General features: G+C 63.0%; 39 protein-coding genes and 1 other RNA gene. 12 read left to right on the top strand and 28 right to left on the bottom strand.

Translation table 11 applies throughout. The features are described from left to right. The 6 genes from KFO72_RS29165 to KFO72_RS29140 all read right to left on the bottom strand — a co-directional run. The coding region (locus tag KFO72_RS29165) for an acyl-CoA dehydrogenase N-terminal domain-containing protein (RefSeq protein WP_225033587.1) at positions 1 to 163 on the bottom strand (163 nt) is incomplete at its 3' end. Positions 164 to 262: 99 nt separating this feature from the next. Continuing rightward, positions 263 to 1,198 (bottom strand): electron transfer flavoprotein subunit alpha/FixB family protein, encoded by a 936-nt coding sequence (locus KFO72_RS29160; RefSeq protein ID WP_054934091.1) that lies wholly within the window; start codon positions 1,196 to 1,198, stop codon positions 263 to 265. Between the two features lie 28 nt (positions 1,199 to 1,226). Next, positions 1,227 to 1,976 (bottom strand): electron transfer flavoprotein subunit beta/FixA family protein, encoded by a 750-nt coding sequence (locus KFO72_RS29155; protein WP_054934090.1) that lies wholly within the window; start codon positions 1,974 to 1,976, stop codon positions 1,227 to 1,229. 244 nt (positions 1,977 to 2,220) lie between these two features. Then, entirely contained in the window at positions 2,221 to 3,021 is an 801-nt protein-coding gene (locus tag KFO72_RS29150) for a MetQ/NlpA family ABC transporter substrate-binding protein (RefSeq protein ID WP_224099768.1), read from the bottom strand. A 28-nt stretch (positions 3,022 to 3,049) separates the two neighbouring features. After that, positions 3,050 to 3,703, bottom strand: coding sequence for a methionine ABC transporter permease (locus tag KFO72_RS29145; protein ID WP_035991258.1), 654 nt, complete (start codon positions 3,701 to 3,703; stop codon positions 3,050 to 3,052). Continuing rightward, complete coding sequence (locus KFO72_RS29140; protein ID WP_107201885.1) at positions 3,693 to 4,727, bottom strand: methionine ABC transporter ATP-binding protein; 1,035 nt, start codon at positions 4,725 to 4,727, stop codon at positions 3,693 to 3,695. The genes KFO72_RS29145 and KFO72_RS29140 overlap by 11 nt, the downstream gene beginning before the upstream one ends. 238 nt (positions 4,728 to 4,965) lie before the next feature. Here KFO72_RS29140 and KFO72_RS29135 point away from each other — a divergent pair, with 238 nt between their 5' ends. Further along, positions 4,966 to 5,841: an alpha/beta hydrolase gene (locus KFO72_RS29135; RefSeq protein ID WP_225033586.1), complete on the top strand. Its 876-nt coding sequence runs from the start codon at positions 4,966 to 4,968 to the stop codon at positions 5,839 to 5,841. Between the two features lie 6 nt (positions 5,842 to 5,847). Here KFO72_RS29135 and KFO72_RS29130 read toward each other — a convergent pair whose 3' ends face one another. Together KFO72_RS29130 and KFO72_RS29125 are read right to left on the bottom strand one after the other, a co-directional pair. Further along, the gene (locus KFO72_RS29130; RefSeq protein WP_054934087.1) at positions 5,848 to 6,657 is read right to left on the bottom strand and encodes an enoyl-CoA hydratase; all 810 of its coding nucleotides are present in this window, start codon (positions 6,655 to 6,657) and stop codon (positions 5,848 to 5,850) included. A gap of 38 nt (positions 6,658 to 6,695) precedes the next feature. Then, positions 6,696 to 7,619 carry a histone deacetylase family protein gene (locus tag KFO72_RS29125; protein ID WP_054934086.1) on the bottom strand — a complete coding sequence of 308 codons (924 nt, stop codon included), beginning with the start codon at positions 7,617 to 7,619 and terminating at the stop codon, positions 6,696 to 6,698. A 206-nt stretch (positions 7,620 to 7,825) separates the two neighbouring features. On the opposite strand from KFO72_RS29125, the gene mltB reads away from it, so the two are divergent. Next, the gene (mltB, locus tag KFO72_RS29120; RefSeq protein WP_225033585.1) at positions 7,826 to 9,034 is read left to right on the top strand and encodes a lytic murein transglycosylase B; all 1,209 of its coding nucleotides are present in this window, start codon (positions 7,826 to 7,828) and stop codon (positions 9,032 to 9,034) included. 85 nt (positions 9,035 to 9,119) lie between these two features. Here mltB and cysM read toward each other — a convergent pair whose 3' ends face one another. From cysM to gyrA, 17 genes are all read right to left on the bottom strand, one after another. Continuing rightward, a complete protein-coding gene (cysM, locus tag KFO72_RS29115; protein WP_054934084.1) occupies positions 9,120 to 10,022 on the bottom strand; it encodes a cysteine synthase CysM in 903 nt (300 codons plus the stop codon). 312 nt (positions 10,023 to 10,334) lie between these two features. Continuing rightward, positions 10,335 to 10,700: a ComEA family DNA-binding protein gene (locus KFO72_RS29110; protein WP_225033584.1), complete on the bottom strand. Its 366-nt coding sequence runs from the start codon at positions 10,698 to 10,700 to the stop codon at positions 10,335 to 10,337. Positions 10,701 to 10,776: 76 nt separating this feature from the next. After that, the gene (gene rfaD, locus KFO72_RS29105; RefSeq protein WP_107201882.1) at positions 10,777 to 11,769 is read right to left on the bottom strand and encodes an ADP-glyceromanno-heptose 6-epimerase; all 993 of its coding nucleotides are present in this window, start codon (positions 11,767 to 11,769) and stop codon (positions 10,777 to 10,779) included. 78 nt (positions 11,770 to 11,847) lie between these two features. Further along, complete coding sequence (rfaE1, locus tag KFO72_RS29100; protein ID WP_051453772.1) at positions 11,848 to 12,849, bottom strand: D-glycero-beta-D-manno-heptose-7-phosphate kinase; 1,002 nt, start codon at positions 12,847 to 12,849, stop codon at positions 11,848 to 11,850. Continuing rightward, positions 12,806 to 14,218: a UDP-glucose dehydrogenase family protein gene (locus KFO72_RS29095; RefSeq protein ID WP_225033583.1), complete on the bottom strand. Its 1,413-nt coding sequence runs from the start codon at positions 14,216 to 14,218 to the stop codon at positions 12,806 to 12,808. The genes rfaE1 and KFO72_RS29095 overlap by 44 nt, the downstream gene beginning before the upstream one ends. 90 nt (positions 14,219 to 14,308) lie before the next feature. Further along, a complete protein-coding gene (gene lapB / locus KFO72_RS29090) occupies positions 14,309 to 15,484 on the bottom strand; it encodes a lipopolysaccharide assembly protein LapB (RefSeq protein ID WP_054934082.1) in 1,176 nt (391 codons plus the stop codon). A gap of 54 nt (positions 15,485 to 15,538) precedes the next feature. Beyond that, positions 15,539 to 15,832: a lipopolysaccharide assembly LapA domain-containing protein gene (locus KFO72_RS29085; RefSeq protein ID WP_007576449.1), complete on the bottom strand. Its 294-nt coding sequence runs from the start codon at positions 15,830 to 15,832 to the stop codon at positions 15,539 to 15,541. Positions 15,833 to 16,171: 339 nt separating this feature from the next. Then, positions 16,172 to 16,495 carry an integration host factor subunit beta gene (locus tag KFO72_RS29080; RefSeq protein ID WP_054934081.1) on the bottom strand — a complete coding sequence of 108 codons (324 nt, stop codon included), beginning with the start codon at positions 16,493 to 16,495 and terminating at the stop codon, positions 16,172 to 16,174. 22 nt (positions 16,496 to 16,517) lie between these two features. Continuing rightward, on the bottom strand, positions 16,518 to 18,248 hold the full coding sequence (gene rpsA, locus KFO72_RS29075; protein WP_054934080.1) for a 30S ribosomal protein S1: 1,731 nt from the start codon (positions 18,246 to 18,248) through the stop codon (positions 16,518 to 16,520). 149 nt (positions 18,249 to 18,397) lie between these two features. Then, positions 18,398 to 19,084 carry a (d)CMP kinase gene (gene cmk / locus KFO72_RS29070; protein WP_054934079.1) on the bottom strand — a complete coding sequence of 229 codons (687 nt, stop codon included), beginning with the start codon at positions 19,082 to 19,084 and terminating at the stop codon, positions 18,398 to 18,400. Between the two features lie 47 nt (positions 19,085 to 19,131). Then, positions 19,132 to 20,436 (bottom strand): 3-phosphoshikimate 1-carboxyvinyltransferase, encoded by a 1,305-nt coding sequence (gene aroA / locus KFO72_RS29065; protein ID WP_225033582.1) that lies wholly within the window; start codon positions 20,434 to 20,436, stop codon positions 19,132 to 19,134. A gap of 18 nt (positions 20,437 to 20,454) precedes the next feature. Further along, on the bottom strand, positions 20,455 to 21,417 hold the full coding sequence (locus KFO72_RS29060; protein ID WP_225033581.1) for a prephenate dehydrogenase: 963 nt from the start codon (positions 21,415 to 21,417) through the stop codon (positions 20,455 to 20,457). A gap of 51 nt (positions 21,418 to 21,468) precedes the next feature. After that, the gene (gene hisC / locus KFO72_RS29055) at positions 21,469 to 22,581 is read right to left on the bottom strand and encodes a histidinol-phosphate transaminase (RefSeq protein WP_225033580.1); all 1,113 of its coding nucleotides are present in this window, start codon (positions 22,579 to 22,581) and stop codon (positions 21,469 to 21,471) included. A gap of 71 nt (positions 22,582 to 22,652) precedes the next feature. Continuing rightward, positions 22,653 to 23,735, bottom strand: coding sequence for a prephenate dehydratase (pheA, locus tag KFO72_RS29050; RefSeq protein WP_060601820.1), 1,083 nt, complete (start codon positions 23,733 to 23,735; stop codon positions 22,653 to 22,655). 72 nt (positions 23,736 to 23,807) lie between these two features. Then, complete coding sequence (gene serC / locus KFO72_RS29045; RefSeq protein ID WP_035990040.1) at positions 23,808 to 24,890, bottom strand: 3-phosphoserine/phosphohydroxythreonine transaminase; 1,083 nt, start codon at positions 24,888 to 24,890, stop codon at positions 23,808 to 23,810. 212 nt (positions 24,891 to 25,102) lie between these two features. Beyond that, a complete protein-coding gene (locus KFO72_RS29040; RefSeq protein ID WP_054934074.1) occupies positions 25,103 to 25,708 on the bottom strand; it encodes a DUF2059 domain-containing protein in 606 nt (201 codons plus the stop codon). 116 nt (positions 25,709 to 25,824) lie between these two features. Then, complete coding sequence (gene gyrA, locus KFO72_RS29035) at positions 25,825 to 28,452, bottom strand: DNA gyrase subunit A (RefSeq protein WP_107201878.1); 2,628 nt, start codon at positions 28,450 to 28,452, stop codon at positions 25,825 to 25,827. A 502-nt stretch (positions 28,453 to 28,954) separates the two neighbouring features. Here gyrA and ompA point away from each other — a divergent pair. The 5 genes from ompA (at position 28,955) to KFO72_RS29010 (ending at position 32,246) form a co-directional block, all read left to right on the top strand. After that, positions 28,955 to 29,605, top strand: a complete 651-nt coding sequence (ompA, locus tag KFO72_RS29030) for an outer membrane protein OmpA (protein WP_007576432.1) — start codon at positions 28,955 to 28,957, stop codon at positions 29,603 to 29,605. 195 nt (positions 29,606 to 29,800) lie between these two features. Further along, on the top strand, positions 29,801 to 30,499 hold the full coding sequence (ubiG, locus tag KFO72_RS29025) for a bifunctional 2-polyprenyl-6-hydroxyphenol methylase/3-demethylubiquinol 3-O-methyltransferase UbiG (RefSeq protein WP_054934072.1): 699 nt from the start codon (positions 29,801 to 29,803) through the stop codon (positions 30,497 to 30,499). 16 nt (positions 30,500 to 30,515) lie between these two features. Next, complete coding sequence (locus KFO72_RS29020; RefSeq protein WP_060601823.1) at positions 30,516 to 31,229, top strand: HAD family hydrolase; 714 nt, start codon at positions 30,516 to 30,518, stop codon at positions 31,227 to 31,229. A gap of 108 nt (positions 31,230 to 31,337) precedes the next feature. After that, positions 31,338 to 31,707: a transfer-messenger RNA gene (ssrA, locus tag KFO72_RS29015) on the top strand. A gap of 311 nt (positions 31,708 to 32,018) precedes the next feature. Then, entirely contained in the window at positions 32,019 to 32,246 is a 228-nt protein-coding gene (locus tag KFO72_RS29010; RefSeq protein WP_224099763.1) for a PAAR domain-containing protein, read from the top strand. A 101-nt stretch (positions 32,247 to 32,347) separates the two neighbouring features. Here KFO72_RS29010 and KFO72_RS29005 read toward each other — a convergent pair whose 3' ends face one another. Next, a complete protein-coding gene (locus KFO72_RS29005) occupies positions 32,348 to 33,475 on the bottom strand; it encodes a glycosyltransferase family 4 protein (protein ID WP_225033579.1) in 1,128 nt (375 codons plus the stop codon). 378 nt (positions 33,476 to 33,853) lie between these two features. Between KFO72_RS29005 and KFO72_RS29000 the strand changes: the two genes are divergently transcribed. Further along, positions 33,854 to 34,213 (top strand): hypothetical protein, encoded by a 360-nt coding sequence (locus tag KFO72_RS29000; RefSeq protein WP_225033578.1) that lies wholly within the window; start codon positions 33,854 to 33,856, stop codon positions 34,211 to 34,213. Between the two features lie 60 nt (positions 34,214 to 34,273). Here KFO72_RS29000 and KFO72_RS28995 read toward each other — a convergent pair whose 3' ends face one another. Beyond that, positions 34,274 to 34,540 carry a hypothetical protein gene (locus tag KFO72_RS28995; protein WP_054934067.1) on the bottom strand — a complete coding sequence of 89 codons (267 nt, stop codon included), beginning with the start codon at positions 34,538 to 34,540 and terminating at the stop codon, positions 34,274 to 34,276. A 156-nt stretch (positions 34,541 to 34,696) separates the two neighbouring features. Further along, positions 34,697 to 35,776 carry a substrate-binding domain-containing protein gene (locus tag KFO72_RS28990; RefSeq protein ID WP_054934066.1) on the bottom strand — a complete coding sequence of 360 codons (1,080 nt, stop codon included), beginning with the start codon at positions 35,774 to 35,776 and terminating at the stop codon, positions 34,697 to 34,699. 134 nt (positions 35,777 to 35,910) lie between these two features. Between KFO72_RS28990 and KFO72_RS28985 the strand changes: the two genes are divergently transcribed. The 4 genes from KFO72_RS28985 to KFO72_RS28970 are packed head-to-tail and all read left to right on the top strand — an operon-like array spanning position 35,911 to position 41,206. Next, a complete protein-coding gene (locus KFO72_RS28985) occupies positions 35,911 to 36,432 on the top strand; it encodes an NAD(P)H-dependent oxidoreductase subunit E (protein WP_225033577.1) in 522 nt (173 codons plus the stop codon). Then, positions 36,429 to 37,988: a formate dehydrogenase beta subunit gene (locus tag KFO72_RS28980; protein WP_054934064.1), complete on the top strand. Its 1,560-nt coding sequence runs from the start codon at positions 36,429 to 36,431 to the stop codon at positions 37,986 to 37,988. The genes KFO72_RS28985 and KFO72_RS28980 overlap by 4 nt, the downstream gene beginning before the upstream one ends. A gap of 14 nt (positions 37,989 to 38,002) precedes the next feature. After that, the gene (fdhF, locus tag KFO72_RS28975) at positions 38,003 to 40,942 is read left to right on the top strand and encodes a formate dehydrogenase subunit alpha (protein ID WP_054934092.1); all 2,940 of its coding nucleotides are present in this window, start codon (positions 38,003 to 38,005) and stop codon (positions 40,940 to 40,942) included. A 9-nt stretch (positions 40,943 to 40,951) separates the two neighbouring features. After that, the gene (locus KFO72_RS28970) at positions 40,952 to 41,206 is read left to right on the top strand and encodes a formate dehydrogenase subunit delta (protein ID WP_176054965.1); all 255 of its coding nucleotides are present in this window, start codon (positions 40,952 to 40,954) and stop codon (positions 41,204 to 41,206) included. The last annotated feature ends 230 nt before the right edge of the window (positions 41,207 to 41,436 follow it).

Raw genomic sequence — 41,436 nt, 5'->3', positions numbered from 1 at the left:
GCGGCGCCAGCACTTCCCCGCACAGCTTCGCGGATTCTTCGAGCACGGCTTGCGCGGTTTCAGCGTTTGCATCGTCAAAGCCGGGCAGCGCGGCGATGTCATCCAGTCCGGCCAGTTCCTGCATCGCGAACATCATGTCCTTGATGGGTGCCGTGTAGCTCATGTGTGTCTCCTCCCTGACTCCGATGAAAAAAGAGGCGCTGGATTCAACATCCTCGCGCCTCTTCGCTTTGCTGTCGCCGTCAGACGGCGTGCCGATCTATCAGCCGAGTTCTTTCACCAGCTCCGGCACGACGGTGAACAGATCGCCGACGAGGCCGTAATCCGCGACGCTGAAAATCGGCGCTTCTTCGTCTTTGTTGATCGCGACGATCACCTTCGAGTCCTTCATGCCTGCCAGATGCTGGATCGCGCCCGAGATGCCGACCGCGATATACAGTTGCGGCGCGACGATCTTGCCCGTCTGACCGACCTGATAGTCGTTCGGCACGTAGCCAGCGTCGACGGCTGCGCGCGATGCGCCCATGGCCGCGCCGAGTTTGTCGGCCAGCGGCTCCAGCACTTGCGTGTAGTTCTCGCCGCTGCCCAGACCCCGGCCACCCGAAACAATGATGTTCGCCGACGTCAGTTCCGGACGGTCCAGCTTCGTCACTTCGCGGCTGACGAACTGCGAGATGCCCGTATCGGCTGCCGCTTCGATCTTCTCGACCGACGCGCTGCCGCCTTCCGCCGCAACGGGATCGAAGCCCGTCGAGCGAACCGTGATGACCTTGATGGGATCAGCCGATTGCACGATCGCGATCGCATTGCCAGCGTAGATCGGGCGCTCGAACGTGTCGGCCGAATCGACTGCCGTGATGTCGCTGATCTGCGCGACGTCGAGCTTCGCCGCGATACGCGGCGCGATGTTCTTGCCGTAGGCGGTAGCCGGCGCGAGGATGTGCGAGTAGTCCTTCGCGATGTTCAGCACCGTCGCCTCGACGTTTTCCGCGAGGCCCGCTGCCAGTTGCGGCGCGTCGGCGAGCAGCACCTTCGCCACGCCCGCCACCTTCGCCGCCGCATCGGCCGCGCCTTGCGCGTTGTGACCCGCCACCAGCACATGAACGTCGCCGCCGATCTTCTGCGCGGCAGCAACCGTGTTCAGCGTCGCTGCCTTCAGCGCCGCGTTGTCGTGTTCAGCAATTACCAGAATCGTCATTTCATTCGTCTCCGTGTGCTCGTAAAAATCAAAGCACCTTGGCTTCGGTCTTGAGCTTTTCGACCAGCGACTTCACATCGGCCACCTTCACACCAGCCGAGCGCTTCGGCGGCTCGCTGACCTTCAGCGTCTTCAGACGCGGCGTGACATCGACGCCCAGGTCCGCCGGCTTCACGGTTTCCAACGGCTTCTTCTTGGCCTTCATGATGTTCGGCAGCGTCACGTAGCGCGGCTCGTTCAGGCGCAGATCGGTCGTGATCACAGCAGGAAGCGTGAGCGACAACGTTTCCGCGCCGCCATCGACTTCGCGCGACACCGTCGCCTTGCCATCCGCCACCACGACTTTCGATGCAAACGTCGCCTGCGGCAGATTGGCCAGCGCAGCGAGCATCTGACCCGTCTGGTTGGAATCGTCGTCGATGGCCTGTTTGCCGAGAATCACCAGCTGCGGCTGTTCCTTGTCGACCAGCGCCTTGAGCAGCTTCGCGACGGCCAGCGGTTGCAGTTCTTCATTCGACTCGATCAACACAGCGCGATCCGCGCCGATCGCCAGCGCCGTGCGCAGCGTTTCCTGACATTGCGTCACGCCCGCCGACACAGCGATCACTTCCGTCGCCACGCCCGCTTCCTTCAGACGCACGGCCTCTTCGACGGCGATTTCGTCGAACGGATTCATCGACATCTTCACATTCGCAATGTCGACGCCCGTGTTGTCCGACTTCACGCGGACCTTCACGTTGTAGTCAACCACTCTCTTGACTGGCACCAGGATTTTCATGCACACGCTCCAAAGTTACGAATACGTCAACCCGACGGACATTATAGCGACAGCCTCTGCGGCAGCCGCTCCGGGATTGCTTGGTGTTGAGGATATCGCTCCCCGACGGCGTGACGGAAATAGCGAACGGTCGTGCTATTCTATCTCTAAAAAAACCCGGACGCCAAGTCCGGGTTCCTACCGATTCTTCAGGCCACACAGTCCGGCGCGCCGCCTGGGGCAACATGGCGCCGCCTAGCCTGGATCACCACGACGCGATCACCGCGCCGCCAAACTTGCTTTCGATGAACTGCTTCACTTCCGGCGAATGGTAAGCCGCGACCAGCTTCGCCACCCACGGCTTGTTGCGGTCCGACTCGCGGATGGCGATGACGTTCACGTACGGGCCCTTCGGATCTTCGATCGCGATGGCGTCCTGTTTCGGCTTCAGGCCCGCTTCCATCGCGAAGTTCGTGTTGATCGCCGCCGCGTCGACGTCGCCGAGCGAGCGCGGAATTTGCGCCGCGTCGAGCTCGACGATCTTCAGCTTCTTCGGGTTCTCGACGATATCGAGCGGTGTCGCCTTCAGGCCCGCATCCGCTCTCAGTTTGAGCAGGCCCTGCTTCTGCAGCAACAGCAGCGCGCGGCCGCCGTTGGTCGGATCGTTCGGCACGGCGATCTTCGCGCCCGCCGGCAGTTCGGCCAGCGTCTTCACCTTTTTCGAATAGATGCCCATCGGGAATGTGACCGTGTCGGCGATCCTGATCAGCTTGTAGCCGCGATCCTTTACCTGCGCCTGCAGATACGGGTCGTGCTGGTAGCTGTTCGCGTCGAGATCGCCGCCCGCGAGCGCCGCATTCGGCTGCACGTAATCCGAGAACTCGATGACCTTGATGTTCAGGCCGTTCTTCGCCGCGACCGTCTTCACGACGTCCATGATCTGCGCGTGCGGGCCGCCCGTCACACCGACCTTGATCGATTCCTCGGCGAATGCGAGCGAAGATGCGCCGATGAGTGACGCCACGCCCAGCATGGCCGCAGCCTTCAGAATGAAACGACGTTGCATGACCAAACCTTTGTCTTATTGAATGTGTTTATTTGTGGCTCAACCGACGCACGAGCCAATCTCCAAACGACTGCACCAGTTGCACGAAGACGATCAGGATCACGACGACCGTCAACATCACTTCCGGCAGGAACCGCTGATACCCGTAACGGATGCCGAGATCGCCCAGACCGCCGCCGCCAATCGCGCCCGCCATCGCCGAGTAGCCGACCAGCGAAACGAAGGTGATCGTCAGACCCGCGACGATGCCCGGAAGGGACTCCGGCAACAGCACCTTGAACACGATCTGCGAAGTGGTCGCGCCCATTGCCTGCGCGGCTTCGATCAGCCCGCGATCGACCTCGCGCAATGCCGTCTCGACGAGTCGCGCGATGAACGGCGCAGCGGCGATCGTCAGCGGCACGACGGCCGCCGCCGTACCGATCGACGAACCGACCACCAGCCGCGTAAACGGAATCACCGCGACGAGCAGAATGATGAACGGCGTCGAGCGCACGGCGTTGACGACCACGCCCATCACGCGATTGGCGGCGATGTTCTGCAGCACGCCCTGGCGGTCGGTCAGATAGAGCAGCACACCGAGCGGCAAGCCGACGGCCGCGCCGATCAGTCCCGAGATGCCGACCATGATCAGCGTCTCCCAGAACGACTGCACGAACATATCGAACATTTCACTCAACATACGACAACTCCTCGACCACCACGCCCTGTTCGCGCAGATACGTCATCGCCTGCGCCACCTTCGCCGGTTCGCCGCCCGCGAGCACCGCGAGCGAGCCGAACGCCTGCCCCTGGATCTCGTCGATCTGGCCGTGCAGGATGTTGAAGTCCAGTTCGTAGCGGCGGATCGTCTCCGAGAGAATCGGCTGATCGACACCCGAACCCGTGAACGCGAGCCGCAGCAGATGACCGCTGCCCGTCTTCAGACGCTCGGCGACGCGCGCCTTCATCGCAGGCGGCAACTCCTGTGCGATCACATCGCCGATCAGCGCGCGCGTGACTTCGTGGTGCGGCTGCAGGAACACGTCGATGACCTTACCCTCTTCGACCACGCGGCCGTTATCGAGCACCGCGACGCGGTCGCACACCTGCTTGATGACTTCCATCTGGTGCGTGATCAGCACGATGGTCAGCTTCAACTCGCGGTTGATGCGCTTGAGCAGATCGAGGATCGCACGCGTCGTTTCGGGATCGAGCGCGGAGGTTGCTTCGTCGGAGAGCAGCACTTTCGGCTTGCTCGCGAGCGCGCGCGCAATGCCGACGCGCTGCTTCTGCCCGCCGCTGATCTGCGCCGGATAACGATCCTTCTGCGCCGACAGGCCGACGAGATCGAGCAAGGGCAGCACGTGCGCCTCGATTTCCGCGCGTTTCATGCCGGCCAGTTCGAGCGGCAGCGCGACGTTGTCGTACACCGTGCGCGACGACAGCAAATTGAAGTGCTGGAAGATCATGCCGATCTCGCGGCGCGCCTCGCGCAACTGCGCGGCAGGCATGGTCGTGAGGTCACGGTCGTCGATGACGACATTGCCTTCCGTCGGGCGCGTCAGCAGGTTGATCGTGCGGACCAGCGTGCTCTTGCCCGCGCCGCTGCGTCCGATGATGCCGAATACTTCGCCGCGAGGAATCGACAGATTGACGTTGTGCAGCGCTTCGATCCAGCCCCGTGGCCCCGGAAAACGCTGCGATAGGTTGCGTAGTTCGATCATGAAAAACGAAACGGCGGACTTGCCATCGAGCGTTGCACGCCCCGGGCACCGGCCGCCGCGACTTTTATTGGGATTTGAACCCGCGATTTTACCGCAGTCATGTCATATCCTTTAATAATCAATTCGGCGACTTTCATAACGCAGCGGAATTAGAGGATGACTCCGTTCCAACGGATGCGAACGGTCATACACATGCCGCTATGATCGAGCGCAAGCGACAAACATCGGACGAATGCTCATGGAGACCTCCCAAGCCGGCGCTTCCGCCACGCGGAACCCAGAACGCTCGCAGGCCGTCACGCGCGACGGCCTCGAACTGCCGCTGTATCGCTGGCGCGCGGCAGGCCTGCGCTGCGCGACGGTGGCGCTGATCCACGGTCTCGCCGAGCACGCGGGACGGTACGCGCCCCTTGCGCAGGCGCTCAATGCGAACGGGATCGAACTGGTCGCCGTCGATCTGCGCGGTCATGGCAATGCGCCCGGCCGGCGCGCATGGATCGAACGATTCGACGAGTATCTGCTCGACGCGGACGCGCTCGTCACCGAGGCAGCCCGCAACGACGGCCCGCTGTTCCTGATGGGCCACAGCATGGGCGGGGCGATCGCGGCGCTATACGCGATCGAAAAGCAGGCGGCGCAACGGCGCCATTTGAACGGACTGATCCTCTCCAGCCCCGCTCTCGCACCGGGCGGCGACGTGCCACGCTGGATGCTGGCGCTGAGCCAGAAAATCAGTCGCGCGTGGCCCAGCTTCCCGGCGATGAAGATCGACGCCGCGTTGCTGTCGCGCGACCCGAGCGTGGTCGAGGCGAATCGCAACGATCCCCTCGTGCATCACGGCGCGATTCCCGCGCGCACGGGCGCTGAGTTACTGCTCGCGATGCAGCGGATCGAACGCGGACGCGCCGGCTTGCGCACGCCGCTTCTGATCTGGCACGGCACGAAGGACAAACTCACGGAACCGGAAGGCAGCCGCGACTTCGGCGCGCGCGCCGGTTCGCCGGACAAGACGCTGACGCTCTACGAAGGCAGCTATCACGAGACGATGAACGATCTGGACCGCGAGCGCGTGATCGACGCGCTCGTCGCGTGGATCCTGAAACGATCGGAATGAGCTGGCCTAGCGGCCGGGCGTGTGCGGCCAGTCGGGCGGCCGTTTGTCGATGAACGCCTGCACGCCTTCTAGCGCCGACTCGTCCATCATGTTGCAGGCCATCGTCTGCCCCGCCAGTTGATACGCGGCTTCGACGCCCATTTCGAGCTGCCGGTAGAACAGGCCCTTGCCTGCTTCGACAGCCGCGCGCGGCTTCGCGCAAATACTCCTGGCGAGCGCGGCGACTTCGGCATCGAGCATGTCGAGCGGCACCACGCGATTCACGAGACCTTGCTGCTTCGCCGCCATCGCGTCGATGAAGTCGCCCGTCAGCAGCATTTCCAGCGCGGCCTTGCGCGGCAGGTTGCGCGACAGCGGCACCGAAGGCGTCGCGCAAAACAGCCCGAGATTGACGCCCGACACGGCGAAACGCGCGGTATCCGCCGCGACGGCGAGATCGCACATCGCGACGAGCTGACAGCCTGCCGCCGTCGCCGTGCCATGCACGCGCGCGATCACCGGCTGCGGCATGCGCTGGATCGACAGCATCATCTTCGTGCAGCGCGCGAACAGCGACTGGTAGTAATCGAGTGACGGCGCCGCGCGCATTTCCTTCAGATCGTGCCCGGCGCAAAATGCGCGCCCCGCGCCCGCGATCACGACCACGCGCGCGTCGCTCTTCGCGAGGTCGGCGAGATGCGTCTGCATGTCGTCGAGCAGCGCCTCGGAGAGCGCGTTGAACGCGTCCGGCCGGTTCAGCGTAAGACGCACGACGCCGCGCAGCTCATAAGCATCTTGCGTGACCTGGATCAGTGGCACCGCTGCATCTGCACTCATGATGTGATGGCCTCTCTTCCGATGCCCGCCGCCCGCCGTCAGAGATCGGCCAGCGCCCGCACGTGCGCGACGACGCTGCGCCCGAGCGCCGACAGGTTGTAGCCGCCCTCCAGGCAGCTGACGATGCGCCCTTTAGCGTACTTCGCCGCAACCTGGCGAATCTGCTCCGTGATCCACGCGTAATCGTCCTCGACCAGCGCCATATTGCCGAGATCGTCCTCGCGATGCGCGTCGAAACCCGCCGACACGAACAGCATCTGCGGCTTGAATGCGTCGAGACGCGGCAGCCAGATCATGTCGACGGCTTCGCGCACCACCATGCCCTTCGAGCGCGCCGCGATAGGCACGTTGCACATGTTCGGCGCCTGGTTGTCGGCGCCCGTGAACGGATAAAACGGATGCTGGAAGATGCTGCACATCAGCACGCGCGAGTCGTTCGCAAACGCGGCCTCGGTGCCGTTTCCGTGATGCACGTCGAAATCGATGATCGCAACGCGTTCGAGGCCATGCACTTCCAGCGCGTGCCGCGCGGCAATCGCGACGTTGTTGAAAAAGCAGAAGCCCATCGCGCGCGCCGGCTCCGCGTGATGGCCGGGCGGTCGCACACTGCAAAACGCATTGTCGTAACGGCCTTCGATCACGGCATCCGTCGCCGCGACCGCCGCACCCGCTGCGCGCAACGCCGCGTTCCACGTATGCGGGTTCATCGACGTGTCGGGATCGATCTCCGCGTAGCCCTCGCTCGGCGCACGCTCGCGGATGTAGTCGACGTGCGCCTTCGTATGCACGCGCAACAGCGCGGCTTCATCGGCAAGCGGCGCGGACTCGCGCTCGATCAGCTCGCCGATGCGGCTCGCGATCAGTTGGTCTTCGATCGCCTGCAGGCGGGCCGGGCATTCGGGATGCCATTGGCCCATCTCATGTTGCAGACAGTCTGCGTGTGAAAAGAAACCGGTTGCCATGTGTTGATTTCGGGCAGCGCGCCTCGCGGATCGCGAAAGCGCACTGCATGTCTCCGTCCATTGACGCAAGCAGGTTGCGCGAATACTACGAAGTTACCACACGATGCGCCGGGACCGTGATGCGGCAACGCTTCTGCACAGTTTCGCGAACCCCGTCGGGTATACTGCCCCGTAACTTTTTTTGCCCGCACACATCCCAGTTCACCATGACCGTCAAGCTTGCTCCGTCCGCACACTCTCGGCTACGCGCAACGACTGTAGCCGCCGCACTGTCCATCGCATGGTGCGCGTTCGCGGGAGTCGGCCCGGCTTCGGCGCAGACTGTCGGCAAGCCGCGCGTGCAACTCGCGCAGGGGCAACCCGAGCAGCCGGCGCAAGGGCAAACGTTCGAAGAAGAGATCGTGCCGCAGCGCTACGCGAACAACGCCGATGTCGATTCGTTCATCAACGACATGGCCGCGCGGCAGGGCTTCGATCCGGCGGGACTGCACGCACTGTTTGCGCGCGTCAGCTATTCGGCGACGGCCGTGAAGCTCGTGACGCCATCGCCGACGCCGTCCGTCAAGAACTGGCGCGTGTATCAGGGGCGCTTTCTCGACCCGGTGCGCATCAACGCGGGCGTGAAGTTCTGGCGCGCGAACCAGGCAACGCTGCAACGCGCGTACGAGCAATATGGCGTGCCGCCCGAAGTGATCGTCGGCATTATCGGCGTCGAGACGATTTATGGGCGCTACATGGGCAACTTCCGCGTGCTCGACGCGCTGACCACGCTCTCGTTCGACTACCCGAACACGCCGAATCGCGCGGACCGGATGATGACGTTCCGCAAGAATCTCGAAGACTATCTCGTGTGGACGCGCGATTCTCAAATCGATCCGACCACCGTGCTCGGTTCCTACACGGGCGCGATCGGCATTCCGCAGTTCCTGCCGAGCAGCATCGTCCAATACGCGGTCGACTACGACGGCAACAAGCGGATCGATCTGCGCACAAGCCAGGCCGATGCGATCGGCAGCGTCGCGAATTATCTGAGCAAGAACGGCTGGGAAACGGGCCGCCCGGTCGTGTGGAATATCGCCACTGACACCGGCAGCCTCGGCATCGCGCAAGCGGCGGCGACGGGCGCGCCGGAACCGCGCTGGTCGCTGCAGCAACTGCTGAAGGCGGGCATGCTGATGAACGAGCCGGGCCTCGATACGCGCACGGAAGCGGGCACGCCCGTGACCGTGGTCGATCTGCCCTCGCCGGGCCGGCAGACGGAATACACGTTGGGCCTGAAGAACTTCTACGTGCTGACGCGCTACAACCGCAGCTTTTTCTATGCGCTGGCCGTGTATCAGCTCGGCGAACGCGTGAAAGCGCAGATGGCCGCGACGGAAGCGGGCAATGCGTCGACGCCCGCGGCGTCGCAATAGCCGCGCCCGTTTTCAATGCATGCGAAAACGCCGGCTTGCGCCGGCGTTTTGCTTTTGCTGACATCGCCGCGCGCGGCGAGCTGTGTCACGCGGGGAACACGCCTGTCGACAGATAACGGTCGCCGCGATCGCAGACGATGAACACGATTGTCGCGTTCTCGACCTGGCGCGCGATGCGCAGCGCCACTTCACACGCGCCCGCCGACGAAATGCCGCAGAACACGCCTTCGACAGCCGCCATCCGGCGCGCCATCGCCTCCGACGCCGCCTGGCTCACGTTCTCGACGCGATCGACACGGCTGCGGTCGAAAATTTTGGGCAGATACGCTTCCGGCCATTTGCGGATGCCCGGAATGCGCGAACCCTCTTCCGGCTGCGCGCCGATGATCTCGATTGCGGGATTCTGTTCCTTCAGATACTGCGACACGCCCATGATCGTGCCCGTCGTGCCCATCGCCGACACGAAGTGCGTGATCCGTCCTTCCGTGTCACGCCAGATTTCGGGCCCCGTCGCTTCGTAATGCGCGAGCGGATTGTCAGGATTTCCGAACTGGTCGAGGATGATGCCCTTACCTTCGCGCTGCATCTGCTCGGCGAGATCGCGTGCGTACTCCATGCCGCCCGTGACGGGCGTCAACAGAATCTGCGCGCCGTATGCGGCCATGCTCTGACGGCGCTCCAGCGACAGGTCCTCGGGCATGACCAGGATCATTTTGTAGCCCTTGATCGCCGCCGCCATCGCGAGCGCGATGCCCGTGTTGCCGCTCGTCGCTTCGATCAGCGTGTCGCCCGGTTTGATGCGTCCGCGCTGTTCCGCTTTCTTGATCATCGAAAGCGCCGGGCGGTCCTTCACCGAACCGGCCGGATTGTTGCCCTCCAGCTTGCCGAGCACGATGTTGTTGCGGCTGCGGATGTCGTCGTCCACGAGTCGGACGAGCTGAATGAGGGGCGTATTGCCGATCGTGTCTTCAATTGTTTTGTAAGCCATATCGGTGCGTGCTGTGACGGTGCGCGAAGTCTTGAATCTGTTGATTCTAAACTACCGGGGGCAGCACTGCCGGCTGCCCCTGATGCGCGCATGGATGCGTCAGCGCCAGTTTCCCTTTGCGCAGCGCGCCGGGAGAAGCGCAAAAAACCGCGGCAGGCTGGATCTGCCGCGGGAGCCAGTCATCTGAATGACGGCTGAAGGGAGGTCTGTGACAACCCCCGCCAAGAAAACATCCAGACCCGAGACGGACGCACGCCTGGCGCGTGAGGCTTCACGCGCCAGGCGTGCGCGTCATACGGTCAGATCAAAAGGCTATTTCTTGACCACCACTGCCGTGTCGTTCTTCGCAGCGGGCGCGGCCTTGTGCGGCGCCCCAGCCTGTGCGACAGCAGCAGCGACAGCCGTCGCACCAGCACCCGATGTGCCGACAGCAAGGCCCTCGGCCTGCAAACGCTCGACGGTATGCCCCCCCAGGCCCTTGACCCGCTTGCTGAGATCGGCCGCGTCCTTGAACGGACCGTGCGCCGCGCGTTCGTCGAGAATGGCCTTGGCCTTAGCGGGACCAATGCCCTTGATGCCGCGCAGCGCGGCTTCGTTAGCGGAATTGACGTCGACCGACGCGAACGCCTGGCCGAAAGCGGCGAGCATGGCCGCCGTGACGAGGATTTTTTTGAACATGTGGAATCTCCCTGAAACACCGGCCGGTGACGATCACCAACCGGGAGACCCCAGTGTAGAGAGGTGTGCGAACGATTTACACCTGGCCGAATAGCCAACGCACGTAGCGATCGACGCCTTCCTGCACGGTCAGGAACGGCGCGTCGTAGCCCGCTGCCCGCAGCTTCGTCTGGTCGGCCTGCGTGAAGCACTGATACTTGCCGCGCAGCGCATCGGGGAACGGCACGTACTCGATCAACCCGCGCTGCACCAGCTCCGCCAGCGACAACGCGGCCTCGCCGTCGAGCACGCGCAACGTGTTGACGACCGTCGACGCGATATCGTTGAACGGCTGTGCGCGGCCGCTGCCCAGATTGAAGATGCCCGACTTCTCCGGGTGATCGAAGAAATACAGGTTGACCTTCGCCACGTCCTCGACGGAGACGAAGTCGCGCGTCTGCTCGCCTGCTGCATAGCCGTTGTACTCGCCGAACAGCTTGACCTTGCCTTCGGCGCGGAACTGGTTGAAGTTGTGGAACGCGACGGACGCCATGCGTCCCTTGTGCGCCTCGCGCTGCCCGTACACATTGAAGTAGCGGAAGCCCGCGATCTGGCTTTTCGCCGTAGGCAACACACGCCGGATCACCTGGTCGAACAGGAACTTCGAATAGCCGTACACATTGAGCGGCGCTTCGACTGCGCGCTCTTCGACAAAGCGCGTCGATCCGCCATACGTCGCCGCCGACGATGCATACAGAAACTGCACGCCTTGCGCGAGACATGCATCGAGCACCGCGCGGCTATAGCGGAAGTTGTTATCCATCATGTAACGGCCGTCGGTTTCCATCGTGTCCGAGCAGGCGCCTTCGTGGAAAATCGCACGCACCTTGCCGAAGTCGCCGCGCGCAAAGCGCTCGACGAATTCGGTCTTGTCGAGATAGTCGTCGATTTCGCAATCGACGAGATTCTTGAATTTGTCGGCGCGCGTCAGATTGTCGACGGCGATGATGCGGTCTTCGCCGCGCTCGTTGAGCGCCTTGACGATATTGCTGCCGATAAAACCAGCCGCGCCGGTGACGATGAGTGTCATGATCGTCCTGCTGTGATGAGAGTCAACGGATGCGGAGATGAACCGCGCGCCGCGCGAGCAGGCTGGCGCGCGCGGGCATCAATGATGAAAGAGTTCGTCGTAGTCGACGGTGGCCGTGCCGAGCTTGGCGACCACGATCCCCGCCGCGCGATTCGCGAGCGACACGGCTTCGTCCAGCGGCAGGCCCGCGCCGAGCATCACGGCGAGCGTCGCGATCACGGTGTCGCCTGCGCCGGACACATCATACACTTCGCGAGCGACAGCCGCCGCGTGCAACACACCTTCGTCGGAGAAGAGCGTCATGCCCTCTTCCGAGCGCGTGAGCAGCAGCGCTTTCAGGTCAAGCTCGGCGCGCAGCCTCGCCACGCGCGCATGCAAATCGGCTTCGGATTTCCACTGCCCGACCACTTCGCGCAATTCCGCGCGGTTCGGCGTGATCAGCGTCGCGCCGCGATAGCGCTCCCAGTCGTCGCCCTTCGGATCGACCAGCACCGGCTTGCCCGCCGCGCGCGCCTTCGCGATCATCTGCGTGACGTGCGTGAGGCCGCCCTTCGCGTAATCCGACATCAGGATCACGTCGTGGGTCGGCAGCAACGCGTCGTAGCGAGCGAGCCCGGCGAGCAGCGCTTCATGCGCAGGCGCCTTCTCGAAGTCGACGCGCAACAGCTGCTGCTGACGCGACAGCACGCGCAGCTTGATTGTCGTCGGCAGTTCCGGGTCGCGCTCGAGATGCGGTGCGACGCCGCTATCGCCGAGCAGTTGCACGACGCGCTCACCCGGCTCATCGTGGCCGACCACGCACAGCAGGCCCGCCTGCGCGCCGAGCGCCGCAGCGTTGCGCGCGACGTTCGCCGCGCCGCCCAGCCGGTCCTCCTGTTTCTGTACCAGCACCACGGGCACAGGCGCTTCCGGTGAGATGCGATTGACGTCGCCGAACCAGTAGCGGTCCAGCATCACGTCGCCGACGACCAGCACGCGAGCCGCCGCCAGCCGCTCGCGCGCGACGACGCCGACCTCGGGCGCGAGCGTCGCGCCTTCAGGCACGGTCGGAGTCGGATGAATGTTCAGCGGGTCGTGCATACGGACGTCCAATCGAGTGATAGTCGATGCCAAGTTCGGACATCGCCTCGGGTTCATACAGATTGCGGCCGTCGAAGATCAACGGCGTTTTCAGCTCGGACTTCAGATGCGTGAAGTCCGGGCTCTTGAATTCCTTCCATTCCGTCACGATGACCAGCGCATCCGCGCCCGCCAGCGTCTCGTCCTGCGTGCCCGCGAAGTGCAGGCGCGCCTGATGGTCGGGTGTGCCGGCCAGATCGAGCGCGAAAACACGCTTCGCCTCCGATGTCGCGACGGGATCGTACGCGCGCACCGTCGCGCCGCGCGCGAGCAGTTGCGCGATCACGCGGCGGCTGGGCGCCTCGCGCATGTCGTCGGTATTCGGCTTGAACGACAGGCCCCACACCGCGAACGTGCGGCCGCTCAGATCCTCGCCGAGCGCGTCCGTGATCTTGCGCACCAGCACTTCCTTCTGCTCGTGGTTCACCTCTTCGACGGCTTCGAGAATGCGCAGGCTGTGGCCCATCTCGCTGCCCGTGCGGATCAACGCCTGCACGTCCTTCGGGAAGCACGAGCCGCCGTAGCCGACCCCCGCGTACAGAAAGTGATAGCCGATGCGCGGGTCCGAGCCGATGCCGCGACGCACCGCTTCGATATCCGCGCCGACGGTGTCGGCCAGATTCGCCATCTCGTTCATGAACGAGATGCGCGTGGCCAGCATCGCGTTGGCCGCGTATTTCGTGAATTCGGCCGAGCGCACGTCCATGTATAGCGTACGCTCGTGATTGCGGTTGAACGGTGCGTACAGGCGTCGGATTTTCTCGCGCGCCTTGTCGCCGTCTTCATCATTGTCGACGCCGACGACGATGCGATCCGGGCGCATGAAGTCGTCGACGGCCGCGCCTTCTTTCAGGAACTCCGGATTCGACACGATCGAAAACCGATGCTGCGCGCTATCCGCGAGACCGCGCTTTTCCAGTTCTTCCGCGATCACCGCGCGCACGCGCTGCGCGGTGCCGACGGGCACCGTCGACTTGTCGACGATCACCTTGAAGCCGTTCATCGTGCGGCCGATGTTGCGGGCCGCTTCCAGTACGTATTGCAGATCGGCGGAGCCGTCCTCGTCGGGCGGCGTGCCCACCGCGATGAACTGGATCTCGCCGTGCGCGACACTCGCTTCGACATCGGTCGAAAACGTGATGCGCCCGGCTGCGCGCGAGCGCGCGATGATCTCCCGCAGGCCCGGCTCGTGAATCGGCATGCCGCCGTTGTTGAGAATGTCGATCTTGCGCGGATCGACGTCCAGACAGAAAACGTCGTTGCCGACTTCGGCAAGACATGCGCCCGTGACGAGACCTACGTAACCCGTGCCGATAATGGTGATTTTCATACGCTTCCCGGTAGATGGTGCCGGTTCAATATTCGACGCTTCGATGCTGCGTGACGGCTTTGCTGCCCGCGTTCATGCGCGCGCCAGATCTCAGCTGGACGCCGTGATTGGCTCGACGCGGCGCGGCGCATAGGTTTCCCAACCGCTGCAGCCGGGACACTGCCAATAGAACAGCCGTGCCCGGAAGCCGCAATTCTGGCACGTGTACCGTGGCAGATTCTTGGTGCGCTGACGGATCAGCGTGCGCATCAATTCCAGTTCGCTGCGACGCGGTTCTTCGGCCACGGCCTGTTGCGCTTCGAGCAGGCGCGTCATGCCGGCGAGATTCGGTGACTTCTGCATCTGCGTACGCGCGAGCGCATGCGCCGCCTCCGGACCGCGCAGCGCCGACACGTGCTGATACGCGACGTCGAGCAGATCGTTCGACGGATAACGGTCCACCCACGACGTCAGCAGATCGGCGCCCGCTTCCTGACGGCCTAGCGCTTCGTAGGCCTTCATCAGCTTTTCAGCGACGAGCGGCAGATACGCGGCATTCTGTTGCTCCACGTGCAGCCACTGTGCAATCGCCTTGTCGTACTCGCCGGCCGCCGCATCCACATCGCCAAACAGGATCGTCGCGCGCACGTTCTGCGGATACGCCTTCAACGCGAGATCCAGCTGGCGGCGGGCCTCATCCGGCTTCTTCTGCTGCAGCGCTTCCTGCGCGAGCTCGCAATGAAAGTGGCCGATTTCCTTATCGAGCGAAGCGGCGCCCATCGTTTCGAGCCGGCGCGCGGTGTCGATCGACTTGTTCCAGTCTTTTTCGATCTGATAGATCGTGAGCAGCGAGCGCTGTGCGCCGAGCGCGTAGTCGCCCGATTGCAGCGCCTTGAACGTCTCTTCCGCGCGGTCCAGCAGGCCCGCCTTCAGAAAGTCCTGCCCGAGTTCGTACAGCGCATGATCACGCTCGTTGGCGGGCAAGTCGGCGCGGCTCAGCAGGTTCTGATGCACGCGGATCGCGCGGTCCGTTTCACCCCGGCGGCGAAACAGGTTGCCGAGCGCAAAGTGCAGTTCAATCGTTTCCGGATCGAGCTTGACGACTTCGATGAAGGCGTCGATGGCCTGGTCCGGCTGCTCGTTCAACAGAAAGTTTAGTCCGCGAAAATAAGAACGCGGCAGGTTGGCGCTTTCGGACAACAGCGTCTTGAGGTCGTAACGCGCAGCCACCCAGCCGAACGCGAACGCGACGGGTATGACGAGCAGCCACCAGAGGTCTAGATCCATGCGAATGTGCGGAGTGCGAAAGAGGCCGCGCGGGTGGCGCGCGGCGTGAAAGGGCTAGATGAGCGGCGGCATAGGCGGTTCTTCGACGACCGCGGGCGTTTCGCGCGCCACGCGCAGTTCCCGCTTGAGCCGGCCGTTTTCCATCCGCAGGCGGAACATTGCCGGCAGCGACGATACGAGACCGGCCAGCAAGCCCACGACGAAGAACGCGAGGCCGATCAGAATCAACGGCGCCTGCCACGAATACCCGGCGAGGAAATTCAGCGTAGCGCTTTGCGTATTGGACAGTGCAAGCACCAGCAGCAGCACGAACACCAGCACGCGAATCAGCCAGACGATAAATTTCATGTATTGATCTCTTGACGGCGGTTGCGGGATGACGCCGGCTTGATGACGCGTCGCGCCACGGTGTTTGCCCGCGCCGAAGTGACCCGTATTGTAAATGAAGCCTATGTCGACTGGCGCAGCCGTGCGGATCGCGATGCCTTACTGTCGTTTTTGGGCTGGAAAATGGTGCGCAATCGCAGAAGTGTCAACCATGTCCCCATACGCTCGATATCGACGGCGGGAGGACCTGGAGACGGACGAAAAAAAAGCGCCCTGAGGCGCTTTTTCTGGTCAATGCCGTCTGACTGACGTAGCCACGGCGAGCTTCAACCTGAACTGCGAATACAGCACAGAGCCGGCTTAAAGATCGTCGTCCGCGGATTCGGCTTTCAAAGGCTCGCCCGCACGACGATCGACGCGTTCGCGCAACTCCTTACCAGGCTTGAAGTGCGGCACGTACTTCTCAGGCACCAACACTTTTTCGCCCGACTTCGGGTTGCGCCCGACGCGGGATGGACGGCGATTCAGGCCAAAGCTGCCGAAGCCGCGAATTTCGATGCGATGGCCGTTCGCCAGAGCGTCCGACATCGCATCGAGCATCGTCTTCACCGCGAAATCCGCATCCTTAAGGACAAGTTGCGGAAATCGCGCAGCCAGCTGGGCGACCAATTCTGATTTGGTCATACTGCAGCAGACCCCTTAAGGCTTACTGGTTCTGGCCGTCGAGCTTGGCCTTCAGCAGCGCGCCCAGGTTCGTCGTGCCGCTGGCTGCCGAGCTGGTGTCAGCTGCCAGGCCGCGAATCGCTTCCTGTTGCTCAGCCGAATCCTTGGCCTTGATCGACAGGTTGATGCCACGCGACTTGCGGTCGATGTTGATGATCATCGCATTGACCTTGTCGCCTTCCTTCAGCACGTTGCGAGCGTCTTCCACGCGGTCTTGTGCGATTTCCGAAGCGCGCAGGTAGCCTTCGACGTCCGCCGTCAGCTGAACCACTGCACCCTTCGCGTCAACCGTCTTGACCACGCCGTCAACGATCGAACCCTTGTCGTTCATGGCAACGAAGTTGCTGAACGGGTCGCCTTCGAGCTGCTTGATACCCAGCGAAATACGTTCCTTCTCGACGTCGATGCCGAGAACGATCGCTTCCACTTCGTCGCCCTTCTTGTACTTGCGAACAGCTTCTTCGCCCGTTTCCGACCACGACAGGTCCGACAGGTGAACCAGACCGTCGATGCCGCCAGGCAGACCGATGAACACGCCGAAGTCGGTGATCGACTTGATTGCGCCCTGGATCTTGTCGCCCTTCTTGAAATTGCGGCTGAAGTCGTCCCACGGGTTCGGCTTGCATTGCTTCATGCCGAGGCTGATACGGCGGCGGTCTTCGTCGATTTCGAGAACCATGACTTCGACTTCGTCGCCCAGCTGGACAACCTTCGACGGCGCAACGTTCTTGTTCGTCCAGTCCATTTCCGACACGTGCACGAGGCCTTCGATGCCCGACTCGACTTCAACGAACGCGCCGTAGTCGGTGATGTTCGTGACCTTGCCGAACAGACGCGTGCCCGACGGGTAACGGCGCGAGATGCCTTCCCACGGATCGTCGCCCAGTTGCTTGATACCGAGCGAAACGCGGTTCTTTTCCTGGTCGAACTTGAGGATCTTTGCCGTGACTTCCTGGCCAACCGACAGCACTTCCGACGGGTGACGCACGCGACGCCATGCGATGTCGGTGATGTGCAGCAGGCCGTCGATACCGCCGAGGTCCACGAACGCGCCGTAGTCGGTGATGTTCTTGACCACGCCTTCGACGATCGCGCCTTCCTTCAGCGTTTCGAGCAGCTTTGCGCGCTCTTCGCCTTGCGTCGCTTCGATGACAGCGCGGCGCGACAGCACGACGTTGTTACGCTTGCGGTCCAGCTTGATGACGCGGAATTCCAGCGTCTTGCCTTCGTACGGCGTCGTGTCCTTGACAGGGCGCGTGTCGACCAGCGAGCCCGGCAGGAATGCGCGAATGCCGTTGACCATGACGGTCATGCCGCCCTTGACCTTGCCCGTGATGGTGCCCGTCACGAGTTCGTTGTTGTCGAGGGCCTTTTCCAGCGACAGCCACGAAGCCAGACGCTTCGCCTTGTCGCGCGACAGGATGGTGTCGCCGTAGCCGTTTTCCAGCGCGTCGATCGCGACGGAAACGAAGTCGCCCGCCTGCACTTCTACCTCGCCCGCGTCATTCAGGAACTCTTCGAGCGGGATGTAGGCTTCGGACTTGAGACCAGCGTTGACGACCACGAAGTTGTGGTCGACACGCACGACTTCGGCGGAGATCACTTCGCCGGCGCGCATGTCTTGCTTGGTCAGCGACTCTTCGAACAGAGCCGCAAAAGATTCGGTATTCGGGGTAGAGGTTTGCAGGTCGGACATAAAAATCTGAATTTGCATGGTTCTCGCAGCGTCAGGTGAACCACCACGGTTCATCACTACGGCAAAGGAGCGAAAGCCATACGGGGTTAAGGGTTAAACAATCGCTTCGTGTTTGCTCACGAGGCACCTACACAACAACAAAAACACTTCGATGCGAGATCCCGTGTTCAGCTTTGCGGGACCAGCGCCTTGTACCACTGCGTCACCTGTTCGACCGCCTGGTCGATCGACAATGCCGAGGTATCGAGGAGCTGCGCATCCGCTGCAGGCTTGAGCGGCGCGGCTGCGCGCTTGCTGTCGCGCTCGTCGCGTTCACGCAAATCCCGGAGCAAGTCATCCATATTAGCAGAAAATCCTTTTTGGATCAATTGCTTATGCCGGCGGGCCGCGCGAGCCTCGACGCTGGCCGTCAAAAACACCTTCAGGACCGCGTCGGGAAAGATCACCGTGCCCATGTCGCGGCCGTCCGCGACGAGGCCCGGCTGCTTGCGAAAGGCCCGTTGACGGGCCACCAGGGCAGCTCTGACGGGCGCATGAACGGCGATCGCCGACGCCCGGTTGCCGACTTCCTCGGCGCGGATGTCGGTGGATACGTCGACGCCATCCAGTTGCGCAATGCCCTCGCGGAAGGTGATATGAAGTTCGCCGATCAGTTTTGCAAGGGCGTCCGCGTCGTCGGCGGCGATGTCGTAGCGCATGCTGGCGAGCGCGGCGAGCCGGTACAGCGCACCGCTGTCCAGCAGATGAAAGCCGAGTTCGGCGGCCACCACGGCGGCCACGGTGCCTTTGCCGGATGCGGTCGGGCCGTCGATCGTGATGACGGGGGTCTGGTGAAAGGGACGGGTCGGTTTCATCGAGAAAGTCGCCCGTCGGAACAGGCAGCGAATGTTGTCAAGACGGGTCAGGGTTGGGCGAGCGCGAGGAAGCGTTCGAAGTAATCGGGAAACGTCTTGCCGACGCATTTCGGATCGTTGATCCGCACGGGCACGCCGCCCAGGCTCACGAGCGAGAAACACATCGCCATACGGTGATCGTCGTAAGTGTCGATTGCGGCGTTCGGCGTCAGCGTTTCAGGCGGCGTGACGACGAGGAAATCCTCGCCCTCCTGCACCTTCGCGCCCACTTTGCGGAGTTCGGTCGCCATCGCGGCGATACGGTCGGTTTCCTTCACGCGCCAGCTTGCGATGTTGCGCAGCGTGGACGTGCCGTCGGCGAACAGCGCAGCGACGGCGATCGTCATTGCCGCGTCGGGAATCAGGTTGAAGTCCATGTCGATGGGATCGAGCTTGCCGCGGTCGTTGCCGACGCCACGCACTTCGATCCAGTCGTCGCCCATCGTGACGTTCGCGCCCATCTTCATCAGCGCCGTCGCGAACCCGACGTCGCCCTGGATGCTCGCGCGCCCCACGCCTTCGACACGCAGCGGCCCGCCGCCCAGCGCGCCTGCCGCGAGGAAATACGAGGCGGACGACGCGTCGCCTTCTACCATGATCCTGCCCGGCGACTGGTAGCGCACGCCGTTGGGAATCGTGAAGCGCTCCCAGCCGAACCGTTCGACCTTGATGCCAAAGCGCGCCATCAACGCGATCGTGATCTCGATATATGGCTTTGAAATCAGCTCGCCCGCCACTTCGACGATCGTCTCGCCGCTTTCCGTCTTGACGAGCGGCAGCGTCATCAGGAGCGCCGTCAGGAACTGGCTGGACACGTCGCCGCGCACGCGGATGGGCGCATCGACGGAAATCTGCGCCGGACGGATGCGCAGCGGCGGAAAGCCTTCGTTCTCTTCGTAATCGATCTTCGCGCCGATCTGCCGCAGCCCGTCGACCAGATCGCCGATGGGCCGCTCGTGCATGCGCGGCACGCCGTGAATCCGGTAGTCGCCGCCGTTCACCGCGAGCGCTGCCGTCAGGGGCCGCACCGCCGTGCCCGCGTTGCCGAGGAAAAGATCTGCGCGCGCCGCGGGGAGCGCGCCGCGCGTGCCCGTCACGACGCACGTGTCGCCGTCGCGCTTGACCTTCACGCCGAGCTTTTCGAGCGCGTCGAGCATCACGCGGGTGTCGTCGGAATCGAGCAGATTGGTAATCGTCGTCTCGCCCTCGGACAAGGCCGCGAGCAGCAGCACGCGGTTCGAGATGCTCTTCGAGCCGGGCAGACGGACGGTGCCGGACGCGCCGGAAAAAGGTCCGAGATCGAGATGTTCCATGTGAATTCCAATGTCCAGTTATTTCGACGCGTCGTCGGTTGCGCAGCGTTCGGGCGACGCTTTTTGCGTGGGCGTGGCGCGTTCCTGCCATTCGCTGCGCGCCGCGCGCGATCGGGCGAACACAGCTTCGAGCGTGGCACCGTCGCCGGCTTCGATCGCTCTGCGCAGGCCCGCCAGCACGGCCGTGTAGGCGTCGATTTCATCGAGCAGCGCCGCGCGGTTCGCCACGCAGACGTCGCGCCACATTTCCGGGCTCGACGCGGCAATCCGCGTGAAGTCGCGGAATCCGCCCGCCGCGAAGGAAAACTTGAGCGCGGCGTCGGATGAATTGAGAATTTGCTCAACCAGCGCGAACGACAACACGTGCGGCAAATGGCTGACTGATGCGAACACGCGGTCGTGCTGCTCGGGCGGCATTGCGTGCACGCTGGCGCCCGTCGCGCGCCACATCGCGGCAATACGGTCGACGGATGCTTGCGCATTCTCCGGCAACGCGCACAGCACGACGTTCCGGTTCACGTACAGGTCGGGCAACGCGGCGTCGACACCGCTCGATTCGCGGCCCGCAATCGGATGACCAGGCACGAACTGGCCGATGCGCTCGCCCAGCGCCGCGCGTGCCGCCGCAACGACGTCCGACTTCGTGCTGCCAGCGTCGGTGACGATGGTTGAAGGGTCGAGAAACGGCGCGATGCGTTCGAGCAACGGCTGCGTCTGGGCGACAGGCGCAGCCAGCAGCACCACGTCGGCGCCTTTCAACGCAGCGCGCAGCGCGGTGTCGTCGGCGAGCGAGGCGCTCGCGTCGATCACGCCCAGCTCGAGCGCGCGCTCCGTCGAAGCCGCCGTCCGCCCCACGCCGATCACACGCCGCTCGCCGCCCGCGTCGCCGCGTTCGCGCAGCGCGCGCGCAAGCGATCCGCCGATCAGCCCGACGCCGAAAATCACCAGTTTGTCGAAAGAGAACGCTGCCACGTCAGTCACAGAAAAAACGCGCCTCGCTTTTTTCGAGGCGCGCGGATTGCATTGATACGCTCAAGCCGTTGCCAGCGTCTTTTCAAGCGCCGCGATGAATGCCTCGTTTTCCTCCGGCAGGCCGATCGTCACGCGCAGCCACTGCGGCAGGCCGTAGTTGCCCACCGGCCGCACGATCACGCCCTGCTTCAGCAGTTCGAGATTCACGCGGTTACCTGCGCCGTCGTCGTTGCCGACGCGCACCAGCACGAAGTTGCCGTGCGACGGCACGTATTCGAGACCGAGCTTGTCGAACGCTTGCGTCAGGCGGCGATAGCCTTGCGCATTCAGTTCGGCGCTCTTTTCCAGGAATGGCTTGTCGTTGAGCGCGGCGATCGCGGCCGCTTGCGCGAGCGTGTTCACATTGAACGGCTGACGCAGACGGTTCATCAGATCGGTTAGTTCCGGCTGCGCGATGGCGAAGCCGACGCGCAGACCGGCGAGGCCGAATGCCTTCGAGAACGTGCGCGACACCAGCAGGTTCGGATAACGGCGCACCCAGGCGATCGAGTCGTAGCGCTTGTCGGCGCTCAGATATTCCGTGTACGCCTCGTCGAGCACCACGGCGACGTGGCGCGGCACCTTCGACAGAAAGGCTTCGATCGTCGCGCCGTCGATGAATGTGCCCGTCGGATTGTTCGGGTTCGCGACGAAAACGAGGCGCGTGTCGTCGCTGATGGCGGCCAGCATCGCATCGAGATCGTGGCCGTACTTCACGGCGGGCACGACGATCGCGCGTGCGCCGAGGCCCTGCGTCGCCAGTGCGTACACGGCGAACGAGTACTGCGCATAGACGACCGACTGGTTCTTCTCGACGAACGCATGCGCGGCCAGTTCCAGAATGTCGTTGCTACCGTTGCCAAGCGTGATCCAGTCGGCGGGCACGTCGTATTCCGCGGACAGCGCGGCCTTCAGTTCGAACGCATTCGCGTCCGGATAGCGGCCGAGTTCGCTCGCCGCCTGCGCCATCGCCGTCTTCGCGGATTCCGGCATGCCGAGCGGATTCTCGTTCGACGCGAGCTTCACGATACGCGCTTCGTCCAGCCCAAATTCGCGCGCGACTTCCGAAATCGGCTTGCCAGCCACATAAGGCGCGATCGCGCGAACATAAGACGGACCGAAAGACGTTGTCATGTGTATCTCCGGATAATTCCTGGGCTTGCTTACTGGTTGCGAAATAGTTGCGAAACGCGATGTCGGACGAATCAGCGGGCGCGCGGATACGAGCCGAGAATTTTCAGGAAGTCTGCTTTCCGGCCGAGATCGGCAAGCGCGGCCGAAACGGGCGCGTCGTCACGATGGCCTTCGACGTCGATGTAGAAGTAATACTCCCACGTGCCGACGCGCGCCGGACGCGACTCGAAACGCGTCATCGACACGCCGTGGCGCGCGAGCGGTTCGAGCAGCTTGAACATCGCACCCGGCTCGTTCGCGACGGATACGATCAGCGAGGTCTTGTCATAGCCGCTCGCGCCCGTCGGCTGCTTGCCGATCATCACGAAACGCGTGCGGTTGTGCGGGTCGTCCTGGATCAGCGCGTACGCGACCTGCAGACCGTACTGCGTCGCGGCCCGGTCGCCCGCGATTGCCGCGATGGTCGGATCTTCCGCCGCCATGCGCGCGGCTTCGGCATTGCTCGACACGGCCTGGCGCTCCAGATGCGGCGCGTGCGTGGCCAGCCAGCGCTGACACTGGGCAAGCGCCTGCGCGTGCGCGCACACGCGCGTCACGCCAGCCAGGCCGCCGTTGAGGGTGAGCAGATTGTGATGGATAGGCAACGCGAGTTCGCCGCCGATCAGCAGTTGCGTTTGCAGCAGCAGATCGAGCGTGCGCGACACCGCGCCTTCCGTCGAATTCTCGATCGGTACGACGCCGAATTCCGCTCCGCCCGCTTCGACCGAGCGAAACACCTCGTCGATCGACGAACACGGCAAGCCTTCGATCGACTGACCGAAGTACTCGTGCATCGCCTGTTCGCTATACGTGCCGGCCGGCCCGAGGTACGCGGCTGTGATGTTCTTCTCCAGCGCGCGGCTCGCGGCCATGATTTCGCGCCAGATCGCGCTGATGTGCTCGCCTGCGAGCGGCCCTTCGCTCATGTCCTGCAGACGGGCAATCACCTGCTGCTCGCGCTCCGGACGAAACACGGGCGCGTTGAAGTGCTTCTTGACCTCGCCGACTTCGAGTGCGACCGCCGCGCGCTGATTCAGCAGCGCGATGAGCTGCGCGTCGATCGCGTCGATGCGTTCGCGCAGCGGTTTGAGTTGAGAGTTGAGTTCGTCGTCCATGCTTCTAAAGGACCGCTACGAGTCCTGTATGGGGCCAGTTCGGAGAAGATGCGCGCGCTGCGACGGGAATGATCACGCGCTGCGCTGTTCGAATTCCCTCATGTACTCGACAAGCGCTTTGACGCCTTCGAGCGGCACCGCGTTGTAAATCGACGCCCGCATGCCGCCGACGGACTTGTGGCCCTTCAGCTGCACCAGCCCGCGCGCTTTCGCGCCGGCCAGGAAATCTTCATTGCGCGACTCGTCGGCGAGGAAGAACGGTACGTTCATCCGCGACCGCGCGTTGCGCTCTACCTTGTTCAGATAGAAGCTCGATGAATCGATCGTGTCGTACAGCAGCTTCGCCTTTTCGACGTTGCGTGCCTCGATCGCGGTCAACCCACCTTGCTTCTTCAGCCACTTGAACACCAGCCCTGCGATGTAGATCGCATAAGTGGGCGGCGTGTTGTACATCGAATTGTTCAGCGCGACCGTCTTCCATTCGAATGCCGACGGACACACGGTCATCGAACGGTCCAGCAGATCCTCGCGCACGATCACGACGGTCACGCCCGCCATGCCGATATTCTTCTGCGCGCCGCCGAACAGCACGCCATATTTGGCGATGTCCATCGGGCGCGACAGGATATGCGACGACGCGTCGGCAACGAGCGGAATATCGCCGAGATCGGGAATTTCAAACGTCTCGACGCCGTGGATCGTTTCGTTCGTGCAAAGGTGCACGTAGGCGGGATCGTCGGACAGGTTCCACTCGGCGCGCGCCGGCGCGCGGGTGAAGCCTTCGGCCGTTTCGCCGCTCGCCGCGATATGCGCCGCGCCGTATTTCTGAGCTTCCTTGAACGACTTCTGCGACCAGGAGCCGGTCACGACGAAGTCCGCGCGCGCCTTGCGGCCCATCAGGTTCATCGGCACGATTGCGTTTTCGCCGAGCCCGCCGCCTTGCAGGAAGAGAATCTGATGGCTCGCGGGCACCTGCAGCAAGTCGCGCAGATCGGTCAGCGCCTCTTCATGGATCGCCATGAACTCTTTGCCGCGATGGCTCATTTCCATCACGCTCATGCCGCTGCCGCGCCAATCGAGCATTTCGTCGGCTGCCTGACGCAGCACTTCTTCGGGCATGGCCGCAGGACCGGCGGAGAAATTGAAGACGCGCATCGTGAGAACCCTGGGAAGCAGGCACGCGGCATGGGAAAGAGCCGAAAACCGCGCCTGAAAGAAAATGGCCGTCTGCGCGCAAGCGCAAACGGCCATTATCGCATTGACGCTCGAAACCCGCCAAACCCCGGCGTTTCAAGGGAATTAACGCCTCCCCTCTCACATCACCCGTGGCAGGCGCATCGCGCGCCGTTCAGCCTCGTTCGACCTGCTTACTTCGCCGGCTTGACGGAAGCGACTTCCTTGTCAGCCTGATCGCGCGTTGCCTTGATCGATTGCGGCATGTACTTCTGCATCAGACCGTTCACGACGTCGCGGCCAACCTGGTCTTGAACCTGGATGAACTTGCGGCCCGTCGGGCTCTTGTAGAACGCGGTAAGATCGTTGATTTCCTGCGTGCTGTAGTACTTCGCATAAGCGTCGTATTGAGCTTGCATCGCGTCCTGCTTGAATGCGTCCGTTGCGAAAACCTGACCTGCCGAGTCAACCAGCTTCGGCACGGCATTCTTCTGCAGCGACGGAACGGAAGCCTGCTTTTGCTTGTCCGTCATCGTCTTGTTTTCCGACAGCGCGTCCGACAGGATCGCCGGGACCAGCTGCTTTGCCTGCATCTGCGCGCTATTGCCGATTGCGCCGACCAGCTTCTGTGCGTCGATCGCGTCGAGCAGATTCTTGATGGCAGCCTGCTTCGCCGGGTCGACGGGGGCCGCAGCTGCCGGGGCAGCCGGAGCCGGCTGCTGGGTTTGCAGCGCTTGCGCCATCGCGAGGGTCGGGACGAAAGCGGCCAGAACCATCAACTGCTTGAAACGTTTTTGCATCACTACTCCCTAAGAGAAATTAACCTAACTGCTTCGCCGCGCAGGCGGCGCATCGGCCCGATGCGCTCAACATGCCCGCGCGGCTTTACGCATTACTTGAGAAGCTTCGCTACAGATTACGACGCTTCGTTATCGTCGCCGCCCGCTTCGTCCGCAGGCGCGTCGGCGTCGCCGTCCACGTCTGCTTCCGCTTCAGCAACCTGCTGCAGACCGGAAAGCTTGGTGCCTTCATCAAGGCTGATGAGTGTAACACCTTGCGTAGCGCGGCCCATTTCTCGAATTTCCGACACACGCGTGCGGATCAGCACGCCCGTATTCGTGATCAGCATGATCTGCGCGTCCGAGTCGACCAGCGTCGCGGCGACCACCTTGCCGTTACGCTCGGACGTCTGAATCGCGATCATGCCCTTCGTGCCGCGGCCGTGGCGCGTGTATTCCGTGATCGGGGTGCGCTTGCCGTAGCCGTTTTCCGTGGCCGTCAGCACCGACTCCTGTTCGTCGCCCGCGACGAGCAGCGCAATCACCTGCTGACCGTCCTCGAGCTGCATGCCACGCACGCCGCGCGCTTCGCGGCCCATCGGACGAACGTCGTTCTCGTCGAAGCGGACAGCCTTGCCCGAATCCGAGAACAGCATCACGTCGTGCTCGCCGTCGGTGATCGCCGCGCCGATCAGGTAATCACCGTCGTCCAGACCGACCGCGATGATGCCCTTCTTCAACGGGCGGCTGAATGCTTCGAGCGGCGTCTTCTTGACCGTGCCCAGCGCCGTCGCCATGAAAACGAACTTGTCAGCCGAAAATTCCTTGACGGGCAGCACGACGGTGATCTTCTCGCCGTCCTGCAGCGGGAACATGTTGACGATCGGGCGGCCGCGCGAATTGCGCGAACCTTGCGGCACCTCGTACACCTTCAGCCAGTAAACGCGGCCGCGGTTCGAGAAGCACAGGATGTGGTCATGCGTGTTCGCGATGAAGAGCGTGTCGATCCAGTCGTCTTCCTTCATCTGGGTCGCCTGCTTGCCGCGACCTCCGCGCTTCTGGGCGCGATATTCGGACAACGGCTGCGATTTCACATAACCGGAGTGCGACATCGTCACGACCATGTCTTGCGGCGTGATGAGGTCTTCGGTGTTCAGCTCAGTCGCGTTCATCTCGATCCGCGAGCGGCGTTCGTCGCCAAATTCGCTCTTGATCGATGTGAGTTCGTCGAAGATGATGGAAGTTATGCGCTCGGGACGGGCCAGGATATCCAGCAGGTCGGCGATTTGCGCCATCACGTCGCGGTACTCGCCGAGGATCTTGTCCTGCTCGAGACCCGTCAGGCGTTGCAGGCGCATCTGCAGAATTTCCTGCGCCTGCGTGTCCGACAGACGATAAAGCCCGTCGGGCTGCATGCCGTACGCCGGGTTCAGGCCTTCCGGCCGATACGCAGTGCGGCCGCCCGACGACGCGTTGTCCGTCTCCGCGCGTTGCAGCATTTCCCGCACGATCGACGAATCCCACGAGCGGTCCATCAACTCCTGCTTCGCGATAGGCGGCGTCGGCGCGGCCTTGATGATCGCGATGAAATCGTCGATGTTGGCAAGCGCAACCGCGAGACCTTCGAGCACATGGCCGCGTTCGCGGGCCTTGCGCAGTTCGTATACGGTGCGCCGCGTCAGGACTTCGCGTCGGTGCGACAGGAAATGCGACAGCATTTCCTTCAGGTTCAGCAGCTTCGGCTGACCGTCGACCAGCGCGACCATGTTCATGCCGAACGTGTCCTGGAGCTGCGTCGCCTTGTAGAGATTGTTGAGAATCACCTCAGGTACTTCGCCGCGCTTCAGCTCGATCACGACGCGCATGCCGCTCTTGTCGGATTCGTCGCGAATGTCCGAGATGCCTTCCAGCTTTTTCTCATTCACGAGCTCGGCGATCCGCTCGAGCAGCGAACGCTTGTTCACCTGATACGGCAGTTCGTCGACGATGATCGCCATGCGCTGGCCGCGATCGATCTCTTCGAAGTGCGTGGCCGCGCGCATCACGACGCGCCCGCGCCCCGTGCGGTAGCCGTCGCGCACGCCGGCGACGCCATAGATGATGCCTGCCGTCGGAAAATCCGGCGCCGGCACGATCTCGATCAGCTCGTCGATCGTCGCTTCGGGATTCTTCAGCAGGTGATGGCAGGCGTCGACGATTTCGGTCAGATTGTGCGGCGGGATGTTCGTCGCCATGCCGACGGCAATGCCCGACGAGCCGTTGATCAGCAGGTTCGGAATGCGCGCGGGCAGAATGGTCGGCTCGTTTTCGCTGCCGTCGTAGTTCGGCTGGAAGTCGACCGTTTCCTTGTCGATGTCGGCGAGCAGTTCATGGCCGATCTTGGCCATGCGGATTTCGGTGTAACGCATCGCCGCGGCGTTGTCGCCGTCGACCGATCCGAAATTGCCTTGTCCGTCGACGAGCATGTAGCGCAGCGAAAAGTCCTGCGCCATGCGGACGATCGTGTCGTATACGGCCGAATCGCCGTGCGGGTGGTACTTACCGATCACATCGCCGACGATACGCGCCGACTTCTTGTACGCCCGGTTCCAGTCGTTGTTCAGTTCGTGCATGGCGTACAGCACGCGCCGGTGAACCGGCTTGAGACCATCGCGGACATCGGGAAGCGCGCGCCCTACAATCACGCTCATTGCGTACTCGATATACGAGCGGCGCATTTCCTCCTCTAGGGAGATTGGTAGAGTCTCTTTGGCGAATTGATCCATTGTCCGTATCGTTTACGCGCGAAGACGATGAGGGAAACGCGTTCTTCACCTCACCGCTTGGGCCTACCCCTATGCATCTGCGAGCGCAGCGCATCACGCGATTCTACCATGCACCGCATCCGCTCCCGGCGACATGCGTATACCTATTAGTGGGACGCGCGAAAACGGCACCTGGAAGCGCCTCGCGCGCGTGGTGACCAGGCCCGAAAAATGCTGCCTCGCAAGCCGCCCGAAACCGCCTCCGGCGGGCTCTTGACGAACTTGACACCTTTTGTTGCGCATGCACCACATTCGACCGGGCGTATGAATAGGGGGCGGATTTTTTTATCGTCGGAAGGGAACGATATGGCAAAATGCCAACGCACAAAGTTAGACACTGCTCGAAGTCTACGCACAGCGTCTTTTGTTCCGCACCGATGTTATACTTCGAGCAATGTATGACTGGTCTTTGTCAACAGGCTCGCAGTAAACCTGCGGTAATCTCAATTTCGAGAGGAGAAATATGAATAAACTTTCAAAGCTCGCGTTCATTGCAGCTACCGCAGTTATGGCTGCATCCGCTATGGCACAGTCGGTGCCGGCGTCGCGACAAGCCACGAATGACAACTGGGTGAACGGCACCGGCGAATACGTGTGGATGAACGGCACGAATGAGCTTTGCTGGCGCGACGCGTTCTGGACGCCGGCAACGGCTAACGCAAAGTGCGATGGCGCACTGGTCGCACAGGCACCGACGCCGCCGGCACCTCCGGCACCGGTCGCTCCGGCCATCACCAGCCAGAAGATCACGTATCAAGCTGACACGCTGTTCGACTTCGACAAGGCAATTCTGAAGCCGGCTGGCAAGGAAAAGCTGGACGATCTCGCATCGAAGATTCAAGGCCTGAACCTAGAAGTCGTCGTGGCCACGGGCTACACCGACCGCATCGGTTCGGACAAGTACAACGACCGTCTGTCGCTGCGCCGTGCACAAGCTGTCAAGGCATACCTCGTCAGCAAGGGCATCGAAGCCAACCGTATCTACACGGAAGGCAAGGGCAAGCGCAACCCGGTCACGACGGGCTGCAACCAGAAGAACCGCAAGCAACTCATCGCCTGCCTCGCACCGGATCGTCGCGTGGAAGTCGAAGTTGTCGGTACTTCGAAGCAGTAAGCTACAAAACAGCGCAGTATCTAAAGCCCCGCTTCGGCGGGGCTTTTTTTATGCCCCACCCGCGCGCGGCCTCACGGTGCGCGCGACGGCACACAGCAAGCGCGACCCGGCGCGTTTTGCCGCCCCATGCGCAGCCCTATATACTCAGGGTTTCTCCGATCCACCCGCCTTCCCGCCCTCAAGGCCGCATCCGTCATGACCAATGCCGATCCCCACGAACTGCAGAAATTCAGCGATCTCGCGCATCGCTGGTGGGACCCGAACGCCGAGTTCAAACCATTGCACGAACTGAATCCGGTGCGGCTCAACTGGATCGACGCGCACGCGCATCTCGCCGGCAAGCGCGTGCTCGATATTGGCTGCGGCGGCGGGATTCTGTCGGAGTCGATGGCGACTTTGGGCGCCGATGTGAAGGGAATCGACCTTTCCAATGAAGCTTTGGGCGTCGCGGATCTTCACAGCCTTGAAAGCGGTGTAACCGTAAATTACGAGGAGATCGCCGCAGAGGCGCTGGCCGCCCGCGAACCTGCCTCGTTCGATGTCGTCACCTGCATGGAAATGCTCGAGCACGTGCCCGATCCGTCGAAGGTCGTCGAAGCGTGCAAGACGCTCGTCAAGCCGGGCGGCTGGGTGTTCTTCTCGACGCTCAACCGCAATGTGAAGTCGTACCTGTTTGCAGTGGTTGGCGCGGAGTACATTGCGCGCATGCTGCCGAAGGGCACGCACGACTACGCCCGCTTCATCCGTCCGTCGGAGCTGGCCGGCTTCGCGCGCGCGGCGGGCCTGCACACGGTGGAAATCAAGGGCATCACCTACAACCCGCTCACGCGCCATTTCGGCGTGTCGAACGATACCGACGTCAACTACATGCTCGCGTGCCGTCGCGAAGCCTGATCCAACGCCTACCTCAATGAGCGATCCCACGCCCCTGCCACAGCGCGAAGACGAAGAAGCATCGGTCGGTCTTTGCCAGGGCATCCTGTTCGACCTCGACGGCACGCTTGCCGACACCGCGCCCGACCTCGCCGCTGCCGTCAACAAGATGCGCCATGAGCGCGGTCTGGAGATGGTGCCGCTGGAACAGTTGCGCCCGCTCGCGTCAGCGGGTGCGCGCGGGCTGCTCGGCGGCGCCTTCGGCATCGGCCCCGACCATCACGATTACGCGTCGATGCGCGACGAGTTCCTGGCAAACTACGAAGCGGATCTCTGCATCGAAACGCTGCTGTTCCCAGGCATTGGTGACATTCTCGATGATCTCGATGCGCGCGGCGTGCGCTGGGGCATCGTGACGAACAAGGTCGCGCGGCTGACGGAGCCGCTCGTCGCCCAGCTTGGGCTGGGCGCGCGCGCGGGCTGCGTCGTGAGCGGCGATACGACACCGCATTCGAAACCCCATCCTGCGCCGCTGTTCCACGCCGCGAAGGAACTGGACCTTCCGCCGGAGCGCGTCGTCTATGTCGGCGACGATCTGCGCGATGTGCAGGCGGGCTTTGCGGCCGGCATGGTAACGGTCGCGGCGGCGTACGGGTATTGCGGCAATGACATTCCGCCGACGCAATGGCACGCCCAGCATGTCGTCAATACCACGGGCGAGTTGCATAACCTGCTGCGCGACATCAGTTGACGGACGGATTCGCCACTTACGAGCGCGCGCATTCGTTTCGCCGTGACTCGCGAGCGCCGCTACTGTAAAATGATCAAGTGAGCCGCCTGCGTGGCTCATTCCTTCCGTGGGGGCGACCTGGTTTCGACAGGGGTTGCGAAGCGGCTAGGGCATGTCGAGGACCCGTCACCTCGTTAATCAATGGGAAAAACGTAACTGCAAACGACGATACGTTCGCACTGGCAGCCTAAGGGCCGCCGTCCTCTGCCTAGTTCACTGACGGGCTAGTGTCGCAAGACCGGTAGCAATACCGACAGAGGTCATATACGTCAGTTAAGCCTTGACGGCGTCACGACGTCCGGGTCGAAAATTTAGTGAATCGCCGTAGCGCAGCGTGTTCGTTCGCGTCGCTGCGGTTAAATCAAAAGACTGAACTAAACATGTAGAACTAGTCGTGGAGGACTTCTGGACGCGGGTTCGATTCCCGCCGCCTCCACCAATATTCAATACGGCGCAGCATGCCGCAGTACGAAAACCCGCACAGCGAAGCGCTCTGCGGGTTTTTTGTTGCCATCATCCGTACGCGAACACGACCTGCGCCTGCTCCATACACTGGCCAACGTCGCCCCGGCTGACGCTCTCCTCGACTCCGCATTCGTTCGCGCCCCGTTTTCGACCTTTTCTGATAGTCACTGCGGTTGACCTGACGTCAAATGGACGGCCGCCTCCGAGTCCGACGGCACGCCTTATCAGCCTAGTACAACTAACCAAACGGGAGATGCACAATTGACCCACACAGACGAACCCATCATGGCCCGCCTCGGTGACATCACCGACCACGGCGGCAAGATCGTCGAGGCGACGCCGGATCTGACCGATGAAGGTATCTCCATCGCGCTCGACGGTCACCTGGTCGCATGTCCGCGCTGCGGCGGCAAATATCCGATCATCGCTAGCGGCCGACGCCGGCACAACGGCAAGCGCATTGCCTACATCGGCGACATCACGACCTGCGGAGCGACGCTCGTCCGCCCATAACCACACGCGACATACCCTTCCCCGGCAAAAATAAAGCCCGCGGCAGCATCACGCTGCGCGGGCCTCGCGCCGCTCGCAATACGTTCGCACGGCGAAAGCGGTCACGCTGCAGCGCGCTCGTACACCTCTTCCGTTTCCTGAATGAACTTGCTGCTGCAAAACTCCCGCTCGGCTTTCGCGCGCGCGTTTCGTCCCATCGCGGGTAACTGGCTGCGGTTCGCGAGCATCGCGCGCAGCCGCGCGGTCATCGCCTGCGTGTCGCGCGGCTCGACGATCCAGCCGTCCACGTCGTCATCGACGTTCTCAGGCAAGCTGGCGTACCGCGTGACGAGCACCGGCCGGCCCATCGCCATCATCTCGCGGCAGGCAAACGAACTGCTTTCCACCGCGTGCGACACCATGAAGCCGGCATCGAACGTCGCGATGTAGTCGCGGACGTCGTCCGTAAAGCCGCTGATCAGCAGATGCTCGTCCATGTTCAGCGCTTCGATGACCTTGCGCTGCTCGTCATTGGGCTCCGTGCCGACCACCACCAGGACGATCTGTTTGCGCAAATTCTCAGGCAACGCGGCGACGGCCGCCACCATGTCCATCGTCCCCTTGTACCAGTCGAACCCGGTAATCGTGCCGACCACCAGCTTCCCGGCGTGCCTGGTCCCGAGCAGCGCGTCGCGCCTGCGCGCGGCCGCGTAGTCGTCGAAAGGCGCATAAAAATGAATGTCGACTCCGTTCGGAATCACCGACACGCCGCAATCCGCATACACGGACCCTTCAAGCAGTTGCGCTGCCGGCTTCGACACAGCGATCACATGATGCGTCGCGCGCCGCGCCTTGAGCTTCGTCATGAAGTCGCGCTTGACGCGGATCGTGTTGTGCTTGGTGTACACGCAATACGGCCGCTTGAACGAGGCGAACAGCGTCGCCAGCAGCACGAGCCGATGATCGGGCGAGCCGTTCACATGAACGACGTCGAAGCGCTCGCGTTCGAGCAGCGCGCGCAGTTGCCGGATCGCACCGACGAAGCGCCCGAGGTCCTTGAGCTTGGCGGGAAACTCGATCGGCAGTGCACGGATATTCGCGACGCCGCTCGCATGCTGCAACAGCCTGCTGGTTTTCGGCGCACCAACGAAGACTTCGTGACGCGCGGCCAGGGCGCGCGCAATAGTCACGACGTACGTGTCGTGACCGCCTCCACGACCAGTATGGAAGTTGGTCAGCAGTATTTTCATTCTCGGCATTCCCCGTATGCGAGGGCTTGAATTCGCCACTCGGCCCGTGTCCAGCAATGCAGGCCGGCGCAATGCAATTTGCATTGCCTCTTGATAGATCAGGGGAATTATACCGTTCGCGGTGGCCGCCCTTTTAGGCGCCCGGCGATAGCGAGAGCGTCGTCCGGCCAGAACGAAGAGAGATGAAAAAAGCCCGCGCTCGAACAAGACGGGCCCTGCTGCACACATGCACCGGTCGCATTTCGACCAACAGCGCGTGGAATAACAATGCGCGCCAACCGTTTATTCGATGCGCGCACATTCAAGGCATTTAAGACGCGCACTCACCGAACGATTGCATAAACTCCATACACAACACGTCAGAACAGGAGCCGCATCATGCGCAAGATTCTCCTTCTCATCGCCGCGCTCGCCGTGCAGCAGACCGCCTTCGCCGCGCCGCCGAAAACCATGGACGGACGTTTCGTCGACGCAGAGGGCCGCACGCTCTACACCTTCGACAAGGACACGACACCGGGCAAAAGCGCGTGCTCGGGCGGTTGCGCCGCGGCATGGCCCGCCGCCGCGGCAGCCGCCAGCGACAAGCCGTCGGGCGACTGGACCGTGATCGACGGCGCGGATGGCCAGAAACAATGGGCGTACAAAAACAAGCCGCTCTACCGCTTCGCGAAGGACGAGAAGCCCGGCGACATGAAGGGGGACGGCTTCAAGGACGTATGGCACACGGCCAAGCCGTAACCCGGCCAGCCGTTTCGACGACGCACACGACGCCGAAAGGCGCCGCGTGCGTTGCGTCATTTACTGATCTTCAGGGCACTTCAGGTTGCAGCCGTTCGGATCGCCGTTGTCGCCGCGCTTGCGCAATTTCGAAGGCTTGTCGCCCTGATATTTCTTCGACGGTGCGGATGCGCCGAACGGCATCTGCGGATGCTCGTTCAGCTTGAACTCCTGGGTGAGGATACCGCCCGGCACACCCGGCGAATTCTGCGCAAAAGCAGCGGACATCGTGGCAAACAACGCGCCGGCCGTGAGGGCGGCAGCGCAAGCGGGAACGAGATATTTCATATCGAATCGGTGCGGCAGACGGGCGCCGCGCAATTGCGGCAGGATTACGAAAGCGTAGAGATTAGCGCAAAGCGTCGTGCGGCGCAGCGTCTGCAGACGTATTCGTTGTTACGGGCGCTTACCCTGCACGCCCGGACGTCCCGCGGGCCGTGTGTGTCAGGCCCCGCTCTCCTCCAGACCTGCTTCCAGTTCGAGCAGTTTCCCGCAGTCGCCGGGATCGTAGCCCTCCAGATGCGCGACACTCTGCCGGAAAGTGTCGCCGCGCATCACCGACATCACCGTTGTCAGCGGCTCGCGCTCCAGGCGCGCGCGGTCGCAGGCAAAGTAATAGTCTTCGTCGACGACCGGGATGAAGTCGAGCCCGAAGTGATGCGCCGCCGGTTCCACGCCGAAGCCGACGTCCGCCATTCCGCTCGCGACAAAAGCGGCGATCGCCGAATGGGTCAGTTCAGTCGACGCATAGCCGTTCACGCGATCCGGATCGACTCCGACGCGCCGCAGCGCAAGATCGATCAACATGCGCGTCCCCGAGCCGTGCTGCCGGTTGACGAAGCGGATATCGTCGCGTGCGAGGTCGGTCAGACCGCCTATTCCCTTCGGATTGCCCTTCGCGAGAAAAAGCCCCTGTTTGCGCCGCGTCAGATGCACGAGCACATGTCGCTGCGGATCGAGCCACTGACGATACTTATCTGCGCATGCCGCGCGAAACTCGCCGCGCGGCAGATGGAAGCCCGCCAGATCGCACTCGCCGCGCGCGAGCGCGGTGATCGCCTCGGCGCTGTCGCGGTATTTGATGTCGAGGGGCACTTCGTCGGCGACGAGCGCCGTCACCAGCGCCGCCACCGCATACCCATGCGAGGCATGAATGCGGACGTCTTCGGCGGGCGGCGCGAGCCAGCGGTTCAGATCGGCGGCGACCTCGCTCGCCAGCGCCTGCATGTTGCCGTCCAGACGCTCGCCGCAAAGTCGTTGCGCGCGCAACACGGCCCGACCGAGTTCCGAGAGGGCGGAGCCGCGGCCGCGCTCTTTCTCGATTAGCGCCCCGCCCAGCTGGGTCTCGATGGCGCGTAGCAAACCCCATGCGTGACGGTAGGACAAACCCTTAAGCGCAGCGGCCTGCGCGATGCTGCCCGTCTGGTCGACAAGCGACAGTAACGGCACAGCGTCAGTCAGGCTGGACGTTTGGCCGTTGCTGTCCCGCACAATAAGCTGAGCCTGGCATTCGATTCGAATCATATATGTTGCCGTAGTTCCTATTGCGAAAGCCGATCCACCCGCCTATCGTTCGCATTGATATATCAAACAAGCAAAGCATAGATGCGCGGGTTATGAATAACAAGTGCATATATCGACTTTGGAGGAGCCCCACTGTGGATCGACCGAACGCCATTGCGCCAGACGAACTCGTGCAACGCCACGCACGACCCGGCATGTCGCTGGTTGCGCTACTGCATGCCATTCAGGACGACGTCGGCTTCGTGCCGCCCGACACCGTCGCGCCGCTCGCGCGGACGATGAACCTGTCCCGGGCCGAAGTGCATGGTGTCATCACTTATTACCACCACTTCCGTCAGTCGCCTGCCGCGCCCGTCACGGTGCAACTGTGCCGCGCGGAAGCGTGCCGCAGCATGGGGACGGAAGCGCTCGCCCAGCATATCGAGGCGCGCACGGGTTGCCGCTTCGACGCGCACAAGCACGAGGCCCACAACCACGATCACGCCCATGACCACGCATGCGATGGCGCCGTCGGCCTCGAATCGGTGTATTGCCTCGGTCAATGCGCGCTGTCGCCAGCAATGATGATCAACGGCGACCTGCACGCCAAAGTGACGCCGCAGAAGTTCGACGCGCTGCTCGCAGCGGCGATGAAACGTGTGGAGGAAACGGTATGACGCGCATCTACGTTCCCCGCGATTCGTCGGCGCTGGCGCTCGGCGCGGACGCACTTGCCACGGCCATCGTCGATGAAGCGAAAGCACGCGGCATCGAAATCGAACTCGTGCGTAATGGATCGCGCGGGCTGCTGTATCTCGAACCGCTCGTCGAAGTGCAGACAAGCGAAGGCCGTATCGGCTACGCGAATGTCGAAGCCGACGATGTGAAGTCGCTGTTCGACGCGGGCTTTATCGAAGGCAAGGCGACGCACGCGAAGCATGTCGGCGTCGTCGACGAGATTCCGTATCTGAAGAAGCAGCAGCGCCTGACGTTCGCGCGCATCGGTATCACCGACCCGCTTTCGACCGACGACTACATCGCCAACGGCGGCATCGTCGGCCTGTATAACGCGCTTGCGATGTCCGGCGACGCCGCCGTCGACGCGCTGATCGAATCCGGCCTGCGCGGCCGCGGCGGCGCCGCGTTCCCGGCCGGCATCAAGTGGCGCACGGTGCGCGCCGCCAGGGCCGACCAGAAATACATCGTCTGCAACGCGGACGAAGGCGATTCGGGCACGTTCTCCGACCGCCTCGTGATGGAAAGCGATCCGTTCGTGCTGATCGAGGGGATGATCATCGCGGGCATCGTGGCGGGCGCAACCGTCGGCCATATCTACGTGCGCAGCGAATATCCGCATTCGATCGCCACGCTCGAAGCCGCTATCGCCAAGGCGCGCGCAGCCGGCTGGCTGGGCGACAGCGTGCTCGGCTCGGAACATCGCTTCGAGCTGTTCGTCGCGAAGGGCGCGGGCGCCTATGTGTGCGGCGAGGAAACGGCGCTGCTCGAATCGCTGGAAGGCAAGCGCGGCATCGTGCGCGCGAAGCCGCCGCTGCCTGCGCTCGAAGGCCTGTTCGGCAAGCCGACCGTGATCAACAACGTGATCACGCTCGCCACGGTGCCGATCATCTTCGCGAAGGGCGCGGCGTTCTACAAGGACTTCGGCATGGGCCGCTCGCGCGGCACGCTGCCGTTCCAGGTCGCGGGCAACGTGAAGCGCGGCGGTCTGGTCGAACTCGCGTTCGGCTGCACGCTGCGCGAACTGATGTTCGACTACGGCGGCGGCACGGCAAGCGGCCGTCCGGCGCGCGCGGTGCAGGTGGGCGGCCCGCTCGGCACGTATTTGCCCGAGAGCCAGTGGGACATCCCGCTTGACTACGAGGAATACGCGAAGGTCGGCGCCGTCGTCGGTCACGGCGGCCTGGTGATTCACGACGACACATCGAATCTCGCCGATCTCGCGCAATACGCGATGCACTTCTGCGCGCTCGAATCGTGCGGCAAATGCACGCCATGCCGGATCGGCTCGACGCGCGGCGTCGAAGTGATCCAGCGGATTCGCAATGGCGACACGTCGACGAAGCAGGTGCAACTGCTGCGCGATCTGTGCGACACGATGGTGTCGGGTTCGCTGTGCGCAATGGGCGGCATGACGCCGTTCCCTGTCGTCTCCGCCCTCGACCATTTCCCCGAAGACTTCGGTCTCGAAACCGCCATTCCGAAAGCGGCAGCTTGACCACGGAGCCCAACATGTCCGATCCGATCACCTTCAAATCCGGCGGCTGCGGCTCCGGCAACTGTGCCTGCAAGGCGGGCGCGCTGCGCAACGAACGCGGCCCGATGGACGATACCGATTACGGCACGCCGCTGCGTCATTCCGACGTCGACGTGACGCTCGAAATCGACGGCCAGACGATCTCGGTGCCCGCGGGCACGTCGGTGATGCGCGCCGCCGCCGAGGCCGGCGTCAACATCCCGAAACTGTGCGCAACCGATTCGCTCGAACCGTTCGGCTCGTGCCGTCTGTGTCTCGTCGAGATCGAAGGACGGCGCGGTTATCCCGCGTCGTGCACGACGCCCGTCGAAGCGGGCATGAAGGTCCGCACGCAAACGGACCGTCTGCAGGGCCTGCGCCGCAACGTGATGGAGCTGTACATCTCCGATCACCCGCTCGACTGCCTCACCTGCCCTGCCAACGGCAATTGCGAACTGCAGGACATGGCGGGCGTGACGGGCCTGCGGGAAGTGCGCTATGGCTTCGACGGCGCGAACCACCTGAAGGACAAGAAGGACGAGTCGAACCCGTACTTCACGTACGACCCGTCGAAGTGCATCGTCTGTAACCGCTGCGTGCGCGCCTGTGAAGAGACGCAAGGCACGTTCGCGCTGACCATCTCCGGACGCGGCTTCGAATCGCGCGTCGCAGCCAGCGAAAGCCAGCCGTTCATGGACTCGGAATGCGTGTCGTGCGGCGCCTGCGTCGCCGCGTGCCCGACCGCGACGCTGTCGGAAAAGAGCATCGTGATGCTGGGCCAGGCCGAGCATTCCGTCGTGACGACCTGCGCGTACTGCGGCGTCGGCTGCTCGTTCAAGGCCGAGATGAAGGGCAACACCGTGGTGCGGATGGTGCCGCACAAGAACGGCCAGGCGAACGAAGGCCATGCGTGCGTGAAGGGCCGCTTCGCATGGGGCTACGCGACGCACAAGGACCGCATCAAGAAGCCGATGATCCGCGCGAAGATCACCGATCCGTGGCGCGAAGTCAGCTGGGAAGAAGCGCTGAGCTACGCGGCGTCGGAATTCCGCCGCATCCAGGAGAAGTACGGCCGCGATTCGATCGGCGGCATCACGTCGTCGCGCTGCACAAACGAAGAAACGTATCTGGTGCAGAAGCTGGTGCGCGCCGCGTTCGGCAACAACAACGTCGACACCTGCGCGCGCGTCTGCCACTCGCCGACGGGCTACGGCCTGAAGACGACGCTCGGCGAATCCGCCGGCACGCAGACGTTCGCTTCCGTCGATAAATCCGACGTCATCATCGTGATCGGCGCGAACCCGAGCGACGGCCACCCGGTGTTCGGCTCGCGCCTGAAGCGGCGTGTGCGCCAGGGCGCGAAACTGATCGTCGTCGATCCGCGCCGCATCGACATCGTCGATACCGCGCACGTGAAGGCCACGCATCACCTGCAACTGCGTCCAGGCACGAACGTGGCGCTGGTCACGTCGCTCGCGCATGTGCTCGTCTCGGAAGGCCTGCTCAACGAGGCGTTCATCGCCGAGCGCTGCGAGACGCGCGCATTCCAGCACTGGCGCGATTTCGTCGCGCTGCCGGAGAATTCGCCGGAGATGATGGAAAGCGTGACGGGCGTGCCAGCGCAACAGGTGCGCGAAGCTGCGCGCCTCTACGCGACGGGCGGCAACGCGGCGATCTACTACGGCCTCGGCGTGACGGAACACGCGCAGGGGTCGACCACCGTGATGGGCATCGCGAACCTCGCGATGGCGACGGGCAACATCGGCCGCGAAGGTGTGGGCGTGAACCCGCTGCGCGGCCAGAACAACGTGCAGGGCTCGTGCGACATGGGTTCGTTCCCGCACGAACTGCCGGGCTATCGCCACATCAGCGATACGGTGACACGCACGCTCTTCGAAGGCGAATGGGGCGTGACGCTGCAGCCGGAACCGGGCCTGCGCATCCCGAACATGTTCGACGCGGCGCTGCACGGCAGCTTCATGGGCCTGTATTGCCAGGGCGAAGACATCGTGCAGTCGGACCCGAACACGCAACATGTGGGCGCGGCGCTGTCGTCGATGGAATGCATCGTCGTGCAGGACATCTTCCTGAACGAAACGGCGAAGTATGCGCACGTGCTGCTGCCGGGCTCGACCTTCCTTGAAAAGGACGGCACGTTCACCAACGCCGAGCGCCGCATCTCGCGCGTGCGCAAGGTGATGCCGCCGCTCGCCGGCTACTCGGATTGGGAAGTGACGATCCTGCTTGCCCGCGCGCTCGGCTACGAGATGAACTACACGCATCCGTCGCAGATCATGGACGAGATCGCGCGTCTCACGCCGACTTTCCACGGCGTGTCGTACGAGAAGCTCGACAAGCTGGGCAGCATCCAGTGGCCGTGCAACGAGAACGCGCCGGAAGGCACGCCGACCATGCACATCGACGAGTTCGTGCGCGGCAAGGGCAAGTTCGTGATCACGAAGTACGTCGCGACGCCGGAGAAGGTCAACCAGAAGTTCCCGCTGATCCTGACCACGGGCCGTATTCTGTCGCAGTACAACGTCGGCGCGCAGACGCGGCGTACGGAGAACTCCCTGTGGCACGACGAGGATCGTCTGGAGATTCATCCGCACGACGCCGAAGATCGGGGTATCAAGGACGACGACTGGGTCGGCATCGAATCGCGCGCGGGTTACACGGTGCTGCGCGCGAAGGTGGCGGACCGGATGCAGCCGGGCGTCGTCTACACGACGTTCCACTTCCCTGAGTCCGGTGCGAACGTGATTACGACGGACAGTTCCGACTGGGCGACCAACTGCCCCGAGTACAAGGTAACGGCCGTGCAGGTGATGCCCGTCGAGCAGCCGTCGCAATGGCAGAAGGAATACTCGCGCTTCAACGACGAGCAGTTGGAGCATCTTCGCAAGCGCGAACTGGCTACGACTTCCGGTAAATGAGGCAACGCAATGGACGCACATAACCTGGTCGACATGGCGAACCGCATTGGCGATTTCTTTGAGTCGATGCCGGACCGCGATGAGGCAATCGACAGTATTGCCGATCATATCCGGCGGTTTTGGGAGCCGCGGATGCGGCGCTCGATTCTGGCGACGCTTCACGAGAATCCTGAAGGTGTCGAGCTGGAACTGCACGAAATGGTGCGTGAGGCGCTGGTGAGGCATCGCGAGGATTTGACGCCGAAGGCGGCGGCGGCCGCTTGAGGGGCGGTGTTTGCCGGTGCCGGGCGGCGGGGTTCACGTTGTAGCAACAGCAGTTGGGCGTTCGTGTCGGGAGCGATGCGGACGCTTTTTTTCGTTCATCTGTTTGGGTTTGGGTTTGGGTTTGGGTTTGGGGTTTGCTGGCGGTGGCTTTTCGCTGGCATCCGCGCATTGTTAGCGTGCTTCACGCGTCGCCCCTGTGCGGGGCGGCATGTAGTGGTCAAGTATTCCTG

It is taken from the genome of Paraburkholderia sp. XV (assembly GCF_020177535.1).
Taxonomy (GTDB): Bacteria; Pseudomonadota; Gammaproteobacteria; order Burkholderiales; family Burkholderiaceae; genus Paraburkholderia; species Paraburkholderia caribensis.
Note: the sequence above shows the minus strand (reverse complement) of the source record. Positions and strands in the feature narration are given on the sequence as shown.

Excerpts from the sequence above, each read along its gene's own strand:
- KFO72_RS29160 (WP_054934091.1), bottom strand. The coding sequence starts at position 1,198 with ATGACGATTCTGGTAATTGCTGAACACGACAACGCGGCGCTGAAGGCA.
- KFO72_RS29005 (WP_225033579.1), bottom strand. The coding sequence starts at position 33,475 with ATGAAAATACTGCTGACCAACTTCCATACTGGTCGTGGAGGCGGTCAC.
- rfaE1 (WP_051453772.1), bottom strand. The coding sequence starts at position 12,849 with ATGCACGACCCGCTGAACATTCATCCGACTCCGACCGTGCCTGAAGGC.
- serC (WP_035990040.1), bottom strand. The coding sequence starts at position 24,890 with ATGCGCGTCTTCAATTTCTCCGCCGGTCCTGCGGCCATGCCCGAAGAA.
- KFO72_RS29130 (WP_054934087.1), bottom strand. The coding sequence starts at position 6,657 with ATGAGTGCAGATGCAGCGGTGCCACTGATCCAGGTCACGCAAGATGCT.
- KFO72_RS29145 (WP_035991258.1), bottom strand. The coding sequence starts at position 3,703 with ATGTTGAGTGAAATGTTCGATATGTTCGTGCAGTCGTTCTGGGAGACG.
- KFO72_RS29125 (WP_054934086.1), bottom strand. The coding sequence starts at position 7,619 with ATGGCAACCGGTTTCTTTTCACACGCAGACTGTCTGCAACATGAGATG.
- KFO72_RS29140 (WP_107201885.1), bottom strand. The coding sequence starts at position 4,727 with ATGATCGAACTACGCAACCTATCGCAGCGTTTTCCGGGGCCACGGGGC.
- KFO72_RS29085 (WP_007576449.1), bottom strand. The coding sequence starts at position 15,832 with ATGAAATTTATCGTCTGGCTGATTCGCGTGCTGGTGTTCGTGCTGCTG.
- KFO72_RS29010 (WP_224099763.1), top strand. The coding sequence starts at position 32,019 with ATGGCCCGCCTCGGTGACATCACCGACCACGGCGGCAAGATCGTCGAG.
- KFO72_RS29080 (WP_054934081.1), bottom strand. The coding sequence starts at position 16,495 with ATGACCAAATCAGAATTGGTCGCCCAGCTGGCTGCGCGATTTCCGCAA.
- KFO72_RS29155 (WP_054934090.1), bottom strand. The coding sequence starts at position 1,976 with ATGAAAATCCTGGTGCCAGTCAAGAGAGTGGTTGACTACAACGTGAAG.
- KFO72_RS29150 (WP_224099768.1), bottom strand. The coding sequence starts at position 3,021 with ATGCAACGTCGTTTCATTCTGAAGGCTGCGGCCATGCTGGGCGTGGCG.
- KFO72_RS29040 (WP_054934074.1), bottom strand. The coding sequence starts at position 25,708 with ATGCAAAAACGTTTCAAGCAGTTGATGGTTCTGGCCGCTTTCGTCCCG.
- lapB (WP_054934082.1), bottom strand. The coding sequence starts at position 15,484 with ATGGATCTAGACCTCTGGTGGCTGCTCGTCATACCCGTCGCGTTCGCG.
- KFO72_RS28970 (WP_176054965.1), top strand. The coding sequence starts at position 40,952 with ATGGACGCACATAACCTGGTCGACATGGCGAACCGCATTGGCGATTTC.
- KFO72_RS29095 (WP_225033583.1), bottom strand. The coding sequence starts at position 14,218 with ATGAAAATCACCATTATCGGCACGGGTTACGTAGGTCTCGTCACGGGC.
- rfaD (WP_107201882.1), bottom strand. The coding sequence starts at position 11,769 with ATGACACTCATCGTCACCGGCGCGGCTGGTTTTATCGGCAGCAATATC.
- rpsA (WP_054934080.1), bottom strand. The coding sequence starts at position 18,248 with ATGCAAATTCAGATTTTTATGTCCGACCTGCAAACCTCTACCCCGAAT.
- ompA (WP_007576432.1), top strand. The coding sequence starts at position 28,955 with ATGAATAAACTTTCAAAGCTCGCGTTCATTGCAGCTACCGCAGTTATG.
- aroA (WP_225033582.1), bottom strand. The coding sequence starts at position 20,436 with ATGGAACATCTCGATCTCGGACCTTTTTCCGGCGCGTCCGGCACCGTC.
- fdhF (WP_054934092.1), top strand. The coding sequence starts at position 38,003 with ATGTCCGATCCGATCACCTTCAAATCCGGCGGCTGCGGCTCCGGCAAC.
- gyrA (WP_107201878.1), bottom strand. The coding sequence starts at position 28,452 with ATGGATCAATTCGCCAAAGAGACTCTACCAATCTCCCTAGAGGAGGAA.
- KFO72_RS28980 (WP_054934064.1), top strand. The coding sequence starts at position 36,429 with ATGACGCGCATCTACGTTCCCCGCGATTCGTCGGCGCTGGCGCTCGGC.
- hisC (WP_225033580.1), bottom strand. The coding sequence starts at position 22,581 with ATGACAACGTCTTTCGGTCCGTCTTATGTTCGCGCGATCGCGCCTTAT.
- pheA (WP_060601820.1), bottom strand. The coding sequence starts at position 23,735 with ATGGACGACGAACTCAACTCTCAACTCAAACCGCTGCGCGAACGCATC.
- mltB (WP_225033585.1), top strand. The coding sequence starts at position 7,826 with ATGACCGTCAAGCTTGCTCCGTCCGCACACTCTCGGCTACGCGCAACG.
- KFO72_RS28995 (WP_054934067.1), bottom strand. The coding sequence starts at position 34,540 with ATGAAATATCTCGTTCCCGCTTGCGCTGCCGCCCTCACGGCCGGCGCG.
- KFO72_RS29110 (WP_225033584.1), bottom strand. The coding sequence starts at position 10,700 with ATGTTCAAAAAAATCCTCGTCACGGCGGCCATGCTCGCCGCTTTCGGC.
- KFO72_RS28990 (WP_054934066.1), bottom strand. The coding sequence starts at position 35,776 with ATGATTCGAATCGAATGCCAGGCTCAGCTTATTGTGCGGGACAGCAAC.
- KFO72_RS29000 (WP_225033578.1), top strand. The coding sequence starts at position 33,854 with ATGCGCAAGATTCTCCTTCTCATCGCCGCGCTCGCCGTGCAGCAGACC.
- ubiG (WP_054934072.1), top strand. The coding sequence starts at position 29,801 with ATGACCAATGCCGATCCCCACGAACTGCAGAAATTCAGCGATCTCGCG.
- KFO72_RS29135 (WP_225033586.1), top strand. The coding sequence starts at position 4,966 with ATGGAGACCTCCCAAGCCGGCGCTTCCGCCACGCGGAACCCAGAACGC.
- cmk (WP_054934079.1), bottom strand. The coding sequence starts at position 19,084 with ATGAAACCGACCCGTCCCTTTCACCAGACCCCCGTCATCACGATCGAC.
- KFO72_RS29020 (WP_060601823.1), top strand. The coding sequence starts at position 30,516 with ATGAGCGATCCCACGCCCCTGCCACAGCGCGAAGACGAAGAAGCATCG.
- cysM (WP_054934084.1), bottom strand. The coding sequence starts at position 10,022 with ATGGCTTACAAAACAATTGAAGACACGATCGGCAATACGCCCCTCATT.